The sequence below is a fragment of the Mesorhizobium sp. LNJC394B00 genome (genome assembly GCF_000502555.1).
GTDB lineage: Bacteria > Pseudomonadota > Alphaproteobacteria > Rhizobiales > Rhizobiaceae > Mesorhizobium.
In genome coordinates, this window is the sequence record NZ_AYWH01000014.1 from 1 (window position 1) to 57,671 (window position 57,671).

The 57,671-nt window shown below is 60.8% G+C and carries 45 protein-coding genes and 6 pseudogenes (1 of these 51 running past the window's edge); 34 read left to right on the plus strand and 17 right to left on the minus strand.

The features are described from left to right. The 13 genes and pseudogenes from X751_RS01000000164390 to X751_RS137020 all read left to right on the plus strand — a co-directional run. A partial coding sequence (locus X751_RS01000000164390; RefSeq protein WP_032893299.1) for a transposase occupies window positions 1–184 on the plus strand: 184 nt, incomplete at its 5' end. 209 nt (window positions 185–393) lie between these two features. Then, window positions 394–2,004, plus strand: coding sequence for a cytochrome-c oxidase, cbb3-type subunit I (ccoN, locus tag X751_RS137060; RefSeq protein WP_023746198.1), 1,611 nt, complete (start codon window positions 394–396; stop codon window positions 2,002–2,004). An 11-nt stretch (window positions 2,005–2,015) separates the two neighbouring features. Next, on the plus strand, window positions 2,016–2,747 hold the full coding sequence (gene ccoO / locus X751_RS137055) for a cytochrome-c oxidase, cbb3-type subunit II (RefSeq protein ID WP_023716338.1): 732 nt from the start codon (window positions 2,016–2,018) through the stop codon (window positions 2,745–2,747). 11 nt (window positions 2,748–2,758) lie between these two features. Beyond that, window positions 2,759–2,908, plus strand: a complete 150-nt coding sequence (locus tag X751_RS0134445; RefSeq protein WP_023707015.1) for a CcoQ/FixQ family Cbb3-type cytochrome c oxidase assembly chaperone — start codon at window positions 2,759–2,761, stop codon at window positions 2,906–2,908. Window positions 2,909–2,910: 2 nt separating this feature from the next. Beyond that, entirely contained in the window at window positions 2,911–3,774 is an 864-nt protein-coding gene (gene ccoP, locus X751_RS137050; protein WP_023707014.1) for a cytochrome-c oxidase, cbb3-type subunit III, read from the plus strand. A gap of 128 nt (window positions 3,775–3,902) precedes the next feature. After that, window positions 3,903–5,538 (plus strand): annotated as a pseudogene (gene ccoG, locus X751_RS01000000164395) (cytochrome c oxidase accessory protein CcoG). Continuing rightward, the gene (locus tag X751_RS137045; protein ID WP_023746199.1) at window positions 5,535–6,032 is read left to right on the plus strand and encodes a FixH family protein; all 498 of its coding nucleotides are present in this window, start codon (window positions 5,535–5,537) and stop codon (window positions 6,030–6,032) included. The pseudogene ccoG and the gene X751_RS137045 overlap by 4 nt, the downstream one beginning before the upstream one ends. Beyond that, the gene (locus X751_RS137040; RefSeq protein ID WP_023746200.1) at window positions 6,029–8,317 is read left to right on the plus strand and encodes a cation-translocating P-type ATPase; all 2,289 of its coding nucleotides are present in this window, start codon (window positions 6,029–6,031) and stop codon (window positions 8,315–8,317) included. Before X751_RS137045 ends, X751_RS137040 begins: the two co-directional genes overlap by 4 nt. Continuing rightward, window positions 8,314–8,484, plus strand: coding sequence for a cbb3-type cytochrome oxidase assembly protein CcoS (gene ccoS / locus X751_RS137035; RefSeq protein ID WP_023697810.1), 171 nt, complete (start codon window positions 8,314–8,316; stop codon window positions 8,482–8,484). Before X751_RS137040 ends, ccoS (X751_RS137035) begins: the two co-directional genes overlap by 4 nt. Window positions 8,485–8,550: 66 nt before the next feature. Continuing rightward, window positions 8,551–9,318 carry a CBS domain-containing protein gene (locus X751_RS137030; protein WP_023707010.1) on the plus strand — a complete coding sequence of 256 codons (768 nt, stop codon included), beginning with the start codon at window positions 8,551–8,553 and terminating at the stop codon, window positions 9,316–9,318. Window positions 9,319–9,456: 138 nt separating this feature from the next. Continuing rightward, window positions 9,457–9,534, plus strand: coding sequence for a cbb3-type cytochrome oxidase assembly protein CcoS (gene ccoS, locus X751_RS1000000168225; RefSeq protein WP_023689415.1), 78 nt, complete (start codon window positions 9,457–9,459; stop codon window positions 9,532–9,534). Window positions 9,535–9,951: 417 nt separating this feature from the next. After that, window positions 9,952–11,133 carry a 5-demethoxyubiquinol-8 5-hydroxylase UbiM gene (gene ubiM, locus X751_RS137025; RefSeq protein ID WP_023746201.1) on the plus strand — a complete coding sequence of 394 codons (1,182 nt, stop codon included), beginning with the start codon at window positions 9,952–9,954 and terminating at the stop codon, window positions 11,131–11,133. A 293-nt stretch (window positions 11,134–11,426) separates the two neighbouring features. Then, window positions 11,427–13,337 (plus strand): bifunctional diguanylate cyclase/phosphodiesterase, encoded by a 1,911-nt coding sequence (locus X751_RS137020; RefSeq protein WP_023746202.1) that lies wholly within the window; start codon window positions 11,427–11,429, stop codon window positions 13,335–13,337. 94 nt (window positions 13,338–13,431) lie between these two features. Here X751_RS137020 and X751_RS137015 read toward each other — a convergent pair whose 3' ends face one another. Then, a complete protein-coding gene (locus X751_RS137015) occupies window positions 13,432–13,713 on the minus strand; it encodes a DUF2285 domain-containing protein (protein WP_081731646.1) in 282 nt (93 codons plus the stop codon). Between the two features lie 104 nt (window positions 13,714–13,817). Between X751_RS137015 and X751_RS1000000166360 the strand changes: the two genes are divergently transcribed. From X751_RS1000000166360 to X751_RS1000000168665, 11 genes and pseudogenes are all read left to right on the plus strand, one after another. After that, window positions 13,818–14,051, plus strand: coding sequence for a helix-turn-helix transcriptional regulator (locus tag X751_RS1000000166360; RefSeq protein WP_023708050.1), 234 nt, complete (start codon window positions 13,818–13,820; stop codon window positions 14,049–14,051). A gap of 539 nt (window positions 14,052–14,590) precedes the next feature. Next, window positions 14,591–15,553 carry a zincin-like metallopeptidase domain-containing protein gene (locus tag X751_RS137005; RefSeq protein WP_023697813.1) on the plus strand — a complete coding sequence of 321 codons (963 nt, stop codon included), beginning with the start codon at window positions 14,591–14,593 and terminating at the stop codon, window positions 15,551–15,553. Between the two features lie 247 nt (window positions 15,554–15,800). Beyond that, a pseudogene (locus tag X751_RS01000000164400) lies at window positions 15,801–16,221 on the plus strand (DUF2958 domain-containing protein). An 878-nt stretch (window positions 16,222–17,099) separates the two neighbouring features. After that, window positions 17,100–17,993: a hypothetical protein gene (locus X751_RS1000000168230; RefSeq protein ID WP_245265850.1), complete on the plus strand. Its 894-nt coding sequence runs from the start codon at window positions 17,100–17,102 to the stop codon at window positions 17,991–17,993. Between the two features lie 370 nt (window positions 17,994–18,363). Further along, window positions 18,364–18,687: a DUF736 domain-containing protein gene (locus X751_RS137000; protein WP_023672372.1), complete on the plus strand. Its 324-nt coding sequence runs from the start codon at window positions 18,364–18,366 to the stop codon at window positions 18,685–18,687. 171 nt (window positions 18,688–18,858) lie between these two features. Continuing rightward, window positions 18,859–19,128 carry a helix-turn-helix domain-containing protein gene (locus X751_RS136995; protein ID WP_023672373.1) on the plus strand — a complete coding sequence of 90 codons (270 nt, stop codon included), beginning with the start codon at window positions 18,859–18,861 and terminating at the stop codon, window positions 19,126–19,128. After that, window positions 19,125–19,673: a S26 family signal peptidase gene (locus tag X751_RS136990; protein WP_023672374.1), complete on the plus strand. Its 549-nt coding sequence runs from the start codon at window positions 19,125–19,127 to the stop codon at window positions 19,671–19,673. Before X751_RS136995 ends, X751_RS136990 begins: the two co-directional genes overlap by 4 nt. A 17-nt stretch (window positions 19,674–19,690) precedes the next feature. Then, window positions 19,691–20,347 carry a lytic transglycosylase domain-containing protein gene (locus X751_RS136985; protein WP_348524588.1) on the plus strand — a complete coding sequence of 219 codons (657 nt, stop codon included), beginning with the start codon at window positions 19,691–19,693 and terminating at the stop codon, window positions 20,345–20,347. Window positions 20,348–20,534: 187 nt separating this feature from the next. Further along, entirely contained in the window at window positions 20,535–22,502 is a 1,968-nt protein-coding gene (gene rlxS / locus X751_RS136980) for a relaxase/mobilization nuclease RlxS (protein WP_023746207.1), read from the plus strand. Window positions 22,503–23,319: 817 nt separating this feature from the next. After that, window positions 23,320–23,433: pseudogene (locus tag X751_RS1000000168235) on the plus strand (SMC-Scp complex subunit ScpB); the annotation flags it as partial. A gap of 344 nt (window positions 23,434–23,777) precedes the next feature. Then, a pseudogene (locus X751_RS1000000168665) lies at window positions 23,778–24,172 on the plus strand (nodulation factor fucose acetyltransferase NolL); the annotation flags it as partial. A gap of 407 nt (window positions 24,173–24,579) precedes the next feature. Here X751_RS1000000168665 and X751_RS01000000164410 read toward each other — a convergent pair. Together X751_RS01000000164410 and X751_RS136975 are read right to left on the minus strand one after the other, a co-directional pair. Then, window positions 24,580–26,189, minus strand: a pseudogene (locus X751_RS01000000164410) (MFS transporter). Between the two features lie 539 nt (window positions 26,190–26,728). After that, window positions 26,729–27,808: an aminotransferase class I/II-fold pyridoxal phosphate-dependent enzyme gene (locus X751_RS136975; RefSeq protein ID WP_245265851.1), complete on the minus strand. Its 1,080-nt coding sequence runs from the start codon at window positions 27,806–27,808 to the stop codon at window positions 26,729–26,731. A gap of 13 nt (window positions 27,809–27,821) precedes the next feature. On the opposite strand from X751_RS136975, the gene X751_RS0134480 reads away from it, so the two are divergent. Together X751_RS0134480 and X751_RS136970 are read left to right on the plus strand one after the other, a co-directional pair. Continuing rightward, window positions 27,822–28,607 (plus strand): XRE family transcriptional regulator, encoded by a 786-nt coding sequence (locus X751_RS0134480; protein ID WP_245265852.1) that lies wholly within the window; start codon window positions 27,822–27,824, stop codon window positions 28,605–28,607. Window positions 28,608–28,656: 49 nt separating this feature from the next. Further along, complete coding sequence (locus X751_RS136970) at window positions 28,657–29,295, plus strand: FMN-binding negative transcriptional regulator (RefSeq protein ID WP_023672382.1); 639 nt, start codon at window positions 28,657–28,659, stop codon at window positions 29,293–29,295. Window positions 29,296–29,937: 642 nt separating this feature from the next. On the opposite strand, the gene X751_RS136960 is transcribed toward X751_RS136970, so the two are convergent. The 3 genes from X751_RS136960 to X751_RS136950 all read right to left on the minus strand — a co-directional run bounded on the left by X751_RS136960 (window position 29,938) and on the right by X751_RS136950 (window position 35,813). Next, entirely contained in the window at window positions 29,938–32,001 is a 2,064-nt protein-coding gene (locus X751_RS136960; RefSeq protein WP_023672384.1) for a carbamoyltransferase, read from the minus strand. Between the two features lie 1,139 nt (window positions 32,002–33,140). Then, a complete protein-coding gene (locus X751_RS136955; RefSeq protein ID WP_023672385.1) occupies window positions 33,141–35,351 on the minus strand; it encodes a xanthine dehydrogenase family protein molybdopterin-binding subunit in 2,211 nt (736 codons plus the stop codon). A 3-nt stretch (window positions 35,352–35,354) separates the two neighbouring features. Then, window positions 35,355–35,813 (minus strand): (2Fe-2S)-binding protein, encoded by a 459-nt coding sequence (locus X751_RS136950; RefSeq protein ID WP_023708041.1) that lies wholly within the window; start codon window positions 35,811–35,813, stop codon window positions 35,355–35,357. A 390-nt stretch (window positions 35,814–36,203) separates the two neighbouring features. Between X751_RS136950 and X751_RS1000000168670 the strand changes: the two genes are divergently transcribed. Then, window positions 36,204–36,446 (plus strand): hypothetical protein, encoded by a 243-nt coding sequence (locus tag X751_RS1000000168670; RefSeq protein ID WP_023672388.1) that lies wholly within the window; start codon window positions 36,204–36,206, stop codon window positions 36,444–36,446. A 538-nt stretch (window positions 36,447–36,984) separates the two neighbouring features. Here X751_RS1000000168670 and X751_RS136940 read toward each other — a convergent pair. Together X751_RS136940 and X751_RS136935 are read right to left on the minus strand one after the other, a co-directional pair. Continuing rightward, the gene (locus X751_RS136940; RefSeq protein ID WP_023672389.1) at window positions 36,985–37,884 is read right to left on the minus strand and encodes a dihydrodipicolinate synthase family protein; all 900 of its coding nucleotides are present in this window, start codon (window positions 37,882–37,884) and stop codon (window positions 36,985–36,987) included. 52 nt (window positions 37,885–37,936) lie between these two features. Continuing rightward, entirely contained in the window at window positions 37,937–39,169 is a 1,233-nt protein-coding gene (locus X751_RS136935; protein WP_023672390.1) for a PLP-dependent aspartate aminotransferase family protein, read from the minus strand. Between the two features lie 74 nt (window positions 39,170–39,243). Between X751_RS136935 and X751_RS136930 the strand changes: the two genes are divergently transcribed. The 4 genes from X751_RS136930 to X751_RS136915 all read left to right on the plus strand — a co-directional run bounded on the left by X751_RS136930 (window position 39,244) and on the right by X751_RS136915 (window position 44,803). Next, window positions 39,244–40,749 (plus strand): PLP-dependent aminotransferase family protein, encoded by a 1,506-nt coding sequence (locus X751_RS136930; protein WP_031215355.1) that lies wholly within the window; start codon window positions 39,244–39,246, stop codon window positions 40,747–40,749. 157 nt (window positions 40,750–40,906) lie between these two features. After that, the gene (locus tag X751_RS136925; protein WP_023711837.1) at window positions 40,907–41,398 is read left to right on the plus strand and encodes an MOSC domain-containing protein; all 492 of its coding nucleotides are present in this window, start codon (window positions 40,907–40,909) and stop codon (window positions 41,396–41,398) included. A gap of 6 nt (window positions 41,399–41,404) precedes the next feature. After that, window positions 41,405–42,355, plus strand: a complete 951-nt coding sequence (locus tag X751_RS136920; RefSeq protein ID WP_023672393.1) for a PDR/VanB family oxidoreductase — start codon at window positions 41,405–41,407, stop codon at window positions 42,353–42,355. 51 nt (window positions 42,356–42,406) lie between these two features. Beyond that, on the plus strand, window positions 42,407–44,803 hold the full coding sequence (locus X751_RS136915; protein WP_023672394.1) for a transketolase: 2,397 nt from the start codon (window positions 42,407–42,409) through the stop codon (window positions 44,801–44,803). A gap of 187 nt (window positions 44,804–44,990) precedes the next feature. On the opposite strand, the gene X751_RS136910 is transcribed toward X751_RS136915, so the two are convergent. From X751_RS136910 to gmd, 3 genes are all read right to left on the minus strand, one after another. After that, window positions 44,991–46,412: a phosphomannomutase gene (locus X751_RS136910; protein WP_023746211.1), complete on the minus strand. Its 1,422-nt coding sequence runs from the start codon at window positions 46,410–46,412 to the stop codon at window positions 44,991–44,993. Between the two features lie 338 nt (window positions 46,413–46,750). Next, window positions 46,751–47,695 (minus strand): GDP-L-fucose synthase, encoded by a 945-nt coding sequence (locus X751_RS136905; protein WP_023672396.1) that lies wholly within the window; start codon window positions 47,693–47,695, stop codon window positions 46,751–46,753. Further along, entirely contained in the window at window positions 47,695–48,765 is a 1,071-nt protein-coding gene (gene gmd / locus X751_RS136900; RefSeq protein WP_023672397.1) for a GDP-mannose 4,6-dehydratase, read from the minus strand. Before gmd ends, X751_RS136905 begins: the two co-directional genes overlap by 1 nt. 995 nt (window positions 48,766–49,760) lie before the next feature. Between gmd and X751_RS136895 the strand changes: the two genes are divergently transcribed. Both X751_RS136895 and X751_RS136890 read left to right on the plus strand, forming a co-directional pair. After that, entirely contained in the window at window positions 49,761–50,747 is a 987-nt protein-coding gene (locus tag X751_RS136895; protein WP_023708037.1) for a nodulation protein NodZ, read from the plus strand. Between the two features lie 241 nt (window positions 50,748–50,988). Further along, complete coding sequence (locus X751_RS136890; RefSeq protein ID WP_023746212.1) at window positions 50,989–52,404, plus strand: mannose-1-phosphate guanylyltransferase/mannose-6-phosphate isomerase; 1,416 nt, start codon at window positions 50,989–50,991, stop codon at window positions 52,402–52,404. Between the two features lie 198 nt (window positions 52,405–52,602). Here the strand turns inward: X751_RS136890 and X751_RS136885 are convergent, their stop codons facing one another. The 4 genes from X751_RS136885 to X751_RS136870 form a co-directional block, all read right to left on the minus strand. Further along, entirely contained in the window at window positions 52,603–54,159 is a 1,557-nt protein-coding gene (locus X751_RS136885; protein ID WP_023746213.1) for an E2 ligase fold family C protein, read from the minus strand. Window positions 54,160–54,162: 3 nt separating this feature from the next. Beyond that, on the minus strand, window positions 54,163–54,549 hold the full coding sequence (locus X751_RS136880) for a hypothetical protein (RefSeq protein WP_245261414.1): 387 nt from the start codon (window positions 54,547–54,549) through the stop codon (window positions 54,163–54,165). A gap of 98 nt (window positions 54,550–54,647) precedes the next feature. Further along, window positions 54,648–55,265, minus strand: coding sequence for a putative metal-binding protein (locus X751_RS136875; protein ID WP_023746214.1), 618 nt, complete (start codon window positions 55,263–55,265; stop codon window positions 54,648–54,650). Then, window positions 55,258–55,554: a DUF2604 domain-containing protein gene (locus X751_RS136870; protein WP_023672403.1), complete on the minus strand. Its 297-nt coding sequence runs from the start codon at window positions 55,552–55,554 to the stop codon at window positions 55,258–55,260. Before X751_RS136870 ends, X751_RS136875 begins: the two co-directional genes overlap by 8 nt. Before the next feature lie 400 nt (window positions 55,555–55,954). Here X751_RS136870 and X751_RS1000000168245 point away from each other — a divergent pair. Beyond that, window positions 55,955–56,369 (plus strand): annotated as a pseudogene (locus X751_RS1000000168245) (DUF6088 family protein); the annotation flags it as partial. Window positions 56,370–56,792: 423 nt separating this feature from the next. On the opposite strand, the gene X751_RS136865 reads toward X751_RS1000000168245, so the two are convergent. Then, window positions 56,793–56,984, minus strand: coding sequence for a hypothetical protein (locus X751_RS136865; protein ID WP_023672407.1), 192 nt, complete (start codon window positions 56,982–56,984; stop codon window positions 56,793–56,795). Window positions 56,985–57,295: 311 nt separating this feature from the next. Then, window positions 57,296–57,671: the 3' end of an ATP-binding protein gene (locus tag X751_RS136860; RefSeq protein WP_023672409.1), read on the minus strand. Its footprint extends 2,999 nt past the window's final position; the window shows 376 of its 3,375 coding nt (coding positions 3,000–3,375); its start codon lies off the right edge, out of view — the gene reads right to left on this strand; it ends in the stop codon at window positions 57,296–57,298.

The window sequence follows — 57,671 nt, forward strand, 5'->3', positions numbered from 1 at the left end:
GCTCAACGAGGAAATCCGCCGGCGCACCTATGTCGTGCGCATCTTCCCCAATACCGAAAGCTGCCTGCGCCTGGACAGGGCCTTGGCCGTCGAGACCAATGAAAACTGGATGGAGGCCAACCGATACATCAATATGGACGACCTGCGCGAGCACAAGAAGCTCGCTCTGCGCCAAGCCGCATGACCAGCATCATGGCCGCCCCATTTTGCAGAACTTGACGCACACAACCGTGGTGCGCTTCCACATTCGATCGTCGCAGTCTGATCGCACCGAACTCGATGCTGCTCGAGCAAAATGGTGCGGCTCTGACATGGATCAGGGCGAGCAGGCGACGGCTGCGCAATAAGGCACCGCGGTTTGGCATCCGCCGGAATTGGAAATCGGGGCTTGCGATGAAATTCGGCAAAGAAATCGTGCTTCTAAGCCTGTTCGCATTCGCGGCTTTGGTGGCGGCTGGCGCTGGGGTGGATGAACCCTTTCGCCAGCATATGTGGGTCTTGTTCTTCGCCTTGGCTGGCTTCACTGCGATCCTACTGCGTAACACTGAGTTCAAGCCTGCCGCTCCGATCGACCCGTCCGCTTACATGGACGGGCCAATCCGCTACGGCGCCATCGCCACCATGTTCTGGGGTGTGGTTGGCATGGTGGTCGGGGTGGTCATCGCGCTGCAGCTTGCCTATCCCGATCTCAACATCCAGCCCTGGTTCAACTTCGGCCGCTTGCGGCCTCTGCACACCTCGGGCGTCGTCTTCGCCTTCGGCGGCAATGCGTTGCTTTGCACGTCTCTCTATGTCGTCCAACGCACATGCCGCGCTCGGCTGTTCGGTGGCGATCTCGCCTGGTTCGTGTTCTGGGGCTACCAGCTCTTCATCGTCATGGCCGCGACAGGTTATCTGCTCGGCATCACCGAGAGCCGCGAATATGCGGAACCCGAATGGTATGTCGACATCTGGCTGACCATCGTCTGGGTCGGCTACCTGATCCTGTTTCTGGGCACCATCCTGAAGCGCAAGGAACCGCACATCTACGTCGCCAACTGGTTCTATCTTTCCTTCATCGTGACCATCGCGATGCTGCATGTGATCAACAACCTGTCGATGCCGGCCTCCTTTCTCGGCTCCAAGAGCTATTCCGCATTTTCCGGAGTCCAGGACGCCCTGACGCAGTGGTGGTACGGCCACAATGCCGTCGGGTTCTTCCTCACCGCCGGCTTCCTCGGCATGATGTACTATTTCGTGCCCAAGCAGGCCAACCGGCCGGTCTATTCCTACCGCCTGTCGATCGTCCATTTCTGGGCAATCATCTTCCTCTACATCTGGGCCGGGCCGCATCACCTGCACTACACCGCCCTGCCCGATTGGGCGCAGACGCTCGGCATGGTGTTCTCGATCATGCTGTGGATGCCGTCATGGGGCGGCATGATCAACGGCCTGATGACGCTGTCGGGCGCCTGGGACAAGCTGCGCACCGATCCCATCATCCGCATGATGGTGATAGCCATCGCCTTCTACGGCATGTCGACCTTCGAAGGCCCGATGATGTCGATCAAGACGGTCAACTCGCTGTCGCATTATACCGACTGGACCATTGGCCACGTCCATTCCGGCGCACTCGGCTGGGTCGGCATGATCTCGTTTGGCGCAATCTACTTCATGGTGCCGAGACTCTGGAACCGTGAACGCCTCTATTCGCTCAGGCTCGTCACCTGGCATTTCTGGCTGGCGACGCTCGGCATCGTCGTCTACGCCGCGGTGATGTGGGTGTCCGGCATCATGCAGGGCCTGATGTGGCGCGAATACGACGAGCAGGGCTTCCTGGTCTACTCCTTCGCCGAAACCGTGGCCGCTATGCACCCTTATTACATCATGCGCGCCATCGGTGGGGCCATGTACCTCTCCGGCACCCTGATCATGGCCTGGAACATCGCCATGACCATCCTCGGCTACCGGCGCGAGCAGGATCCGATGCCGCGCTCCACCCCCGCCCTCCAGCTTGCGCGATGATGAGACAGAAAATGAGGTTGATGAACAGACACGCGGTCATCGAGAAGAACGCTACACTTCTCCTCCTCGGGTCGCTGCTGGTCGTGACAATCGGCGGCATCGTCGAGATCGCGCCGCTCTTCTATCTCGATAATACGATCGAGAAGGTGGAAGGCATGCGCCCCTACTCGCCGCTCGAACTTGCCGGGCGAAACATCTATGTCCGCGAGGGCTGCTACCTCTGCCACAGCCAGATGATCAGGCCGTTCCGTGACGAGGTCGAGCGCTACGGCCACTACAGCCTGGCGGCCGAGTCGATATACGACCACCCCTTCCAGTGGGGATCGAAGCGCACCGGACCGGATCTCGCCCGCGTTGGCGACCGGTATTCCAACCTGTGGCACGTGGATCACCTGACAGATCCACGGTCCGTGGTGCCGGAATCGATCATGCCGAGCTATGCCTTCCTGAAGGACAAGCCGATCGCGGTGAAGGACTTCTCGACGCATCTGGTCGCCAACAGGCGCGTCGGCGTCCCTTATTCCGACGACATGATCGCCAACGCCAATGCCGATTTGATGGCGCAGGCTGATCCCAACGCCGACACATCCGGCCTCGAGGCCCGCTACCCCAAGGCCAAGATCGGCGACTTCGACGGCAACCCGCAGCAAGTCACCGAAATGGACGCGCTGGTTTCTTATCTCCAGATGCTGGGCACGCTGGTCGATTTCAAGAACTACGATGAGACCGCCGGCTACCGCTGAGGACAATGGCCATGACGTACAATTTCATGCGGGAAATTGCCGACAGCTGGGGCCTACTTGCCATGGCTCTTTTCTTCATCGGATCTGTTGCCTTTGCAGTTCGTCCCGGAAGCCGCAGGCAAGCCGGCGAAGCAGCTCAAATTCCTCTGAAGGAGGACTGATCATGAGCAGCGATCACATCGACGAGGTTTCCGGCATCTCAACCACCGGTCATGAGTGGGACGGCATCCGGGAGCTCAACAACCCGCTTCCGCGCTGGTGGGTCTGGACGTTCTACATCACCATAGTCTGGGCGATCGGCTACACCATCGCCTATCCGGCATGGCCTCTGCTACACACGACAACCAAGGGTGTGCTCGGCTATTCCAGTCGCAACGATGTCGGGAACGAGTTATCCAAGGCTGAAGCAGCCAAGGGCAAATATGTCGCCGCGATAGAAGCGAAAAGTGTTTCGGAGATCGCGGCGGACGACACGCTGCGCGAATTCGCCGTCGCCGCCGGCGGTGCCGCGTTCAAGCTCAATTGCGTGCAGTGCCATGGTTCCGGCGCCCAGGGCTCCAAGGGCTTCCCCAACCTTAACGACGACGACTGGCTGTGGGGCGGCAAGGCGGACCAGATTCAGCAGACGATCACCCATGGCATTCGCTTCGCCTCCGATCCGGATACGCGCCTGTCGGAAATGCCCGCCTTTGCCGACATCATCACCGCCGACCAGATCAAACAGGTCAGCGCCTACGTCGCCAGTCTGTCGGGGGCCGTCGTCAATCAAGCATTGGTCGCGCCGGGCGCAAAGGTCTTTGCCGAAAACTGCGTGGCCTGTCATGGCGACAATGCAAAAGGCAACAAGGAACTCGGCGCTCCAGATCTGACCGACGCCATCTGGCTCTACGGGTCAGGCGAAGCGGCCATCGCCGCCCAGGTAACCGCACCGAAACACGGCGTGATGCCGGCCTGGGGCGCGCGCCTCGGCGAGATCAAGGTCAAGGAACTGGCGGTCTACATCCATTCGCTTGGCGGCGGAGAATAGGAAAGCAGCCTATTCTCGTCCTCCCCCTCCCGCCAAGCGACGAGGCCCGGCGCAAGCCGGGCCTCGGCATCATCCAGAACCGATGAGTCGGCTTCCGGCGAAATCGTCGCTGGTGACTGGAGCTTCTCGTGCTCGATAACACGCAAATAGAACGGATCGAACCCACGACGTTCAACTCCGCCAAGGTGCGCCAGCCAATGTATGCCGCGCGCAGGAAGATCTTCCCGAAGCGGGCCTCGGGCAGCTTTCGCCGATTCAAATGGATCGTGATGGCGATCACGCTCGGCATCTACTATCTGACGCCGTGGCTGCGCTGGGACCGCGGTCCGTTTGCCCCCGACCAGGCGGTGCTGCTCGATGTCGCCAACCGGCGCTTCTATTTCTTCTTCATCGAGATATGGCCCCAGGAATTCTACTATGTCGCCGGCCTTCTGGTCATGGCCGGCGTCGGTCTTTTCCTGATCACATCGACTGTTGGCCGTGCCTGGTGTGGCTACACATGCCCACAGACCGTATGGGTCGATCTGTTCCTGGTCGTCGAGCGCGCGATCGAGGGCGACCGCAACGCACGCATCAAGCTCGATGCCGGTCCTTGGACCACTCGTAAGCTTGTGCTGCGGGCATCGAAACACGTCATCTGGCTGGTCATAGCCGCAGCGACTGGTGGCGCATGGATCTTCTATTTCGCCGATGCGCCGACGCTGCTCGGCGAACTCTTCACCGGCACGGCAGCGCCTGTCGCCTACATCACCGTCGCGGTCCTGACGGCGACGACCTACACGTTTGGCGGGCTGATGCGCGAACAGGTCTGCACCTATATGTGCCCATGGCCGCGCATCCAGGCAGCCATGCTCGACGAGAGCTCGCTCACCGTCACCTACAATGACTGGCGCGGCGAACCGCGCACGCGTCACGCCAAGAAGGTTCTTGCCGCAGGGCATCCCGTCGGCGATTGCGTCGACTGCAATGCCTGTGTCGCCGTCTGTCCGATGGGGATCGACATACGCGACGGTCAGCAACTCGAATGCATCACCTGCGCGCTCTGCATCGATGCCTGTGACGGCGTCATGGACAAGCTCGGCAAAGCGCGAGGACTGATCTCCTACGCGACGCTCTCCGACTACAACNGCCTGTGACGGCGTCATGGACAAGCTCGGCAAAGCGCGAGGACTGATCTCCTACGCGACGCTCTCCGACTACAACGCCAACATGATGCTGGCCACCGCCGGCGGCGCCAGCTCGGTCGATCCATCACTGGTCAGGACGGATGACGGCCTGTTTTCGGACAGGGTGGCGCATTTCCATATCCGAAAGATCTTCCGGCCACGCACCTATGTCTACATGGCCATGTGGTCGCTGATCGGCCTGGGTCTGCTCTTTTCGCTGCTCACGCGCGACCGGCTCGAGATCAACGTCTTGCACGACCGCAATCCGCAATTCGTGACGCTGTCGGACGGCTCAATCCGCAATGGCTACACCGTCAAGCTTTTGAATATGATCCCCGAGCCAAGAACGATCGTCGTCGCCCTTGGGGGTTTGCCGGGCGCAGAAATGAGCATCGTTGGCGTCGACCTGCCGGCCGCCCGCTCGTTCGCGGTCCAAGTTGAACCGGACCGGCTGAAGATGCTGAAAATTTTCGTGCGCCTGCCTGCAGATCAGATCCACAACGAAGCGCAGACCTTCACATTCCGGGTCGAAGACAAGGTGAGCTTCGAGTCCAACGAATATACAGCCACCTTCAACGCGCCGGAGATCGCCAGATGAGCGCCACCACGCGAAAGCCACGCGAATTCACCGGCAGGCACATGCTGGCCATCATCCTTGCCTTTTTCGGCGTGGTCATCGCGGTCAACCTGACGATGGCGACGCTTGCCAGCACAAGCTGGACCGGCCTTGTCGTCGAAAACACCTATGTGGCCAGCCAGCAATTCAACAAGAAAGCCGAGGAAGGGCGCGCGCAAGCAGCCCTCGGCTGGACCGGCAAGCTGACCATTGCATGGGGCGAAGTCCGCTATGGCCTCACCGACGGCGCAGGCAAGCCGGTTCCCTTGCATGGCGTGAAGGTGCTGTTTCGCCATCCCGCCTACGAGAAGGAGGACGAGTCCGTCACGCTCGCCCCCGCCTCGGGCCAGGAGTTTACAGCACAGCACATGCCAAGGGACGGTGTGTGGATCGTCGAAATCGACGCCGATGCCGGCCTGGCCAGACCGTATCGCGACGTGCGCAGGATCATGATCTCCCATGGAGCGCTGCAATGAGCTGTTGTGCACCCGGTGCTGAAATGGCGTTGGATCTCCACACCGACACATCCGTCCTGCCGTCCAGCCAGGAAATCAGGCTGGCCAGCCGATCGCTTGGCGATGATCTCCATCAAACCGATCTGTCGGTACCGACGGTTCATTGCGGCGCCTGCATCCAGACCATCGAAACGGCGTTGGGAAAACTCGATCACGTCGAGGCCGCTCGCGTCAACCTGTCAACCAAGCGGGTCTCGGTCCGCTGGCGCGGGGATGAAGTCCCGCCTTTTGTCACTGTGCTCGGGCGCCTGGGCTACCAGGCGCATCTGTTCGAAGCCGACACCGATGCGAAGGACAAGACGCTTTCTGAGCTCATCCGCGCCGTCGCCGTCGCCGGTTTCGCGGCGGGCAACATCATGCTGCTTTCGGTATCGGTCTGGTCCGGCGCCGAAGGCGCGACCCGCGACCTGTTCCACTGGGTCTCGGCGTTGATCGCGATTCCTGCGCTGGCTTTCGCCGGCGGCATCTTCTTCAAGTCAGCCTGGAATGCGCTGCGTCACGGCCGCATGAACATGGATGTGCCGATCGCCGTCGGCGTGTCGCTGGCCTACGCCATGAGCCTCTATGAGACGATCACCCATGGCGACCACGCCTATTTCGACGCGTCGGTATCGCTGCTGTTCTTTCTCCTGATCGGTCGCACGCTCGATCACGTGATGCGGGAACGCGCCCGCACCGCCGTCAAAGGCCTGTCACAGCTCGCGGCGCGTGGCGCCATGGTGCTGCGCGGCGATGGCGCTCGGGACTATCTGCCGGTGGCCGAGATCGAACCGGGCATGCTGTTGTTGATCGCCGCCGGCGAAAGAATCCCTGTCGATGGCAAAATTGTGCGCGGGACATCGGACGTCGACTGCTCCCTGGTCTCCGGCGAGAGCACGCCCAGTTGCGTGGCGCCGGAAGACACCGTGCAGGCCGGCGTCCTCAACCTTACCGGTCCGCTGACGATAGAGGCCACAGCCGCCGCGAAGGATTCGTTCCTGGCGGAAATGGTTCGGTTGATGGAGGCCGCCGAAGGTGGTCGCGCCCGGTATCGCCGTATCGCCGACCGCGTGTCGGCACTCTACGCGCCCGTGGTTCATCTCACCGCCTTGGCAACCTTCCTGGGCTGGATGGCGGTGACTGGCGACTGGCACCGGGCGATGACGATCGCAATCGCTGTTCTCATCATCACATGCCCGTGCGCGCTTGGCCTCGCCGTTCCAATCGTTCAGGTGGTGGCCGCGCGGCGCCTGTTCGAAAACGGCATCATGGTCAAGGACGGCTCGGCCATGGAGCGCCTAGCGACGATCGATACAGCCGTGTTCGACAAGACCGCGACGCTCACGCTTGGGAAGCCACGGCTCGTCAACGCAGCTTCGATTGATCCCGCCATGCTGGTAATCGCTGCCGACTTGGCCGCGCATTCGCGTCATCCATATTCAAAGGCCATTGCCAGCTTTTCCGTCAGCAGCAGCCAGCACAAATTCGACGCGGTGACCGAGCACCCGGGTTTCGGGATCGAAGCCACAGCCGCCGGTAGCATCTGGCGGCTGGGTAGACGCGGATGGGCTGGCTGGAAGGCTCGAACCGGCGGCGAAGGCAAACATGGCTACGGCGGAACAGTCCTGACGAAAAACGGCATGATTGTCGCATCCTTCGTTTTCGAAGATGCGCTACGCCTCGACACCAGGGCAGCGATCGATCAACTGCGCAACGCTGGTATGTGCGTGGAAATGCTGTCGGGCGATACCGCGAAAGCCTGCGCCGAGGTTGCCGACATGCTTGGTGTCGATGACTTCGTTCCCTGCCTGCTACCGTCCGGCAAGGTTGAACGCATCGAGAGCCTGGCGAGAGACGGGCACAAGGTTCTGATGGTTGGCGACGGGCTCAACGACACACCAGCGCTGAGCGCCGCGCACGTCTCGATCGCACCCGCCACGGCCGCCGACATTGGCCGCAATGCAGCCGACTTCGTTTTTCTGCGCGAAAGCCTCTTGGCGATCCCGCTGGCGCTGGACGTGTCGCGCAAGGCGGGAAGCCTGATCCGACAGAACATAACAATTGCGATCGTTTACAATGCTGTGGCCGTGCCGATCGCCATTCTGGGTCATGTTACGCCTCTCATCGCGGCGGTCGCGATGTCTGCCTCGTCATTGCTTGTGATTGGAAACGCAATGCGTCTGCAAGGCTTCGCAACGGGTGTGTCGTCCGAAACAGCGCGGCAGGGCAGGCCCGCGCGGGCCGGCGCCTTGGCCCGATCTTCATGACGACGCTCGCCTATCTCATTCCGGTGGCGTTGTTCCTTGGCGCACTCGGCCTGTCCGGCTTCCTGTGGGCGTTGAGAAGCGGCCAGTACGATGATCTCGATGGCGCTGCGGAGCGCATTCTAATCGACCGCGACGACGGCGCGGAGAATCCTCCTCGTTCCAAGTGACTCAGATCAACGCGCCGCGGGTCGGGATGTCCTATCGTCGTCCGACGAAAGATCAGGAGGGTGAGGATGCAAGCCGAATCCATAATGACAAAGCCAGTCATCACGACGGATGCGAACGCGACGATCGCGCAAGCGGTCGAGCTCATGCTTTCAAACAAGGTCAGCTGCCTGCCGGTAGCAGACAGCGACGGCACCCTGATTGGTATTGTAAGCAAAAGCGACTTCTTGCGCCGAGAAGAACTTGGGACCCAGCGTGTGCGTCCGCGCTGGCTGGAGTTTGATCTTGGCCCGGGCACAGTCGCCAATGACTATGCGCGCTCGAACGGACGGATCATCCATCAGGTGATGACCACACCCGTCATCTCGGCGCCTCCTAGCGCCTCGATTGCAGATATTGTCGACCTGATGATGCAACATCGCATCAACAATCTTCCGATTGTCGATCGGGACAGGGTCATCGGCATCATCACGCGAACTGATTTGCTGCTTGTCCTGATCCGCGCCATGCCGAAACAGGGAACCACGCCACCCGATGACGACCTGATCCGCAAGGCTATCCTTGCCGAACTGCAGTCACAAACCTGGAGCGGTGGTGACTTGATCGATGTGAGGGTCAGCGACGGCCTTGTCGAACTGAAGGGGGCGATTGTCGACGAGCGTCAGCGGAAGGCAGCGATCGTTGCGGCTGAGAAGGTTGCCGGCGTCGGGCAAGTCAAGGACGGCCTCCTCCTCAGTACGGATCCGTTCGGTGAAGGTTTCATAGCTGCGGAAAAGGCGGGGACGCGGAGCAGAGTCCCTTTGGTTCTGCTCCCTTCCCACATCACTTGGACATGAGGCTGTCGGCGAGTTCCTTCGGCGTCTAGCGCCCGTCATGGGCGGAGAGCACGCTATCGGCAGCAAGATGCCCGTCCTGACGGAATGCGATGGCCGCTGCCTGTTTTGGTGGGGCTTGGACCGGCGCTTCCTGTGGATATGAAGAGCGGCCAATACGAAGATCTCGACGGCTCCGCCCAGCGGATCCTTATCGATCGGGAAGAGCCGCGAGGCTGAACCGGTTGGCGGCGCCCAACGACCGTGCGGATGCTGGTCGTCAGTCGACCGAGTCTTTGCTGGATTGCCTCGTCATGATGATATCGGCGCGCGTGCGAAGAACGGATCAGCCACAATACGTTGCCGAACCTTTGGCCAGTAGGGGCCCGCGATTGGGAAGCCGACTCATTCAGAATGCCTAGACATGCAAACGTTTTCACGGCAATCGACCACTCGACCGTGAACCCGCCGTTGCCGGGTTATCGAGCCTGGTTGATCCAGATCAGCGTTATCTCTTCGTCGGCGTGGTTTCATTGACCAGGCTTCCAACGGAGAACGCATGTCTATCGACGATGGGGAGATGAGCGGCAAACCGTGGGTGATTGCGATGCTTCAAGAGCGCTTCGTATCGCAGATAGCCGCTATGGCGGCACGCTGATGGCCGGCTCTGTCGACACATTCGACATCATTGTCGTCGGAGCTGGGCCGGTCGGACTTGCCTTCGCAGCATCGCTCGCCCTGAGCCGACTCAAGGTGGCAGTGGTTGAACGGCAGTCGATCGACAGCCTGGCGAATCCGGCTTTCGACGGTCGCGAGATCGCGCTGACGCACGCATCGGTGAGAATCCTTCGCGAGCTCGGCGCCTGGGACGCCATGCCCGCATCTGACAAATCACCGCTTCATGGCGCGCGCGTGCTCAACGGATCGAGCCCTTTCGCCCTGTGCTTCGATACTCGCAGCGGATCTGGGGAACCACTCGGATTTCTGGTCCCAAATTGTCGGATCCGCGATGCCCTGTTCAAAATTGTCTACTTCCAGGATCATGCCCGGCTGCTGTGCGGCAACTCGGTCGTGAATGCAACAACCAGCGACGACGAGGCGGTCATAACGCTTTCTGATGGCAGGCAATTGGCCGCTCGGCTGCTCGTAGCAGCGGATTCGCGTTTGTCCGCGATGCGCGACCTGCTCGGCATTGGCGCCAACATCCATCCGCTTGGCCACTCCATGCTGATTTGCCGAGTGAGGCACGAGCGCTTCCATCACCAGATCGCGGTCGAATGGTTCGACCACCATCAGACCATAGCGATGTTGCCGCTCATGGAAGGCGTGTCGTCGCTGCTTCTGACTTTGCGCTCAATCGAGGCCGATAGACTGTCTGTTCTCGATGACGAATTGTTCCTCATGGAATTGATGAACCGGTGTCGAGGACGCCTCGGGCAGATGACCCTGGCAAGCACCCGCCATGCCTATCCGCTGGTCACGACCTGGGCGCACAAGTTCTCGGCACCGAGTGCGGCACTTATAGGAGACGCTGCCATCGGCATGCACCCGGTGACCGCGCATGGCTTCAACATCGGCCTCAGCGGCCAGAAGCAACTCGCTCATAAAATACTGACAGCATGTCGCGCCCGCCGCGACATTGCCGATCCCGACATGCTCGGCAGATACGAAAGCCGGCTGCGGCTGTCGGCGGCGCCGCTCTATCATGCCACCAACATGCTTGTCGGTCTTTACTCAAGCGAGCACCCGGCGGCACGGCTTGCAAGACATGCTGGGCTCCGCTTTGCCCAACATCTTCCCTTTGTCCGCCATGGCATTTCGGCCATGCTCAGGCGGTGAATCGCACAGAGCGCTACCGCTCTGGAGCGCTGTCTCGGCGCGGCTTCTTTGTCTTGCTGGCTCGCAGCGTCGCGGGCAAGGCTGCTTCCTGGTGACGTTGCCGATCATGGCATGATTCGGATCAAGGCACGCGCGCGGGCGAAACCTTGATGATTCGGCAATGCTAAGCCAAAGGTGTGACCCGAAGCATGGTGAGCGCACTGGTTACCCTCGCTGGGTAGTTAACCCGTCCTTCAGTGGGCTTGCATAGGTTTGGTCCTCGCGAACAATGACGGAAGCAAGCTGGTCCATTCATGGCACCCCTAAAGAAAGAAGAATCGCTGGAGGCCAAAATCCGTCAGGATCAGCTTGCTGACCTGAGGGCCGGGCTCTTCGTGTCGATGCCGATAAGCGCGATCCTGTCAGGCCTGATTTGCGGGGTGCAGGCCCTTTCTGGCGGCGGCTTTGCCGCTGCAAGCTGGTTCCTGGTCGTCAATGCGCTAAATGCCGCCCGGCTTGCACTCGCCCGTTTTCAGCTAAAGGAAACGGGGCGCCATCAGGATTTGCTTGGCGTTTTGCCGCGCCTTCGCATGTTTGGCGTCCTTGCCCTTCTGGCAGGGTTTGCCTGGTCCTTCCCGGCCGTGCTGACTGTTGGATACACAACACCTCAAGCACCGATGCATCTGGTCATACTGGCGGGCATTTCAGCTGGTGCGGTTACATATGGCAGTTCGTATGCCGCGGCGGCGACCAGCTTCATCACACCTCCACTCCTCATCACGGTGGCGTGCCTTTTGGCGAAAGGCAATTTTGAACGCTACATTCTGGCTTTCACCGTTCTGCTCTTCATGGGCGGCTTGGTCCGAGCTTCGTTTGTTGGGCAGGCGCGCTTCCGCGAAGCAAGCCGCCTGAGACATGAGGCAGAGCGACTTGCGTCGGAAATGGAGCGCAACTCCAGGGAGGACCATTTGACCGCCCTTCTCAACAGGCGGGGCCTTGAACACGCCATCGGTCGGTTCAAGACCGCGGATGGCCCCTTCGTGGCAATGCTGATTGATCTGGACGGCTTTAAATCTGTCAACGACACCTACGGTCACAGGACCGGTGATGAACTGCTTGTCATGATCGCCCGCCGCATAGAGCAGGAAGCACCGGAAGGCTCAACGCTAGCTCGTATCGGCGGCGATGAATTCGTGCTGGTTTTTCCCTCAACGAGAGCTTCGCTTTCTGCCAGTGATCTCGCCTCCAATATCATAGCCAAAATTGCTCGCCCCTATGTCGGGGTCGCGTCCGTGCGCGTCGGGGCATCGATAGGGATATACTTGGCGCAGACGTCGAGCCTGACTGAAATGCTGTTGCGGGCCGATATCGCCCTTTATACGGCCAAGCGCCATGGCAGGAACGAATTTTGCCTGTTCGATGCCGAACTCGACCGGGAACTCCAACGCCGCCAGTCCATCGAACGGGACCTTCATTCGGCGATAAAGACGGGAAGATTGCAACCTTGGTTCCAGCCGATCGTGAAACTCGACACCGAGGCCGTGGTCGGTTTTGAAGCCTTGCTGAGATGGTCCCATCCGACACATGGTGCCATCTCTCCACCCGAAATCATCACAGCCGCACGCGAAACCGGAATGCTTCAGCTGCTGACGCAAACCGTATTCGCCGACTGTTGTGCTTTTATCGACGGCTTGGTGAAAGCTGACTGTCGTAACATTCGTGTGGCGATGAATGTTTCCCCGCGCGAACTGGAAGCCGGCGATATCGACGACATGGTTCTGGATGGTCTGGCCGCAAGAGGCCTGCCTGCGACGATGTTCGAAATCGAGATTACCGAAGAATCGCCGGTGGATCCGGACAGAGTGGATGAAAAGCTCGGACGGCTTTCGCATGCCGGTATTTCCATCGCGCTCGACGACTTCGGCACCGGCTTTTCTACCTTGGCTTCTCTCAAGGACCGTCGGATACGCAAGGTGAAAATAGACCAAGGCTTCATTCGCGGCTTGGCCAAGTCCCGAGAGGACCGACTGCTTGTCAAATCCGTCATCGAACTCGGTGACATGCTCGGGATCGAGGTCATGGCCGAGGGCGTCGAAACAGAGGCGGATCGGCAAACCCTGCACAAGCTTGGTTGCCGAACCGCTCAAGGCTTCCTCTTCTCCAAGGCTGTGCCTTTGATGCAAGCACTGGAAATGGCAGTCAAACAGTACGCGAACCAGTTGTGACCGCTCCCGCAGCGCCCGCTGTCGCGGCCGTGCGCTGCCGAATTTGGCTACAGAGACTTGCCCACTCGAAACACGTGGCATTGGGCGCTGTGCATCAGCCGGCGAACAGTTCCTTGTAGCCGGTCGTCACCATCCAGTTCGCACGGTCGATATGGCTGCGAAGAGCTTTGCGAGCGCGGACCGGGTCAATGGACGGGTCGATGCCGAGGATGCGCTCGGCCATCTCCTTTTCGCTGGCATTCTCGGCGCAGGCATCCAGGATCCGCAGGTAGATCGTGAAATGCTCCCTGTCGTAGCTCGTGAGGTTCTCCGACCAGGGGACTTCATCGCTCAAACTTGAGCTTCGAGTCTCATCTGTTCCCATTGGTCCATTCATGCCTGCGAACCTCGCCTGTGAGCGCAGGCAGTATATCCCAAAATGGGATAATCCGAAACCGGGATTAGTCGCTGATCCGGTCTTTACCCGACCGGTTCGCCTCCATGCCCAAATCCCTTCGATCGCCCCGCCACCAGCGGTTCCTGGCCCGGCTGGTTTTGCTGCGCAAGGCCAAAGGCCTGACCCAGAAGCAGCTGGCTGACAAGCTTGGTCGTCCCCAATCCTTCGTGGCCAAGTACGAGGGCGCAGAGCGGCGTCTCGATGTCATCGAGTTTCTCGACATAACTGCGGCCCTTGACGCTGATCCGTGCGAGATTCTCTCCAGCCTCCGGTCCTAGCGGGCGCGCCGCATCCATCATGATCACGGACAGGAATATTGAGTGGGACAACGCCTCAATTTGTTGAAAGGCGAGCGCTGGTTTTCGGAGGAAGCCGCGCGCACGGCGCCGATGCCTTTTGGTTCTCGACGTAACTGCGGCGCCTGACCATGTGCGAAAAAACTTGGCGGGCGCCCGCGCGCCTGACGACGCGCACCAGGTGCTCGTGAACCGAGCCCGCTTTTCTTCGGCAAGCTCAGGCGGTCTCGGCCATTCGGCTTCGCCCCTTGGCGTGGGCAGCCCTTCGGGCTGTGACGGCCGCCGCCCTTGCGGGCGGCGCGGTTTGTCTGTTGGCCTTTCCCGGTGGCGCGGGGCGGGCGACACTCCCTTCTAGACCCGCCGCGGCAGCCCGCAACCCTTCGCGTGCCGCTCAGGGTCCTCCTCTTCGTTCCGGTCCTTCGGATGCGGTCCGCCTACCACGGCGGGCCTTTCCGGTCGCGACTCGCCGCCCACCCCGCTTCCGGGGAAAGGCGCGGCGATTGGCGAGCGGAGGATAACACATGCGTGCAAACAGCAAGCGTACCACCAGCGGAGAGGCTGGCGCAGGCAAGGGCAGGCGCCCAGGCGCAAGCCTCTATCAGGAGATCACCGACCGCATCATTGCCGAGCTGGAGCGCGGCACCGTGCCATGGGTCAAGCCATGGGGCAGCGCAAAAGCAGGCCTCGGCCTGCCGAGGAATGCGTCCACGGGGCGCACCTATTCCGGCATCAATATCCTCATCCTGTGGGGCGCCGTCATCGAGCGCAGCTATCCCAGCCAGAATTGGCTGACCTTCCGGCAGGCGCTTGCCCTGGGCGGCAATGTCAGGAAGGGCGAGCGCGGCACGACGATCGTGCATGCCGACCGCTTTGTCCCAAAGAACGAGAAGGAGCGCGCACGCCACGAGGGCGATGCACCACAGGCCGTGCCTTTTCTGAAGCGCTTTACCGTCTTCAATGTCGCGCAATGCGACAATCTTCCGGAACACCTCCATGCCCCTGCCGAGCCGCTGCCACAGTGCGAGATCGTGCCGCAGGCCGAGACGCTCATTCTCGCCAGCGGTGCGGATTTCAGGGTCGGCGGCGATCGCGCTTTCTACATGCCGTGCAGCGACCACATTCAGGTGCCGCCGCAGCCAGCGTTCCATCAGCAGATCGACTATTACCGGACCTGCTTTCACGAGCTAGGCCACTGGACCGGCCACCCGACGCGGCTTGCTCGCGACCTCTCCGGCTCGTTCGGCTCCAAGGCCTACGCGCGTGAAGAATTGGTCGCCGAAATCACTGCCGCCTTCGTCTGCAGCAATCTCGGCATCGAGCCGACCGTGCGTCACGCCGATTACATCGGCTCATGGCTGAAGGTGCTGCGCGAGGACAACCGCGCTATATTCCGTGCCGCCAGCCTAGCTTCGAAGGCCGCTGATTTCCTGTTTGGCCTTCCGGCCGATGCGGAAGGCGAGGCGCAAGAAGGGATTGCGGCATGACGATGCGCGATCCTCAACTGACCGCGACCGAGCCGACGCCGCAAAGGAGCAGACGCTCATTCCCGGCGTCCAGCCGATCACCACGCGGGCAAACCCTCCTGATGGACGCGCCGATGTGTCCGCGCGCGGCGCAAAGCTGCTCGAGGTCGGTCTCTAATGGGGAGGCGGATCAGAGGAAGGTCCGGTGAACCTTTCTCCCGCCGGACGCAAGAAGTCAACGCGACCCGTTCTGACAAGGAGTCTTTCCATGATCCTGATCACCAATCCACTGCGCGCACGACTGCTCGCCCATGGCGCCGCCGGCGCCGACATCGACCATTTTCCCGTTGTGAAACTGTTTGATCCGACAGGTGCCGCGACCTCGCTTCTGAGCGAACTCGACGCCGATGGCGACACGCTGTTCGGTCTTTGCGATCTCGGCTTCGGCTTCCCCGAACTTGGCAGCGTCAGTCTGGCCGAGCTTGCATCCGTAAAAGGGCCGCTTGGCCTCGGCATAGAGCGCGACCTGCATTTCCAGGCGCGCTTTCCGATCTCCGTCCATGCCGAAGCCGCCCGCATTTTGCGGCCACGTCACCGAGGCCGAGCGACTGCTGCGGCAGGCAGCAGACGCCCTATCAAAGCCCCATTCCGAGCTTCCGCCCGACACGGCGGAACAGCAGCGCCGATAGGCGCAAAAACCGTCCCGCCGCGTCGGCCTTCGGCCTCCGCGGCGGGACAATCCGGCAGGCGGCGCTATTTCGCCGCGAAATCGCTTGCCGACGAGCGCGGTGAAGGCGATCCCTTGCCCTGCGCCATCATGGAGGACGGTGACGACGCCGATGCGCTCGAAGCTTCCTGATCGAAAACCTCGCCCGCCTCGATCCTGACGAAGTATGGCAATGGGAGACGTTTCGCGGCTTGTCAGGCAAGGCCGCACCGTTCTCGACATCGCTGTGACCTTCGGCATCACTGATCTCAAGGTCAAACGCATTCTGGCGCTTGGCGACCTCTTGCCCAAAATCCGCGAAGCCTATCGGCGCGAGGAGATCGACACCGAGCCGGTGCGCCATCTCACAATGTCTTCCAAGGCGCAGCAGAAGGACTGGCTGGCACTCTGTGCCGATCCCGATCAATACGCGCTGCGTGGCTATCAATTGAAGCAATGGCTGTTCGGCGGCCAGTCGATTTCCACCAAGGTGGCACTGTTTGCCATCGAGGAGTATCCCGGCCTGATCACCTCGGACCTGTTCGGCGAGGACAGCTATTTCGCCGATGCCGACCTGTTCTGGCAAAAGCAGAACGAAGCGATTGCCACCAAACGCGACACCTATCTCAACGAGGGCTGGAGCGAGGTTGTGCGCTGGAACCGGGCCAGTATTTCCACGCATGGGACCACGAGAAGACCCCGAAGAAGAAGGGCGGCAAGATCGTCATCACTGTCTCGCATCGCGGCGAGGTCGAGTGTCACGAGGGCTGGCTGTCACGCAAGGAAGCCCGCCGCGCCCGCGAGGGCGGCGAGCAAGAAGAAACAGCCGCCAAGCTGCCGCGCCCCGAAGTCACCGGCCCGATGCACAACTATATCGATCTGCATCGCCATGCCGCCGTGCGCGCGGCCATGCTCGACCATCCCGCCGTGGCGCTGCGCCTCGTGGTGGCGCACGCCATCACCGGTTCGGGCCTGTGGCAGGTGCGGCCTGAGCCGCAGCGCGCAGCCAACGAGACGGTGACTGCCAGCCTTGCCGGCTGCAAGGCTGAAGCCGCATTCGGCAAAAAGCGGCGCGAGGTATTGGCCCTGCTCGGATCACCGGATGAGGATAGCTTGGTCGCCGGCGGCAATGGCGACGCCGTTGCTATCGCCGGCGTGTTCGCGCGCCTCTTGGCGCTCTGCGACGACGATGTCATGCGCGTTCTCACCCTTGTCATGGCCGAGACGCTTGCAGCGGGCAGCGCCGTCGTCGAGGCGCTCGGCAACCACCTGAACGTCGACATGGGCATATGGTGGCAACCGGACGATGCCTTCTTCGACCTCTTGCGCGACAAGGAAATCGCCAATTCGATGCTGGCCGACGTCGGCGGCAAGCTGGTCGCGGACGGCAATGTCGCCGAGAAGGTCAAGACGCAAAAGAACATAATCCGCGACTTCCTGGCGGGCGAGAATGGCCGCCCCTGGGTCGAGACCTGGCTGCCGCGCTGGATGAAATTCCCGGCCGAAAGCTACACCAGCCGCAGCGGCTCCGCACCGCCGATCAGTGGACACAAGTGCAGCCGCTGTTCGTGCGCGAATAGTCGATCAGGGCCCGAGCGGCGGTTCTCTCGATTACCGCCGCTCAGGTCGCGCGCGCCGCTACGGGCCACGCCGGCTGCCGATTGGGCGTCTTGTCGAGCCAGTGCCGCGCGCGAGAAATTCCGACGCCAGTTCCCCCATTTCGGCAGCCCCGCACCGCGCCGGGTTGCTTGCTGAGGCGCCAAAGGCCCATGGGGCCAATTGTCCGATCCGGTTGCCGACAGAGCCCGCGCAGCCGGCGCTCTGCATTGCGGCCGGCTTCTTGTGTCACCGATCGCGCCACCTGTCTCCATTGTGTCTCGGGGACCATTCCCTGCGGCTGGCTTGTCGACCTATGGGCGGATCAGGCCCGCCCGAAACCCTCGCCGGCAGCTTTTTTCCCCGCCGCCTGCGGCGGCTTCCTCGCGCCGCTTCGCTTCAAAAAAGCTGCCCGCGCGGGTCCTCCGCTATCGCTGCGGCCGTCCCGGTTCCGGCGGTCCGGACGCGCCCATCACGGTCCGCCATCGCAGGGGAATGGTCCCTTGCGAGCACCAAGAGGAGACTGGAAATGACCGCGATCGGATACGTCACCAAACAGGAAAACGGCGGCTACAAGGGCCAGCTCAAGACGCTCAGCGTCCGCGCCGACATCGATATCGTGCCCAATCAGGCAAAGAGCGCCGACACCCATCCCGACTTCCGGGTGCTGACGCAAGGGGTCGAAGTGGGTGCGGGCTGGATCCGCACCGGCGAGACCTCCGGCAAGGACTATGTGAGCCTGTCGATTGCCGCCCCCGAGTTTGGCCCCCGCAAGCTCTACGCCAATCTCGGCCGCGCCGCCGGCCAGGATGACGACGACACTTACGCCATCATCTGGAACCCGGTCGACTAACCGGCCGATCCGGAAAGCCCCGCGCCGCCACCGGCGCGGGGTCCTCTCTCAGGACCCGTGAGGCCGCCGAAGGGGGCGGCGAAAACTCGCCCCCCACTCTTCGCCCGTCCCCAAAACGATCTCGCTCGCCGATCCTCGCCTTGGCTTGTCCGTAGCGAAACGAGGATCATCATGGACGACGAAAACGAACGCGCAGCCCGCGCCAAGAAGGGCAGTCCGTTTCTCAATACCGCGCAGGCGGCCTTCTATATCGGGCTGTCCCAGCGCACGCTGGAGAAGATGCGCCTCAAAGGCGGCGGCCCGCAATTCCGCAAGCACGGCCGCTATGTCCGCTATCACATCGACGAACTCGACGATTGGTCGAAGGGGCACGCGCAGGAGACCGGGCCCGAGGACGGCGGGCACGATTCCGGCTCGGCCGGCGAGGGAGGCCGCTCATGAGCCGGCGTCCCACCATCCATCTGATCGGCAGCCATCTGCGGCGCATTCGGGCGCGCAAGACGATCGCCATGGCCACGATGGGCCTTGCCCTGATCGGCTTCGCCGCCTTCGGCAAACCATCGCACTGGCTGGTCTGGAACGCCTCGGCGAGTGCGCCGGTCGGCCTCTATCGCGTCGCGTCCGGATCGCCGGCTCTTGGTGATCTCGTACTCGTCCGCCCGCCAAAACCGGTCGTCGATCTGGCCGCCGAACGCTTCTATCTGCCCAGCAACGTGCCGCTGGTCAAGCACCTTGCCGCGCTGGCTGGCGAGCATGTCTGCGCCTTCGGCGACGCCATCATCATCGGCGGCGAGATTGTCGCGCGCCGGCTTGCAACCGACACGCAGCACCGTCCGCTGCCTTGGTGGAATGCCTGCCGAAAGCTCGCCGCTGCCGAGGTTTTCCTACTCGGCAGCGACAAAAATCGCTCGTTCGACAGCCGCTATTTCGGGCCGGTGCCGACCGAAAATATCATCGGGAGGCTCGTGCCGCTATGGACCGAGTGACCCTCCTGATGCTGGGCATGGTGTCTCTCGCACCATGCTCCTGTTCCGCGGCGACCAACACGAAGCCGGTCGTCATCTCCCATAGTCCGCAGCTTGCAAGATGGCAGCCCTTCGTAGCCGAAGCAAGCCGGCGTTTCAGCATTCCACAGACTTGGATTTATGCCGTCATGGATGCCGAAAGCCGGGGGCAGACAAGGCTCAATGGACGGCCGGTCACGTCGACCGCCGGTGCCATTGGCCTGATGCAGGTGATGCCGGGCACCTACGAGGAGTTGCGCGCAGAGCTTGGCCTGGGAGCCGCCCCGCACGACCCTCGCGACAACATTCTGGCAGGCACTGCCTATCTGCGCGCCATGTATGACCGCTTCGGATTTCCAGGCCTGTTTGCAGCCTATAACGCCGGGCCGGAGCGCTACGAACAGCATTTGCAGCGTGGGCGGCCACTGCCCAGCGAGACGGTTTCGTATCTGGAAGAGGTCAAGGCGGCGGGCATTTCGGCCGCCGATATGGACGCGCTCACCGACAAATCCCGTTCCAAAAGCGCGCCGGGAATCCCTTCCGGGCAGTCGCTGTTTTTCCTCCGAAACGGTGTTTCCGTGACCGGCCCGAATGGCCACCTCCTGGTGCCGCTCGGATCGGAGCGAGCAAGGTCAGGCCGGCCGGATCGCAGGTGAGGGCAGCGGCTACCGCGGTTCGGGCGGGGGGCAGGGAGGCAGGTCCGCGGAAGGCAAGATAAAGGCATCGCCTCCTGAGGCGGCGAAGTGTTTGTCTGCACATCGTTTTCCCAGGAGGCTGCCTGCGGGTCCAGGAGGGTCTGGCGCCGCAAGCCTCTGATTTTGCTGCTGGTTCATCGGAGGCCGCATGCAGGATGACGAATTCACGCCGAGGCTCGGCAAAATTGGCTCGCGCGGCTCGAAGGCGGGCAAACGCTACGCTGGCCAGGTCCAGGCCGCGGTCAACCGAGCAGGCGGCAGGAGCGGACGCGGCAGCCGCTTCATCGGAAGCCGGGTGGGGCGCGGCGGGGCTGCTGCCGCCGTTCTTAGAGCACGCGACCGCCACGCGGCGTTTCGGCAGCGGCGCGCAGTCGTCAAGGCACGCATCGTCAAGCTGGCCGGCAAGGGAGTCGACGGAGCTCGTGCGCACCTCCGCTACCTCCAGCGCGACGGCGTCACCCGGGAAGGCGAGCGTGGCGAGCTCTACGCTGCCGACAAAGACCACGCGGACGGCAGGGCCTTTCTCGATCGCGCGAACGGTGACCGTCATCAGTTCCGCTTCATCGTCGGCCCTGAAGACGGTATCGAGTATGATGACCTGAAGCTGCTCACCCGGCGCCTCATGGCGCAAATGGAAGAAGACCTCGGCACCAGGCTAGACTGGGTGGCCATCGACCATTTCAACACCGGCCATCCTCACACCCACATCATCGTGCGCGGCAGGGACGATCACGGCGAAAACCTCGTCATCGCGCGGGACTACATCTCCTCTGGCCTGCGCGAGCGCGCAGCCGAACTGGTTAGCCTCGACCTTGGCCCGCGCACCGACCGCGAGATCGAGCAGCGCTTGCGCCAGGAGATGGAGCAGGAACGCTTCACCAGCATCGACCGGCAGCTGATGCGCATGCGCGACGAGGGGCATGTCTCACCAGCCAGCCGAGACACCTTTCGCCAGACGCTGCACCAGGGCCGCCTGCGCAAGCTCGAGCGGATGGGCCTCGCCGAGGAGATGCCTTCGGGTCGCTGGCGCCTGGAGGATGATCTCGAAGCCACGCTACGCCGCATCGGCGAGCGCGGCGACATTGTCAAGACCATCCATCGCGAGCTGACCGGCAAGGGGCTCGTCCGCAGTGCCGCCGACCATCTTATCCACGATCGATCCGACGGGTCGGCCCAAACCGTGGTCGGACGTGTCGTCGGGCGCGGGCTGGCCGACGAAATCACTGACCGCCATTACCTCGTCGTCGACGGCGTGGACGGCAAAAGCCACTATTTTGATATCGGCAAAGGCGAGGCCACCCAACCGACACCAGAAGGCTGCATAGTGCGGATCAGGCCGAGGGACACCGGGCCAAGAAAAGTCGACCGCACAATTGCCGGCATCGCCACGGTCAACGACGGGCGCTACAGCATCGATATCCATCTCAAGCATGACCCCTCGGCCACCGAACGCTTTGCCGAAACGCACGTGCGGCGACTGGAGGCGATCCGCCGTGCGACCGGTGGCGTCGAGCGCGAGCCGGACGGCACATGGACAGTCGCGCCCGACCATCTCAACCGCGTCGCGGATTACGAGCGTCAACGAGCGAGGGCCCAGCCTGTTGTCGTCGACAAGCTCTCATCAATGCCGCTGGAGAGCCAAGTAGGCTTTGACGGCGCCACCTGGATCGACCAGGAGCTGGTATCAGCCCACCCTGAGTCCTTGCGCGACTCTGGCTTCGGTCGAGAAGTACGTCAGGTCCAGGCCCGCCGACAGCAGTGGCTGATCGCGCAAGGTCTTGCCCATGATGCGCAGGATCGGGTCATCTATCGCGCCAACATGCTTTCAATGCTGCGCCAACGAGAGCTGAACCGTGTTGCCAGTCAGCTCTCGGACGAACTCGGGCACTCGTATTCTGAAGCGCAGCATGGCAATCGAATAGACGGTACGCTGCGCCGCTGCGTCGAGCTCGCCGCCGGAAAATACGCTGTCATCGAGAAATCGCGCGAGTTCACGCTGGTGCCCTGGCGGCCGGTGCTTGAGCATCATATCGGCAAGGAGGTGTCTGGCGTGGTGCGCGCCGAGGGGATTTCCTGGACGATCGGACGGCAGAGGAGCGGGCCTGGCGTTTCGTGAACTGGCTACAATTTATTTGTCCACGTTGAAACAGGTACTCAGCCCAGACGGAGTTCCTCCGCCTGCTGCTTGCTCGCAGCATTCATTTGGCGGAGAGTCAGTGTTCTGCATTTTGTAGTTCGCTCTGTCAAAAAGCGCTGGGAATATGCATCATGTTCTGCGTTGACACGGAAGCCGGGCCGACAGGTGCCGCCCTGTGGTTGCGGATCGGCTCCCGATGGCTGCCAATAGAAAGGTGGGCTGACTCGTGATAGCGCAAGGGGCTATGGCGGCCGCGGTACGGCGAAGCGAGCTCTGGCATCGAGGATGAAGCCGCACTTCCCGATCTTATTCTACTCGCAGGACCGGCAGACGCGGCGGTCGCCCCTGCGGGTGCTGTTGGCCCTGGCAGTCCGTCCCGCGGGGACTTTGTAACGGAGAAAAGTCGCTGCGATGGCCCGGGTGACGATGCGGTCAGCGACCATGCCAGACGAGATCGGCAGCTTTCTGCCGCGCACGGCGCCGGAGCCATCAGGCCGCCGCGACATCGGGTCTGGCGCACCTTCGGATGTTGGCTGGCCGCGGTTTACTTCGAGCAGCGCCGGGTGGGTCATGCGGTGCCGCTACTGGGCACCGAGGCAGCTTTGGGCATGAGACCCGTTCAATCGCGCCGGTCACGTCGGTCATCGCGACATCTGGAGTCGAGGCCAGGTCAGACCGGGAAAAGAACCTGCTCGTCGCGCGGGAGCCCCGGGTTGCGCCGTCGATCCTTCCGCCCAACTCAGCGCCGCGCGACCAGCAATAGCCCCTTGCCCCGAAACTGACGCCAAGCCGACGGACCCGCTCTGCGCATACCGATGCCGTCCGCGCCGCCGTCGGCGGAAACCAGCGAGCCGTGGACCTCACACAATCTGAGCCGCTGGTGACGATGTGCATCGCCTACTTCCATCCGCACTCCTATCGACGAACTCGCCCGCTGCCCGCGGTGATGCGAACCCGTGGATGAATATTTCGCCGAAGCCGCAGTGGGGGCTCAGCCTCGACGATTTTTTTGCCTTGCCCCGGCGGGCGGCGCAACCGAGCATCGAGACAAAAAACGGGAAAGGGAGGGCCAGCCCGTTAGAGCCGTGGCCATGATGATGTGGGGACGATCTCCTGGAAGAAATGTGGAGATCGACGCTCTCCTGACGCGCTCATCGAAGATTTTAGGCCGCGCCGACGTGGCTGCTTGAGCGATAACACTCACTCCGGAGGCCCCAGTGCGGCTCCTTGGCCAAGCTGCTCGGCACGCCGTGAGTGTGCTTTCTTGTTTGGGGAAGGGAGACTTACGTCTACAACAATCTCGTTTCGATCTACGATGGAGAGTCGGCGAGACAAGTGTTGCTGATGTTCATTGGCTCCGTAGCAACTTCTGCAGTCACAATGCAGCTTATGTTCCTATGCTGGAGAGTTGGCCATTCAACTCGCGTAGCTCGCTTTGTTGCGGTGGAGCTTGGTCAGAGCACACTGCTGCTTTACCTGCTTCAGGGCGCCGTGTTTCGCTTCATGGATCTAATAGGGTTCGGAGAGCTTTGGGATCTCCCGAGCAGAATCGGGTTCGCCACTTTGCTTGGTGCCGCGATCGTTGTCTCCGCTTGACAATTCGCAGGATTGCGCGTGACCACGGATGGTTGTCGCGCGGCTACGCTTAATATGTGACGACGCTTGCGCCTTGTAGGCAATTGTTGCGGCCGCCCACGGCCGACATGAACGTGCTTGGCCGCATGTTTTCTAAGTGAGGCGGAAAGAGGCGCGCGGCCCCTCTCCCCAGCAACCCGCCTTGCGGATTCCTCCTCCGCCCGCTTCGCAGACGGGGATACCCTCCGCCCCCTTGCTATTCGTTGCCCGCCGCTATGCAAAGGACAGGCGACCTGAAACCGTGCTCAAGCCGATCTGGCGGCAGAGGGGGGCGGGCTGAACATGGGACCCGTGATTGACATAATTGCCGCGCGAATCCTCATGCTCGCCTAACCGGCCGGAACGATTTGCAATCCGGGCAGGCTCGACAAATTAAGGAGTAGCTCGTTCCGTGTCCAAGCCCAGACAAGTCTTGGTTTTCTCACGGGCGCGATACAAAAGGCACAGGCTGGACTTGGCTGCCGGGGGCGGGGCTTGTCGACCGCTCGATTGAAAGTGAGATGCGAGGCGGAGAATCACCCATGTGCAGAGCGGCAAGGCGCTCGCCTACCTCCCTGTCATTCACCGTTAGCCGATGGTTTAGACGAAGATAGTCCGTCCATGTCGGCGTGCGGAATGTCTCGGTCCAAAGCGTCGNCCGGCACGGCTTTGAACACGCCGCCTTTCGCGCATGCAGCTCAGAAATTCATCGATACTCTCCTCGGGTATCGAGTACTCCACCTTGATCACGATCGGACCGCTCCTGGGCTTCAAAGGGAGGGCCAGTTCTGGTGGCCTGAAGTCGACGGCCGCTTGATCCGATTCCTCCCATAGCCGCACTGGCAATAGCTTTCCCACAGCCGCGACCAGCAACAGTGCCGCTGCAGCACCTTCCAAAGCCCACGTCAGCGAATAGTACTGCGCGACAGCACCCCAGATCCAGCTGCCCGCTGCCATGCCGCCGTAGGTCAGGGCGTAATAGATGGACAGGGTCCGACCAACGACCCACCTTGGGCTTGCCAACTGCACACACACGTCGGTTCCGGTCCAGGTGACAACCCAGCCAGCGCCACCGATTGCAAGCGCGATCGCCGCCACAGCCACCGACGATGTGAGGGCCATCAAAAGGCAACACGTTGCGCAAGCAACGGATGCGAGCGTGATCAATCGGTTCTGGGACGTAATGCGTCTCAAGTAGCTGCTGCCAATGCCGGCTATGAAGGCGCCTGTGCCGAAGCCAGCCAATAGCACCCCGTAAACAATTGGCCCTCCCGCCAGCTGGTCGCGAACCAGGAGGGGGAGCAGAGCAAGGATCGAGATGCTTGACAGCCCGAATAGGGTTGCACGCACAATCGCCACTCTGATCTCTGAGGATATTGCCGTGAATCGCATGCCATCATGAATGGCCGTAGTCATCCGCTCGCGCGGAAGAGGCGAAAAGCGAACTTGCCACTTTGAGCGCAGAACAGCGCTCAACGGGACCAGGTCACTCAGCGCAGCGAGGGCGAAAGCCGAAAGGGGGCCTAGCAAAGCTAAGATTACACCGCCCAGCGCCGGTCCTATGCTCCGAACCACGTTGTAGCCCACCGACATCAGCGTCACTGCGGCGGGTATGTCGCGCTTTTCCAGGATATCGCCTACCGACGCGTGCCATGCTGGATCGTTCAAGGCAAAGCCGCATCCGGCCAAGAAACTCAGTCCCAGGATCAGCCATGGACTAACAAAGCCCAGTCCCACAGCGAGTGCCAGCGCCGTGGATGCCAGTGCGATAAGGCAGTGTCCGGCAAGCATCACGCCGCGGCGGCTGAAGCTGTCTGCAATGGCTCCAGCAAGGATCGACAAGAAGAACGCGGGCAGTGTCGATGCAGCCTGTACGAGCGCAACCATTAGATCGGAGGCTGAAATCGTCGCCATGAGCCAGCTTATAGCCACGCTCTGCACCAGCCAGCCAAGGCTGGATATCTGCGTGGCTGTCCAGATAGAACGAAAGACCGGGTTGTGAAGAGGGATCAGTGTGTTTGCCGCAAAGCGCGGAGGATCTTGACGCCGCATCACTTCTCTCCTCCAGTGGGTGTCGTTCGTCCGCTCATTTGCTTACAGCGGTGCGCTCTGTGCACAGACTCGTCACAACGAAGTTCCGGCTCGCAACAAGGACAATGTGACATCCATGGTGCTGATGCGCCTTGAGGTACCAACCTGGCCGTAGCTGATGGGTCCCGCAGCCCGCTGGGTGCGGTCAGTTCTGCCCTGCGACTCTTGGCTTTGGACGGTGCTAGCGCCCCGATGGCCGGCTTGTCAAACTGCCGTAGTGCCAGCACATCCATCCCATCTGTTGACCGCGATCTCCGACGAGGTCGAGCAGCAGTAGGTCAACGGCAAATCTGGGTATTTCCGCTATCCGGTCGAGCGCGTGGCCATCGTCCGGAAACCCGAAGACGTTCATCACCCAGGCGACCACCACGCCCGAGACAATGCGACACGGCGGTAGCGGTTCACCAGAGGACGTGCGTTCTACTCAGCAGGAACATTGTTCTGCCGATCGTCGGCTGCGCCAGCCGTCACGTAAAGCGGCGCCAGAGTTCTTGCACCCGTCATTGGACTCCCGCTTTGCAGGTTTCGCCGAGGGCCTGCATCAGGTCATCTATAATGTCCTGAGGATGTTCAAGCCCTACAGAAATTCGCAGCAATCCGCCTGGCGCTTTGGACTTCGCACCTTCAACGGATGCGCGATGCTCTATCAGAGAATGCGTCCCGCCAAGGCTTGTCGCCCGGACAACAATCTTCAGGCGGCCGGCCACGGCCATTGCAGCATCGGCTCCGCCCTCGACGATAAAGGATAGCATCGCTCCGTAATGGCTCATTTGCCGCGTAGCAAGATCGTGTCCCGGATCAGTTTGCAAACCAGGAAAGAGCACTTTTTCGACGCGCCGATGAGACGCCAGGGCCTCGGCCACTTTCTGGGCGCCTTCGCAATGGGCGCGCATGCGGACCGGCAATGTCTGCAGGCCCCGCAACGCCAGCCAACAGTCGAAGGGCGCTGCGACGCTGCCCTTGTGTTTCTGGACCATCCGCAATGGGCGACCGAGGGGTGACGCGTTTGGGACAATGACGACACCGGCCATCAAATCCGAGTGGCCGCCAATGTACTTTGTCGCCGAGTGCATCACCGCGTCTGCCCCGATTTCGAGTGGCAGTTGAAGCACTGGGGTGGCCCACGTATTGTCCACCACCGCCAAGGCGTCTGCCTCGTGCGCGATTGCGCAGATGGCCGCAATGTCGACAACGCGGATCATCGGGTTTGACGGCGTCTCGACCCAGACGAGGCCAGTCCGCTTCGATGTCACCGCGGCGCGCAAAGCGTCCAAATCGCGCATGTCGACGGGGGCAAAGTCGAAGCGAGACCCAATGTCGGTCTCTTCGATCAGCGAACGAACGCCGAAATACATGTCATCCGGCAGAACGATCCGACCCGCCGACGGATGGCTCTCGAAAACTGCAGCGATTGCGGCCATGCCCGAAGCGAAGGCAATGCCGTCTCCCCCTCCCTCAAGCGTCGCCATGGCCGCCTCGAACGCATTGCGTGTCGGATTTCCATCCCTTGTGTATTCGAAGCCGGACGGAAATGACCCGTTGGCGCCTCGTTCGAACGTCGTGCTGGTGTGCAGCGGCATGGATACGGCCCCCGTGGACGCGTCGACACCTCGGCCGCAGTGGATCGCCTTCGTCTCAAAACGCATCGGTTATTCCTTCCTAACGGGCAGTTGCAATTTCGTGCCGGTCATTATACTGACCGCAATACGTGAGCCGAGGACCCAAGTCAATATAATGACCAATGTTACGGAAGCGTTTGATGCCGAGCAAGCGCTTGGGCAAGCGATAGCAGCCCGGATCCGAGACTTGAGGCGTGACCGAAGCCTGACCCTGGATCGCCTGGCTAAACTAAGTGGCCTATCGAAGGGAACCGTGGTCGCGCTGGAGCAGGGTAGGGCGAACCCCAGTATCGGCATACTGTGTCGGCTGGCGGCGGCGTTTTCGCTCTCGGTGGCCGATTTGTTGAACGAGCACCCTTCCACGGTGCGCCTTCCCATCGAGCGGACAGAGACCAGGAGGCTTTGGACGAGCGCCAAGGGAAGCTCTGCGCAACTGCATTCGTCGACCTCGGGACGCACGATGTTCGAACTGTGGAGCTGGGTCATGATGCCGGGCGATGTGTTTTCCGCGGAAGCTCATAGTCCGGATACGCGCGAGCTGATCTCGGTCAGACAGGGTGCCCTGAGCGTTGTGGTAGGTACCCACGTGGAAATTTTAAGCGAAGGCGAGAGTGCGCGGCTTGTCACTGACCAACCTCACTCATATGCGGCGGCATCTGATGTGCCCGCCCACTTCACGATGGCGGTGCTTGAGCGTGGTGGACACCGAAATCCGGGGCACTCGTCGACGGCAGCGAAGATTCAGGGGCACGTTCCGTAAGGCCCCGCCGATTACTAACAACCGCACATTCGCGACAGGAGATAAACCGTTGTACGTTCCGCCTCATTTTGCCGTCCCTGATCAGAACGCCCTGTTTGACCTTATCGAGAGACACCCGCTGGGTATCCTCGTCACCCAAAGCAAAGGCACGCTGGACGCGAACCACCTCCCTTTCGAGCTTGACCGCTCGAAGGGAGACAAGGGCGTTCTCAATTGCCATGTCGCTCGCAAGAACCCAGTCTGGGAGGAAGTCGCCAATGGCGATGAGGTTCTCGTAATCTTCCGTGAGGCCGACGCTTACATCTCGCCGAACTGGTATCCGAGCAAGCATGAATTCCACAAGCAGGTGCCGACCTGGAACTATCTCGTCGTCCATGCCCACGGACGCATCACTGTCCGGGATGATGAGCGGTATGTGCGCCGCAACGTGGCGAAGCTCACTCACATGCAAGAAGCCTCGCAGCCGGTCCCATGGAAGATGGGCGACGCGCCGAAGGACTTCATCGACACGATGGTCAGGGCAATCGTCGCCTTGGAGATCGAGATCACCGGCCTGGTTGGAAAATCAAAACTCAGCCAGAACAAAGAGTTGCGCGACATTCAGAACCCTGGCGAAATGCTGCGTGCCCAAGGGGCCATTGCGATGGGAGAAGCGATGCTCGCGGCTGCGGCGGTCAAATCCCAATAGCATGTGTCTTGTCCCGACAAAGCCGCTGGTGCCGGCTTCCCGACGGGTCACCTAGTCCGCCTTGACGCACGGCAATAGCGTTTGACGGCCTGAAGCGACGCTGTGGTCACCCTTGTGATGCTTTTCCACGCGCCTGGTCAGGCGACAGGATTGCTCCGTCGTGAGGACAGGCGGGAGTTTGCAGGTTGCGGTGGGCGGGTTCGTTTCCGGCGCCTGCGCCCCGTCGTATGTCGCGAGTTGAGGAATGCGATCGAGGGCGATGTGCAGGATGCGCTGCGGGAACGTCGTCGGCTGGCACAGACGGACTTCCGATTTCACCTCGACCACCCGCGCAGCGGTTTTGAATGAGGCGCAAACGCACGCGTGTCGAATTGGGCGATTTCCCTTGGGCGCCGAGTTCGACCATGCGCGATGATGCGCTCGACGCAGCTCCAGCTGGCGGCGCCTTCAACGAACTCCTTGAACCTGCAGACCTTGCCCGAAAGCACTTCTCTTACGGGACATGATTGGCTTTGTCGCCGAAGCGACTGATGGAGATGGTGGTGGGCGCCGCCGCTAGGCGACGACCCCGTAATCACAGCGGGAGCTCGCAGGCGGGGTCGACAAAAACCCTTGATTGGCCGAGCTTGAGGTGCATCTCTATCAGGCTGATTGTCTATTGGGCTGGCCCAGCGTTTGATCGGACGCATGATCCATCCGACCAGCTTGTGAGGGATGCAACCGAACCAGGCGCTGCTCCCACAGTCTTCGCAGGCCCTCCATTAGAGCTGCATGCCTGGCCTGATCCGGCTCAATCATATTGAGGTGATCTCGCAACACGGCTTCGCCCTCGATCCGCATCAGTAGATTAAACAAGTCGTTTGAAATTCGCACACTGTCAATGCTGGAGTGGTTCGGAATAATCTCACAGACAGTCTCCTGATGATCTCGCGCTGTGTAAGCACGGGTTTGATGGAGGGAGACTGAGGGAGGCAATGAAATCGCAAGCGCAGTCCAATCCTGCAGCGTTGCAGCCCGTTTTTTAACCAGGAAGGGCCCGACCACAAGTCCATCCAGCTCTGTCGTCAAAAATGTGGCAATCGCGTCTGCAACCGTATCCACGATCGGTTCAGCATTGTTGTTAAAGGACGTATTGAGCAGAATTGGAGTGCCTGTCCGCTTCTTGAACGCATTGATGACCTCCCAGTAAGCGGGGTTGGCATCGCGCGATACTGTTTGCAGCCGAGCCGTACCGTCGACGTGCGTAATGGCACCCAACAAGGCGCGCTTTGAGTCACGCACGCGAACGACGAAATTCATGAATGGAAATTCGTGCTTACCGTCCGGGAGGTCGAAAAATTCGCTCGCATCCTCTTCCAGCACAGATGGTGCGAAAGGCCTGTAGCCTTCGCGCTTCTTGACCATGGCATTGATCCGGTCCTTGTTCGCAGCGGGCCGAGGGTCGGCAAGAATGCTGCGGTTGCCCAGCGCACGTGGCCCAAACTCCGAACGACCCTGCACCCAGCCGATCACGGCGCCGTTGGCGATCCAGTCGGCTGCACTGATCGCTACGTCATAAGAGCGTTCAACCTCGAGATGTCCGGCCCATGCATTCAGTTCCTGTTCCACGGCGCGGTCGCTCCCGAGATCAGGACCCCAATAGACCTCCTGCAGTCGCTCACGCGGCGCGGGGCGGCCCATCTCGTTAGAGACTATCAGCGCAGCTCCCAATGCGCAGCCAGCGTCGTGAGACGCGGGTTGCACGAAGATGTCTTCGAAAAGCCCTGAATACAGCAGCTTGCCGTTCATCGTGCAGTTGTGGGCTACCCCTCCCGCCAGACACAGCCGCTTCATGCCGGTGGCCTCACGGTGGTGCCGGAGAATGTGGAACACGATCCGCTCAAGCGCTTCCTGCAGTGACGCACTCACATCTCGATGCTGCTGGGTGAAAGGCATTCCCTTTCGCCTGATCTCGATGTTGCGGAGCAACGCCGGACCGATGCGGTCGAGGTGAACACGGTAGCCACCGTTGGCGGAGAGCTCGTAGAACTGCTCGAAGAGCTCGCGATAGGGAGCGGGGTCGCCATAGGGCGCGAGTCCCATTACCTTATACTCGTCGAACAAGCCGTAGCCGAGACAGCGGATCGTCTCGAGATAAAACAGCCCCAGAGAATTGTCCTCCGGGAAAGCCTCGATTTGCGTAATTTCTGTGCCAGACCCTACCGCCACAAGGCCCGACAGGAAATCACCACAGCCATCAATCGCTAGAATGAGACTTTGTTCGAAGCCCGACATTGCAAAGGCGCTCACGGCGTGCGCCTGATGATGACCTACGAATGAAATACGTGAACTGTCCAACTTAGTGCCGAACTCACGCGCTAACAGGTTCTGCACCAACATTTTAGCATCCAACGGAATGGAGAGAATGTCTGGTTGGGAAGCGGACATACCTTCAAGCATGGCGTTGGCGTAGGGCTCGCTGGCGTAGACCGCGACACGATCAATGTCGCTGAGCTGAACCCCGGCCGTCGAAAGACAGTATTGAATCGAACCACTTGGCAGCTTGTTCGAGTGCTTGATTCGATTGAGGCGTTCCTCTTCTACGGCGGCTATCACCTTTCCGTCTCGGACGAGCACCGCGGCGCCATCGTGCATAAAGGCGTTCGGACGCTCGAATCGGTTTTCATGGACTTGGTCAAGTCCGCCGCTGATTCCTAGACACAGCATTTCTTTCTCCAAATAGTAACGGGAAGCCAAATTGGCTTACCTCGACTGTTCCAACTAAATAGGCCGTGTTGTCGCCTGCAGCTGCGACCGCCCGTCAGGCATCAGCGGCATCGAAGAAAGCCTCATAAACGATCAATGAGATGCTTCGACTGTGACACCTACGGTGCCATCACGCCGAGAGCTTGGCTGGATCATCCAATCCTGAGCGGCTGCTGACATGTATCCGGCAATGTCGTTTTCATCGGCAGAACCAACTTGCGATGCCGCCTGTTCTTGGGAAGGGCGGCCGTCGACGAATAACAGTACCGCCCCCGTGAACTGGCCCGATTTCATTCTCCGAAGCGACCATGGTCGCACCGCCCGACATTGTCGGCCAGTTGCAACTCACTTTCTCGGCACGACCTCCACTGCACGTCAGGGCGCATGGAAGATTTTCTCCTTTGGATTATTCCTAAGGCAGCTTTCGTCACGCGATAGAGCAGCGTGTGATTGGTGCGTGAGGCTCTTTTTTGTCCATGCACGATTCCGGAAGGGTGATGAAATCGATTGTTTTGATCAAAGTCATCCACGCTATGAATAACAGCCGCAGCACATGCGTTTTCAAAGCGCTTCAGGCTTCCCGGATGGCTACTCCGATGTGAAGCGCATGGCATTCCAAGCGCTCTGTCAACCAAAACGATGAGTATCGGCGTCGACCCACATTGCCTTCGTCTTCGCGACTCCGTGACAGCGGCTGGCATTGTGTTTGTAGAGCATCGGGCGAAGATCATGTCGATCGGCCATCTCGCCTGCCTATCGGCAAACCCTTGAACAATGATCCACGCACCAGCGCGATTGTGATCACGAGCGCCTCTGAGCTCGGGAGGTTCGGTTTTCTGAGGGCCTGGGTCTCCGAAGCGATGGAGGTAGCTAGCCTTCCTGGTGCTATACGGTTGTGCTCTTCATGGAGTGGACGCATTTGCGTCTCGAAAGCGGTTCTTCAGTGGAACCGGCGCCAAGGCCCGTCTGTGGTCGTTCAGAACACGGGGTGCCGTCTCCAAACCGGATATTGGAGCGGGCAGCCGCCGGAATTTGACCCATGGAGATGAGCGCCTGTCAGGAGGCGTTTCGAAAACGGCGCGATCTTCATCGCGGCTGTTTCATGGTGTCATTCCTGACATGTTCTTTATAATCGGCAGCTTGCGGATAGTCTTGCCCGTCGCCGCCCGTAGCGCGTTGGCGACGGCCGGGCCGATAGGCGGCACACCTGGCTCACCAACTCCCGTGGGCGGCTCCTCGGACGGCACAATGTGCACCTCGACTCGCGGCATCTGCTCGATCCTGAGCGGTGTATAGGTATCGTAGTTCTCTTGGTCTACGACACCGCCATTCAGGGTCAGCTCCTCCTGGAGGATCGCGCCTAGCCCGAAGCCGATACCGCCCTCCATCTGAGCGCGAATCTGGTCAGGATTTATCGCGGTGCCGCAATCTACCGCGCAGACGACGCGGTCGACCTTGAAACCATTTTCATCGTTGAGGGTGATCTCCACCACATCGGCGACATAGGTCGAGAGGCTTTCATGCAGGGCCACGCCGCGGAAACGGCCTTCCGGCAGAGGCTTGTCCCAGCCTGCCTTCTCAGCAGCCACTTTAAGCACGGCGGCATTCCGTGGATGGTGACCGAGCATTGACAAGCGGAAGTCGACCGGATCACGGTTCGCAGCGGCGGCGAGCTCATCGATCAGGGTTTCCACCGCGTAAGCGGTGTGGGTGGAGCCTACCGAACGCCACCACAGCACCGGGATGTTCACGTCCGTGGTGGTCAGCTCGACCTTCAGGTTCGGGATCGCATAGGGCAGGTTGGTGGCGCCCTCTACGGAGGTTGGATCGATGCCGTTCTTGATCATCGCCGCAGAGGTCGAACCGCCCAAGACCGATTGGCCCACGATGTGGTCATGGAGAGCGACGACATTGCCTTTCTTGTCGAGCCCCGCCTTGACTGCATGCACATAGGCCGGCCGGTACCGCCCACCCCGCATGTCATTCTCGCGGGTCCACTGCACCCTCACTGGCTTGCCGCGTCCCAGTGCACGCGCTGTGGAAACAGCTTCGATAATGACATCTGCATCAAAGACCGCGCGGCGGCCGAAACTGCCGCCGGTCTTCATCACGTGCAGCCTCACCTTGTCCGGCGTGGTGCCGCCTACCTGAGCGGCAGCCGCCTGATAAAGGTCGGGCATCTGGTGTCCGCCCCAGACGTCGATGGTGCCGTCTTCGTTGATTCGGGCGGCCGCGTTGAGTGGCTCGATCGAAGCATGGACAAGATAGGGGAATTCGTAGTGCCCCTCGATGATTTTCTCAGCACTGGCGAACGCTGCGGGAGTGTTACCGTCGTCGCGCGCGGTGGCCGCGCCCAGATCGTCTGCTGCCTTGTTGTATTCGGCCATGATCTCGGCCGTGCCGCGCCCTTCGGCCTTCTCCTCGTTCCAGGTCACCTCCACGAGTTCGCGGCCCTTGAGCGCCGTCCAGGTGTCCCTGCCAACCACGGCAATGCCTCGCGGCGTCTGGACGACATCGACAATGCCGTCGAGTGCCTTCGCCTTGGTTGCGTCGAAGCTCTCGATCTCGGCGCCGAACTTCGGCGGATGGATCATAACGGCCGTCTGGAGTCCCTCCATCATGAGGTCGATCGTGTAGGTCTGCGCGCCGTTGGTCTTGCCGGCGGAATCGTAGCGCTTGAGGCTGTCCGATCCGATCTGGGCCCACTTGTCGCGCGGCTTTAGCGGCACGTCGTCGGGAACCGGCATTCCCGCTGCGGCTTCAGCCAGGTCACCGTAGCGCGCCTGCATCCCTGAGGCGTGCGACACGACCCCGGAAGCGACTTTGATCTCGCCGGCTGGCACATCCCACCGCTGCGCCGCGGCCGCCACCAGCAAGGCCCGTGCGGCAGCACCCGCCTTGCGGTAGCGTTCCCACGACGAACTCATCGACGTGGAGCCACCGGTTGCCTGTGCGGCCCCGCCCCAGGCGAGATTGCCGTAGAGCGCGGTATTGCCATATCCGCCGACCACGTCCACCTGCGCCCAGTCGCCGTCGAGCTCTTCCATAACCAGGGTGGCGATGCCGAAATAGGAGCCTTGTCCCATCTCGAACTGCGAGGAGTAGATGATGATTCGGTTCTCCTTTGTGATCTCGACATAGGTCTGGAAGGGGTTCGCCTGAACCTTTGCAGTAGTCGTTTGTGCGATGTCGGACGCCGCCAGCACTAGCCGGTAGCCTACGGCGAGGCCAGCGGTGGTGACGCCCGCGCCGACGAGGAACCGGCGGCGCGTGGGCCGCACGGAGTTATGCTTCGAAAGAAACTGCGACATGCCTCAAGTCTCCAGCCGGTTGGCGGTCTCGTGGATGGCCGCGCGGATGCGATGATAGGTGGCGCAGCGGCAGAGATTGCCGCTCATCGCCGAATCAATATCATCGTCCGACGGCTTAGGCGTTTCTGTGAGCAGGGCCACGGCCGACATGATCTGGCCAGACTGGCAATAGCCGCATTGAGGTACGTCGAACTCGGCCCACACGGCCTGGACCGTTTCGCCTATCTTGCCCGACACACCCTCAATGGTGGTGATCGAGGCTCCTTCGATGTCGCCGACTGCGGTCTGGCACGAGCGCGTCGGCATGCCGTTAACGTGAACCGTGCAAGCGCCGCACTGGGCAAGCCCGCAACCGAATTTCGTTCCCGTGAGTCCGATGACGTCACGGACCGCCCAGAGCAGCGGCATCTCTGGATCGACGTCGAGTGTTCGCGCCTCGCCATTGAGGGTAAAAGCGACCATTGCTTGCTCTCCTTGTCCTGAGCTGGCTATCTCGTTGAGCCTCCGCCCGCCTGGCAACCGAGCTCTTGTTGCTGGGCCTAGCGACCACACCGTAGGAACGCGCAGCTCAAGCAACAAGCCGCTAGTTTGGCGAGTTACGAGATCGTGAAGTGGGTCGTGTCGAAAGGCTGGAGGCAACTGAATGTCATTTTTTGGGCGGACAGGCCGCTTAGGCTGGGTTACACGAGACTGGACATTCGGGTCGTCGCGAACATCGACCGCTGGTCGGCCGCGTCCGGCAGGGCCCTGATTGGCTACACGAAATGAAATGGGACGACTATCGATGGGGGCCTACCTCGACCCGCAACCTCCACGACTGGACCCTCAGGTTTCCGACTATCGTCCCGGGCGGTGGCCGAGCTCGGCGCCTCGGACGCTATAATAGACGGTGAGGCGTTCGTCGTTGACCAGAAGACTTGTCGCGCATTCCCAGTCTTCAGCGGGCTCTTGGCCGCGGCGGGAGACGTCAGGACCATGCTTGCCGGCTTCGACCTGCTCAAGATCGACGGCGCGGGTCTTCGCGATCGGCCACTCGTTGATCGACGCAAAGCGCTAGTTAACCTGCTGAAACGCCGCCAAACGGCATCGTTCTGAGCGACGAGATCAGCGGCGGCAGCGACATTCTCGCGCAAGTCTGCCAGTTCGGCCTCGAGGGCACCGTCTCCAAGCTTCGTGTCAGTCCATATCCATCCGGCCGGCGCTAAGAATGGGTGAGACAAAATGCGTGCTGAGTGGTGAGTTCATCGTCATCGGCTGCGAACCCGGCAACAGTTACGGCGGTCGGGAAGCGTGCTCTGGCGAATGTCGAGGACGGAAGTATGGTGTTCGCCGGCGGCATTGGCACTGGCTTCAATGCGCGCACCGGGCCGGAAAGTAAAGCGCCGGCTCGATGCCATCCCAATGGATAAACCACCGATTCCTAGTTTGAAGGGGAACGGTGCGGCATGGGCGGAGTGCCTGCGCAGTCTGTACCTCCGCAGTCGATTGTTGAGTTCGAAGGGGGGTGTTATTGGCGTCGAGACCGCTCAAGCCATGGCTATCAGCACGCCGAGTGCGTTGTTTTCGATCAGTTCTCGAAATGAGCGGGTAAATACATGACACTTCCTTTCACTTGCCGAACGAGGTTTGCTGTTCACCGGCTGGCATCCGATGGCAAACCTTTCAACGCGGCGGCGATCTGGCGCTTCGCTGCTGGGGGCAGAGGCAGGATGGGACGCGGGGGGTCGGCACAAATGTCGAGCAATTCAGCGAGTGCATAGACGACGCGAAGGCTCGAGAACTCCTTGAAGAGGCTCCAGATCGGGACCAGCGCGGCATTGATCCGTCGCGCTTCGGCCGCATCCCCCTGTTGCGCCGCTGTGACGATCGTCATGCAGACCTCGGGCAGGATGCCCGCGAGGACGCTGTACCATGTGTCGGCCCCGGCGATCATGGCCTCGGCGGCGTTCCAGTCGCCGCTGTAGCCAATCGAGAACCCTTCCGGCAGTGTGCGCCTCTGGGCGGTCAGGTGGTTCTTGATCGCGCCGCTTTTGTCTGTCGGATTCTTGATGGCGACAATCCCAGCCACCTTTGCCAGGCGGCTGACAAGGGGTGGACTGAAATGGAAATGCGTCGTTCCTGGATTGTCGTAGACGACGATCGGCAGGCCACTTTCGCGCGCCACAGTGGAGAAATGTTCGAACACCTCGTCATCAGTAAGCGGGGTGTAGGAGGCGGCGGCAAGCAAACCCGCAGCTGCTCCAAGGGCCTTGGCGTCTTGCGCGAGCCCCACGGCTTCATCGGTGCGCAGCGCGCCCACACCCACCACGACCGGCATTTGCCCCGCCGTTTGGTCCAAGGTCTCGGAGAGCGCCCGCCGCCGTTGCTCGCGCGACAGATAGATGTATGTGCCGGTGCTGCCGAGAAGACCGATGGAATCGACCTGAGCAATGCCAAGCCGAGCAATCAGCCTGCGCAGGGCAACGCTATCGACGCGGCCGTCACGATTGGTCGGGGTGATGGGGAACGCGGAAAGACCGCTCAGGAATGCCATGGCAAGGCTCCAGATCTATGTGTGAGCGCAGAGATGGCCGCACGCCAGGTCATTACAAGACGTCCAAAGCCCGCCGCAGATCGGCGATCAGGTCATCAGCGTCTTCAAGCCCCACCGAGAGACGCATGAGATCCTCGCCGACTCCATCGGCCAAATGGGCATCCTTGCGGATCGGCTGCCGAGCACGGGTGAGGCTTGCTGGATGATAGATGAGGCTGTCGGCATCGCCGAGGCTGACGGCGCGAATGATCAGGTTGAGCCGGTCCATCATCCGGCGCGCTCCTTCGTATCCAGCGTGGAGGCCAAAGGCCAACATGCCCGATCCGTTGGACATCTGTTTTCGCGCCGTCACCTGATCAGGGTGCGAGTCGAGGAACGGATAACTCACAAATGCCACCGCCGGGTGCGCTTCCAGCGCCCGAGCCACCGCAAGGGCCGTGGCGCTGTGCCGTTCCATACGCAGCGTCAGCGTCTTCAGACCGCGCAGGATCAGGAAAGCTGACATGGGCGAGAGCGCTGCGCCGGTGATGTAGCGCAGGCCCGTTTCATGCAGCGTACGGAGCGTTTGGGCGTCGCCGAGAAGCGCCCCGCCAAGCGCATCGCCATGACCATTGATGTACTTGGTCAGCGAATGGAGCACGATGTCCGCCCCGTGCTCAAGCGGTCGCTGGAGCGCGGGCGAGGCGAAGGTGCTGTCCACGGCAACCTTCACACCGCGCGCGTGGGCGCGCTTGGCAATGGCAGAGATATCGACGATGCGGCTCAGCGGATTCACCGGCGTCTCGAAGAAAACCAGCCGCGTCCGCTCGGTGATCGCGGCATCGAGATTTTGGGGATCTGACAGATCGACCGCGACGACCTTGATGCCGAAGCGGGGGACCGCCTGTTCGACCATGGCAAGCGTGTTCGCATAAAGCGTCTTGTGGACGATGAGTTCATCGCCCTGGGACAGGAGCGACAGGATCAGAGTGCCGAAGGCCGCCATCCCCGAGGCAACAACCAGCCCCGCCTCGGCTCCTTCCAGATTCGCGAGCCGCTGCTCGAGGATCTCGGTCGTGGGATTGTATTCGCGCGCATAGAGCCGTCCACCAAGGGCGGCGGCGGCATCGTTTGCTGCCACGCTTTCGAACCCATAGGTTGACGTCAGGAACACTGGCGGCTGGACGGCATTGGAAAAGCCGGCCGGATCGTAGCCATGATGGATCGCCCGGGTGGCAAATCCGGGGCTGGTGCGGTTGAGCGACCCCGTGGGAGCATCGGTTTCGGATTGATGGGAGCTGGTCATTCGGCCTCTGCGATCTCTCTTGGGGTTCCGAAAGATTGACGGCAACCTGGCCAATGTGAAATATCCAGTTGGCGATGAAAGAGATGGTCCAGTCTTCAAGTGCCGGGTCTGCAGCGCGCTCGCACGCGATGGGTGCACGCCAGATATACGAAGCCCTTCGCGAGCAAATCCTCGGCGGCGTCTACGAAACCGGCAGTCAGTTGCCATCCTCCCGGGCCCTGGCAAATGACCTCGGCGTTTCGCGAACCACGGTGACGGTCGCCTATGAGCAACTGGCTGCGGAGGGTTTCATCGAAGTCCGTCAAGGCGCACGACCTCGCGTTGCGTCTTCGTTGATGGGCCATGGGACGGGGCGCACTCACGCGCAACGGGTCGGCCCGATCCACCTGTCCGCATATGGCGAGCGGCTGCGCGCGACGTCACCCTGGCCAGATTATCTGCCGACTGGGCTGAAGGTCGAGTTCCGCTATGGCGACCTCGCGCCGTCGGATTTCCCTTCATTGGTCTGGAAACGCGCGATGAACGAGGCGATGGGGCAGCGCCCGCTGCGTCTTGCCTATGACGATCCTCGCGGCTCGCGCCGGCTTCGCCAGGCGCTTCAGGGCTATCTCTGGCGCGCCCGGACCCTGAGCTGCGACCTCGACCAGATCATAGTTGTGAACGGTTCGCAGCAGGGCCTTGATCTGTGCGCGCGCCTGCTTCTCGATCCCGCCGACCGTTTCGTCATCGAGGATCCGTGCTACAGGATGGCGCGTCAGGTCTTTGCCAGTACGGGTGCCTCACCCATCCCGGTCATCGTGGACGAAGACGGGATGAGGACCAAGTTGCTGGCGGGGATCGGAGCACGACTGGCGTATGTGACGCCATCGCATCAGTTTCCGCTTGGCGGCGTCATGCCGATCGCGCGCCGCCATCAGCTTCTGAAATGGGCGCGGCACAACAACGCCTATGTGATCGAGGACGACTACGACAGCGAATATCGCTACGACATCAATCCGGTCCCTCCGCTGCACAGTCTCGAGGACCACGGGGCTGTCATCTACCTCGGCACGATCTCCAAAACGCTCTCGCCGATGCTGCGCATCGGCTACCTCGTCGTCCCGCCCGAATTGCAGGAGGTCTTCGCAACCGCCAAACAATTCGCAGACCGGCATTCGCCGGTCGCTGAACAGGAAGCGCTGGCATCGTTGATCGAGAGCGGCGGCTACGAAAGCCATGTGCGCCGTGTGCGCAGGCTGAACGGCGAGCGTCGGGAAACGTTGTTGGGTGCCTTGCAGCACAGCTTCGGGGATCGCATCACTGTCCAGGGAGCAGATGCGGGACTGCACGTCGCGGTTTGGTTCAATGACCTGCCACGATCGCGGGAAACGGCCTTGGTCGAATCCGCCCGCGACGCTGGCCTGGGGCTACACCTGATCTCGCCGCTCTACGAACGGCCATCGGACCAAGGCCGCACCGATCGCGTCGGACTTGTCATGGGCTATGCCGCCTTGAGCATTCGGCAGATCGGGAAGGGCGTTGAGGTCCTGCGAGAGGTTGTCAAGCAGGTGCAAGACGCGATGCCGGCGCGGAACAACTGAGACGGGGCGACGCCGAAAGCTGGCGCTGAAAACGGTCCGAGGGCCCGCCGTATTTCTTTCCAAACAGCCAACTGGACCGGGAAAATGCCATGCAACTGGCGCTGTTGATCAGGCCAGTTTTGCAGCAGGTTCCACGAGACGGTTTCCGAGAGCGATGATGACCTGGCGAGGAAAGCTGCTTCACGTCCATATCGCGCCCGCTGCCTCCTATGAAATGGAGGAGCTGGCGCAGGCGCAGCTTATTGCCGGCCAAGGCATTGTCGGAGACCGCTACTACCTGGGGACGGGGACCTATTCCGCGCGTCCTGACGTTCGCGAAGTGACGCTGATCGAAGCTGAAGTCTTGGACGCCATCGCGCAGGGCGAACCCAGAATTCCGGGCTTCAAGGCCAAGCTCGCACCCGAGGATCACCGGCGCAATCTGACGACACGAGGCGTTCCGCTTAGCCATCTTGTCGGCAAACGCTTCCGGGTCGGGGAAACGATTCTCAGGGCCGCCCGGATGAATGTGCCGTGCAAGTATATCGAGGAGTTGCTCGGGCTTTCGGGTCTCTACGAGGGGCTTCTGAACCGCTCCGGCCTGAACTGCACAATCGACGTCGGGGGCGTGATCCGCCCTGGTGATCTGATCTTGCCCATCGACGAGTGAAACGCCATGGCCTCGCCGCGTATTATCATGAAGCTGACCGTGACCGCCGTCCGCAAGGAGCCGGGCGACGTGCTGGTCATCGACCTGAAACACCCACGCAAACCTGTGCTGCCGGCGTTCGAAGCGGGTTCTCACGTCGACGTCCATCTGCCTGAAGGGAAGGTGCGTCAGTATTCACTTTGCGGCGACCCGACCGAGCTGGGCCGCTACACCATCGCGGTGAAGCGCGAGAATGACGGCCGTGGCGGCTCGGCGTGGATCCACGAAACCATTGCCGTCGGCTCCACACTGCCTGTCTCCGCGCCACGCAACCATTTTGCGCTCAAGCCAGGCGAGGGGCCGACTTTGCTGCTGGCAGGGGGAATCGGGATCACCCCGATTCTGGCCATGGCGCGCGCGCTCACCCGGCAGGCCAAGCCCTTTGAGTTGCACTATTTCACCCGCAGCCGGGCGCTCACGCCACTCTTGGCGGCGATCGGGCGCGATCTTCCCGGCGGCAATGTGCGGATTCATTTCGACGACGAGCCTCAGACCCGGCAGGACATCGCCGCGCTGCTGGCGAACCGTTCGGCCGAGGCTCAGGTTTACTATTGCGGGCCGCCTGGCTTCATGGCGGTTGTGGGGCGCGCGGCCGAACACTGGCCCGAGGGTACTGTTCATTTCGAAACTTTCCAGCCTCCCGAGTTTGATGGCGCGCCACCGGAACCATTCGTCATAGAACTGGGTGAGGGCAGGATGGTCGAGGTTTCGGCGCAGACCACGGCGCTCGCGGCCCTGCGCGGGGCCGGTGTGCCGTTGATGGCCTCGTGTGAGAATGGGGTGTGCGGGACCTGCGAATGCGCAATGCTGGCGGGACAGCCGATCCATCGGGATGCCGTCCTGTCCAAGGAGGCACGCGGCCACCGCTTCATCCCCTGCGTGTCGCGCGCGACAGGTTTGTTGAAACTCGATCTTTGACCATTTGGGCGGGGGTCCTGTGAGACCGGCAGCTGATTTGCGGGAAACTGAATGACGAGGAAACTGGAATATCTGAACGAGATCGAGCGCTGCGTCTCCTGGCTCGCAGCCTGGACGATCCACCACGCCAACCACGTCCGCGAGGGCGATGAGATCAAGGTCGGGGGGCATCAGGCCTCGTCCGCGTCGCTGAGCACCATCATGACCGCGCTCTACGGTTCGGTCCTACGCCCGCAGGATCGGGTGGCGGTCAAACCCCATGCGGCGCCGATCTTCCATGCACTTCAGTATCTGGCGGGCAACCAGACTCACGAAAAGCTCATGAACTTCCGCGGCTACAAGGGCGCGCAGAGCTATCCTTCGCGGACGAAGGATGTCGACGATGTCGACTTCTCGACCGGGTCGGTGGGTCTCGGCGTTGCTCAGACGCTGTTCTCGTCACTGGTGCAGGACTACGTCTCGGGTCACGGCTGGATGAAGGAGCGTTCCGAGGGCCGAATGGTCAGCCTGATCGGCGACGCCGAGATGGATGAGGGCAACATCTACGAGGCCCTGATCGAAGGCTGGAAGCACGGGCTCAGGAACTGCTGGTGGGTGGTCGACTACAATCGCCAGTCGCTCGACGCCGTGATCCGGGAGGGCCTCTGGCAGCGGTTCGAGCAGATTTTTCGCAACTTCGGCTGGGACGTGATGGTCCTGCGCCACGGCGCTCTGCAAGAGGCTGCCTTTGCCGAGCCGGGGGGCGAGAAGCTGCTCGAGTGGATAGAGCGCTGTCCGAACCAGCTCTATTCGGCGCTGACCTTCCAAGGGGGTGCTGCCTGGCGCAAGCGGCTGCTCGACGAGATCGGAGACCAAGGGCGGGTAACCACTCTGATAGAACGCCGCTCAGACGACGAGTTGCAGGCGTTGATGACGAACCTTGGCGGGCATGACATGCCGAGCCTCCTCGAAGCCTTCGAGGCGGCGTCCAGGCATGACCGTCCCGTCTGCTTCATCTGTTACACCATCAAGGGCTACGGTCTGCCGCTTGCCGGACACAAGGACAACCACGCGGGGCAGATGACGCCCACGCAGATGGAAGACTACCGCCTGCAGATGGGCGTAAAGCGGGGTGAGGAGTGGGACAAATGGGCGGCCGCCAACTTGCCGGAAGCGGAACTTGACGCCTTCTTCGCAAGGGCGCCGTTCTTCAGTGAGGGCCGTAGGAGGCTGTCTGCGCCGTCGGTGCCGGTGCCCGAAACCCTTCCGTCACCGGGGCAGCCCGGCAAACCGCTCTCGACCCAGATGGGCTTCGGCCAGATCCTGAACGACATCGCACGAGAGCGCAGTCTGCTTGCCGACCGCATTGTCACCACCTCGCCCGATGTGACGGTCTCGACCAATCTCGGTGGCTGGGTTAACCGGCGCGGCCTTTTCGCCCGGGAGACCATGGCGGACACCTTCAAGGCCGAACGCATTCCGTCGACCTTTACCTGGGAATTTGGGCCGAAGGGGCAGCACCTTGAGCTCGGGATCGCCGAGTCGAACCTGATGATCATGCTCGGGGCGCTCGGTCTCTCGCACTCGATTAATGGCGTGCGCCTACTGCCGATCGGGACAGTCTATGATCCCTTCATCTACCGATCGGCCGACCAGCTAAACTACGCCTGCTATCAGGATGCGCGCTTCATGCTGGTCGCAACGCCCTCGGGCGTGACGCTGGCGCCCGAGGGCGGGGCACACCAGTCGATCGGAACCCCATTGATCGGCATGGCGCAGGATGGGCTTTGCGCCTTCGAACCGGCCTTCGTCGACGAACTGTCCGTGATCATGCGCTTTGCCTTCGATTACATGCAACGTAATGGCGAGGGGGATCCGGATGAGATGACGTGGCTGCGTGATCAGACCGGAGGATCGGTCTATCTTCGCCTGTCAACCCGGCCGCTCGAGCAGCCGCTGCGCGACATGAAACCGGCGCTCGCGCGGGACATCGTCAACGGCGCCTATTGGCTGCGTCCGCCCGGGCCGAACGCGAGTGTCGTCATTGCTTACCAAGGCGTTGTCGCGCCGGAGGCGATTGCCGCGACGGGTCTTCTGGCGGAGGACCGGCGCGATGTCGGGCTGCTCGCGATCACCTCCGCGGACCGGCTTAATGCGGGCTGGCAGGCGGCGGAACGAGCCCGGCAGCGTGGCGCGATTGGCGCCCTGAGTCATATCGAGCGGCTGCTCGCGCCGCTATCGCGTGACTGCGGCATCGTCACCGTGATCGACGGCCACCCGGCGACGCTCGCGTGGCTCGGTGGGGTTAACGGGCATCGCGTGAAGGCGCTCGGGGTCGAGCATTTCGGCCAGACGGGGACTATTGCGGACCTCTACCGTCACCACGGCCTGGACACCAACGCCATCGTACATGCGGCACAGGCGGTGAGTGCGGGACCGGCTGTTCGCTACCGGAAGGCGCTGCCTTGACCATGAGCTACCGGACGCTTCGGGCCGGTACGGATCGGCTCACGTCCACCGCCCGGCCATTTCCACGGGCGTTCCGGTTCGCTTCAAAGCGGACAGCTGCCAGGGACACTGTGGACGTTCTGATCGCGCTAGAGTAGCTCGTGCGACCCCCAGGGTCACCTGGAATACGCAGGGAGGCGGCTTTTATTTAGCCTTGCGTCCAATTACGAATTCGATCCAATCCAGTCCGGAGCAAAAGCTCCGCGTCCTCCCGATTTTCGGCTTCGACGTAGCACCGCATTTCCGGGGCATTTCCGGATGGACGCAAATGCAAGACACGCTTATCCGCGAGAGTGATACGAAGCCCGTCAACATCGCTAACCTTGCTTACCACTCCAATCGACCCGACGAAGGCGGCGATGTTAGTTTCCGCTGTACGAAGGTATGTCATGAGGCGAGTGCTGCTTTCGACGGAAAAATTTTCCAAGCGATCCGCAACCGCCGCTGGCAATTGAAAGGAACTGCCAATCTCCGACAGTGGCTGCCCACTTGTATTAACAAGGGAAAGTGCCGCAAGGATGGGGAGAAAACTGTCGCGTGTAGGTAGCGCTGGCAGTTTAGTTCCGTTCGGGTCAAAGTCCGTGCCGGTCAACAAACCACCGTTTGCTTCGAAACCAACCACGCGCTCGTGACCCGACGCAACCAAATCGAGCATGGCAGCAATAACAAATGGCGATCCAACCTTGGTACGCACGACTTTAAAAGAACCTGCGGTCTCGATACCAGAGTTTGATGTGACCGGCGTGACGACTGCCTTCGCTTGCAGGAAGTTCGCCGTAATCAGGCCTAACAAATCACCGCGAAGGGGGTCTCCGTGGTCGTCAGCTACCAGTGGGCGGTCACCATCGCCATCTGCCGAGACGACCGCATCAAGCCGATGCTCTTTGGCCCAGAGCTTGAACTGTTGAGCAGTCTCGTCCGAGACCGCTTCAGTGTCGACAGGAATGAAGCCTTCCGAACGTCCCAGGGTTACGACCGTCGCACAGTGATATGAGAGAATGTCAACCAAGAGATCGCGCGCGACTGTGCTGTGCTGATATACGCCCACCGTTAAGCCCTTTAGAGCATTAATCTCCATAAGCTTTCGATTGCGCGCCATGAAAAAGGCCTTGCATTCGGCCTCCCGGTGCTGCCGACGTGCAACAGCACCTTCAAGGACGTATCCGCGCTTCTCCAACTGCAAGGCGATGCGCGTTATCTCCCGCTCATCACCCTTGTCGATCTCACCGTCGGGTCGATAGAATTTTATTCCATTACGGTCGGCCGGAATGTGCGAGCCTGTGATCATCAAACAACCACTCTTACGCGCCTGAGCATACAGTGCCAGGGCAGGGGTGGGGACGGCGCCGCAATCGACTACGATGAAGCCGAGCGCAGACAGTGCCGCCGCACAGACGGCGGCGATGGCCGGACTCGAGGCGCGAAAGTCGCGCCCTATGAGTATCTCGTCGCCAATTCTGGCCAGGCCGGATTCCAGCAGGAATGTCGCGAATGCCGTTGCATATAGGGCAGAGGCGGCTCCTGCCAATTCTGTCGCCAGGCCCCGTAATCCACTTGTTCCGAATTTCATACCAAATCCGACGTTGCTAACCGGGTTTTGAGGGTAACATGCTCAAACTTTGGCTCGTCCGGAATGCCCATCGACAGATCCCTCGGACGAGAACAAGAAGTACATTCGGTTACCGTAGACGCGCTCGGTTATCGAGGGTTACCCTTGTGAGGATTGACGCAGTCGGCGTCGGCGTGGGCAGCGCACCGTGACCTTCACGGCGACGAGTTGGAGCGGATGGGGTCCGGGCCCGGCAGGGCTCCTCGCGGCTGGCTCACATGAGCGCTATCGCCATCGAGTGATTGTCTCAGTCTACATTAGCTCTGGGTCCCGAAAGCGCGTACAGCAAATCCTCTTATCTATCGCCGTTCGGTGTAGCTCCCGTTCAGAAATGCATGATAGACACTCTCGATGCCTTCCATGAGAGTGATCTTTGCTGCCCATCCCAAAGTGCGCAGCTTGTCGACGCTCATCAGCTTTCGCGGTGTACCGTCAGGTCTAGAGTGATCATGCGCGATCTCCCCAGTAAATCCGACTACACGGCAGATCATTCTGGTCAGCTCTAGGATCGTGATGTCCTGTCCGCAGCCGAGATTGACGTGATCATGGTCAGAGTAGTTCTTCAGAAGGAAGACTAATGCGTCGGCGCAGTCGTCGACGTGCATGAATTCCCGACGTGGTGTGCCCGTGCCCCAGATGGTGATTCGCTTATCACTTATGAGCTTAGCTTCATGCGCTTTCCGGATCAGCGCTGGGATGACGTGGCTTGACTGCAAGTCATAATTGTCGCCTGGCCCGTAGAGATTCGTCGGCATAGCGGAGATGTAGTCGCGGCCATATTGCTGGCGATAGGCTTGAGCCATTTTGATGCCGGTGATCTTGGCGACGGCGTAGCATTCGTTGGTGCGCTCTAGTGGCCCGGTCAAAAGCGCGCTTTCAGGAATGGGCTGTGGTGCCATCTTCGGATAGATGCAAGACGAGCCGAGGAAGAGGACGCGGTCGACATTGTTTTCGTGGGCTGCCGCGAAGATATTGGCCTCGATCATCAGATTGTCGTAAAGAAAGTCGACCGGATAGGTGGCGTTCGCGAGAATACCACCTACCTTTGCCGCCGCCATAATGATAGCGTCCGGTTTCATCACTGCCACGAAGTTTTCAACCTCGGTCTGTCGCTTGAGATCTAGCTCTCCGCGAGGGGCGGCCACAACTTTGCAGTCTTCAGACGCGAGTCGGCGTACAACAGCGCTGCCCACCATACCTTTGTGGCCAGCGACCCACACGGTTTTTCCGTTCAGATCATACATTACGCTTCCTTCATGACTACAGATGTCTGCATGACCTTCAGGTCTTCGCGGACCATTTCCGCAGCAAGGTCGCGCACGGATATCTCATGCACCCAGCCGAGCTTCTCCTTCGCCTTGGTAGCGTCACCCAGGAGAAGATCGACTTCCGTGGGGCGGAAGTAGCGTGGGTCCACTTGGACTAGGCATCTGCCGCTCGCTAGATCATAGCCCTTTTCGTCGACACCCTTGCCCCGCCATTCGATCTCGACGCCGACATCTTCGAAAGCCCACTCGACGAATTGGCGGACAGGAGTCGTTTTGCCCGTAGCCAGCACGTAATCATCCGGTTGATCCTGCTGCATCATCATCCACATACCTCGCACGTACTCACGCGCATGGCCCCAATCGCGTTGAGCATCGAGATTGCCGAGATAAAGCTTGTCCTGCTTGCCCAGGTAAATAGCAGCGGCAGCGCGGGTGATCTTGCGCGTCACAAAAGTTTCGCCACGGAGGGGGCTTTCGTGATTAAAAAGAATGCCGTTGGAAGCGTGCATACCATAGCCCTCACGATAATTGACGACCATCCAGTAGGCGTAGAGCTTGGCGGCGGCGTAAGGGCTGCGCGGATAAAAGGGCGTCGTTTCGTTCTGCGGTACGGACTGCACGAGGCCGTATAGCTCTGACGTCGAGGCTTGATAGAAGCGGGTCTTGTCCGTCAGACCGAGGAGGCGAATCGCCTCAAGAAGTCGCAATGTACCGATACCGTCCGCGTTTGCTGTGTACTCAGGTGTTTCGAACGACACCTGGACATGGCTCTGAGCAGCCAAGTTGTAAATTTCGTCTGGCTGAGATTCCTGAACCACGCGGATGAGGTTAGTCGAATCAGTGAGATCACCGTAATGCAAGATTAAGCGCGGATCGGATTCGTGCGGGTCTTGGTAGAGGTCTTCGATACGACCGGTGTTGAAGGAAGAGGAACGTCGCTTAATCCCATGAACGATGTAGTCTTTTTTGAGAAGAAGACGGGCAAGATAGGCACCATCCTGTCCAGTTATGCCCGTAATAAGAGCAACTTTCCTGCTATCACCCATTCTATTCCTGCTCAATTAAAGTTTAAAGTTTCGGCTCCGGCTCGCCACGCCGACACAATGTGCGGCCCGCCCCGTGCCCCATGGAGCACTTCGACAGATGCGGCGCGAAGATCGTCATTGACTGTCCGCCAGCCGAGCACACCTGCTCTGCTTAGAGTCACGAGCAAAAATAGAGTCGCGCCGCTAACCTGTCGGACTCGTACATGCGGTCTGAGTGCCGCTCAGCTCACGCCCTGAGCGACATGTACTCCCAGCACCTTGCAGCTGATTTGCTCTTCTATCAGCGAGTGAGGACGCCTTTCTTTCTTGCTTCAGCGTCTTCTAATGGGAATTGTTTGGATCCGTGAAATCGATTGTTTGGATAAAGTGCATCCACAGAATGGATGGTCTGAGCGAGCAGCGGGGGCGCATCGCCGGCCCGGAGTCGTAGCGCGAGCTTCCGTTCGGGGCGAGGACAAAGTTCGTGGCCGCGAGCGTCACCACAGCATCCGGCACAGGTCGTGCAGAACTTTGGGAGCCGACTGCGGATTCTGTCGATCAGCTGGTTCCAGGCGCGTCGAGCCATCGACCTCATCTCGCCCGGTACCGGTTGCTGTATGCAGCCTTGCACCCTTGGCGTACGGCGTCGACGGAATGATTTGCTTCGGCAGGCAGTGTCGTAGCGTTTCCGGCTGTTTCGGCTCTATTGACCGGGCCCGCGTCAGCCGAGCCCCTTCATCATGGCATCCAACACATGGATGGCCGGCATCCACTCAATAGATTTTACATATGCGGCGGAGGCCCAGTAGAGAAGGCTGAACCGGAAGCGAGGGCAACCCTAAGCGAGGGCATCGGCTTCAAGCTTTGCGAGCGTCACGGGATTAGTGGGCAGTGCTGAGTGAGCTCTTCTGCCCTGTGGCCCGGCCTCTGCCAAGGGCCCGGCGTCAGGGTCTACTAGTGTCGACTAAGGATTCCAAACCGGATGCAACCTCCTCTCCGAAACGAGATTTCCGAAAATGCATGTTAGTGGATTGGAAAAGCGCCGGTTCGTCGTCTCTCGGAGGCGTACGGGGTTCGGTGATTGTCTGTGGTCGTTGGCGGCCGCTTGGCGCTACGCGCAGCGGTCGGGACGAACTCTAGCCATCGACTGGCGGGGGGCCTGCTACCTCGACCAACCCTTCACAAATGCGTTTCCGGTGTTCTTCCAGCCGATCAATGACATCGCTGGGGTGCCGGCTATTTCCGACGACCGGATCAACGACGTTTCCTTCCCTGGTCCATTCTTCCCAGAGTGGTGGAACAGGCCGGCGATCGAGTGCCTTTACCGGCCAGATGAGCAGATTTTCCAAGAGCGCGATGAGTTGGGCGAGCTCTTTCAGGCCGAACACGATGTCGAAGCGAACACAGTAGTGTGTGACGCTTGTCTGATGTGGCGGTGCGATGAGGAAGCAGAGCGGCAGGTGTTCCAGAGTGTCAAGCCTCGGCCAGAAATTCAAGCCCGCATAGATGCCATTTATCAGGAATGTTTTGAGGGGCACAGCATCATCGGGATCCATGTTCGGCACGGCAACGGTGAAGACATCATGGAGCATGCGCCCTACTGGGCCGATCCGGAGCTCGCCGTTCGGCAAGTGTGCGCTGCAATTGAGAAGGCTAAGGCGTTACCGCACCCTAGGCCTGTGCGGCTGTTCTTATGCACGGACAGCGCGCGGATACTGGATCTTCTGTCGGCCAGGTTTCCCGATCTGCTCACTGTCCCGAAGCACTTCGGATCCAATCAAGGTGGCCCCTTACACACTGCAGCACTCGGGATTGACGGCGGAATTTCCGCCCTCGTTGAGATGTATCTTCTCGGGCGCTGCGATACCGTAATTCGGTTTCCCCCGACGAGCGCCTTTACACGATATGCACGTCTATTCGCACCACGGGTAATTGAATTCGATCTGAAGGAGCCAAGTCGTTTGACTTTGATAGAAGACAGCCAAGTCTCTGATCTCAGTTAAGACCCGCGACCTGCGCAATTCGGCAGAGGCAACCAACAGGCTTAGTTGAATGCGCATTTCTCATCGACGCCAGTGGAGGCGTCGTACATTACCGATAGGGTCGTCATCTGGCGCCGCCCGCAACGCGCCAGAACTTCGCTGTTACGCGGGGGGCCGCAGACAAGCCAGAGCGACGGCGATCGTGACGCTGACGCTCGAAAGAACGCGGGCGATCACTCCAGAGACGAAATCGAGGTTAGTTATGAAAGTGATTCCCGTGATCATCAGCGGCGGAGCCGGATCGCGGCTATGGCCCGCCTCAAGGCAATCGCACCCCAAACCTTTCCTCAAAGTAGCGGATGGATATTCTCTCATTCAGCACACTGTGCTGCGCGCCGCTTCGATAGAAGGTGTCGTGGAACTCGTCGCTGTGACATCCGGGGAACACCTCTTCCTGACCAAGGACGAATTTGACGAACTGGATTCCGTGGTCCTGCCACGCACCTTTCTGCTCGAGCCCGAAGCTCGGGATACGGCCGCCGCCGTGGCTGCAGCCGCGATCCATGCGAGGGTAACGCAAGGCCCTGACGCGATCCTGTGCGTTTTCCCGGCCGATCACCTGATTAGCAACCTGCCTGCGTTTCTAGACGTCATGGGCCTGGCCATGGAACATGCGAAGCTCGGGCGGATCGCCACATTGGGCATCACCCCAACCAGACCGGACACGGCATTCGGCTACATCGAAGCAGATGGTGAGAACGTCGTCCGTTTCGTTGAAAAACCGGATCTGGATACAGCCAAAGCCTATGTCGCGTCTCAACGCTTCTTCTGGAACGCCGGCATCTTCTGCTTCAGTGCGCAAACCATGCTCGACGAGATGGTTTTGCATTGTCCCGAGGTGCTCCAGGCCGTCGCCGACAGCTACGAGAACGGCCGCGCCAGTCAATGCCAAGGCTTTGCCAAAATCGAACTCGCGCTTGAGCATTTCGGTTCCGCGCCGCGGATCTCGCTCGACCACGCTGTCATGGAGAAAACTAACAAACTTGCCGTGATTCCCTGCGACATGGATTGGAGCGACATCGGATCTTGGAACGCAATGGCCGATTTGATCGCCCCCGACGAAAGCGGGAACAGGATACACGGCGATGTGCACATGGTCGACACGACCGGCACCTATGTGAGCTCCGACAAGCGCGTCATCGGCACGGTGGGCGTAAGCGATCTGGTGATCGTGGATTCCCCGGACGCTTTGCTTGTCACATCCCGCGACCGCGTTCAGGACGTTAAGAAGCTCTTCGAGTGCCTCAAGGCTTCGGGACATGAAGCTCATCTGGTCCATAGCACGGTACACCGGCCCTGGGGTTCCTATACGGTTCTGGAGGAAGGCGAGCGCTTCAAGATCAAACGCATCGAGGTGAAGCCCGGTCGCCAGTTGAGCCTGCAGATGCACTATCATCGTTCGGAGCACTGGGTCGTGGTCAGCGGCTCCGCCAAGATCGTCAATGGCGAGCAGGAGTTGTTCCTGGGGACAAACGAATCTACTTACATCCCCTGCGGCCATAAGCATCGGCTCGAGAACCCAGGCAGAATTGACCTGGTGATCATCGAAGTGCAGAGCGGCGATTATCTCGCCGAGGATGATATCGTTCGCTTCGACGACGAATATGGTCGAACGTAGATAACAGTACAAAAAAGTTAAACGACGAGGCGTCGCTCAAGGATCTCTGTCGTGGGTTCTGGGCCTGACATTGGCAAGCAGCGGGCCGAGCGTGTCATAGTATCCGCCCCGCGCTCTCCAGGCACTCGATCGTGGTCGAAAACGTCGGTGAGCGCTTGACAGCGCGCCGTCCGCGGTAACGAAGACTTCAGATCTTTCTCAGGCGGACCAGTTGCTCAGCTGTTCAACGGCACAGCCGTATTTCAGCCTGTAGGCGGCAACGAAATCCTCATCGCTGCAGATGCAGCGGCCGCTGGAATCTTTGGCTTTCGGATCATGGAGGTGAGAACCAAGGGGGCGCAGTAGATTCACGCGAGTGCTGGTCGTCGGACTCATCGGAAAACCCGCACTATGCTTGACCAGGTCTGCGGCAAGCATGATCCCGGCAAGCGCTGATTGAAAGGCCATCGGAACCACGGTTCGAAGGAGACGACTTCCATCGCTAAGCTGGAACACCAGGCCGCCGCAGATAACCTGCTGATAAAAGGAACGGAGGGGCTGGCCAACAAACGCGGCGAGCGGCTCAAACGGCACAGCCATCGCCGTAGCCACCCGAGCTACGAACTCATTGGTGACTCCGGTATTGGTCTGCAGGAGCGTTTTTACCTCCTCGTGTGCTTCCGGCATTCCGAGTTCCTCCGCGACCAGTTGGTGTTCGTCCTTGGATTTCCCGGTCGGCATGTACATGCAGCAAAGGCAAGCCTGGCCGTCATCGAAACCATGCCGCGAGATGCCTAGATCTTGCTCCTGAGTCCAGGCGTTCGCGATCCATCGGGGCAGAGCACCTTGGACAGCTAGACGGTCGGCGGCGGTGTCAAGCGCCACACCCACTCGGTCGAATACCCAATCGCCCCGGCGCGCAACATATTCTGCCCACTTCATAGGGTGCGCCTCCACTTCAAGGGCGGTGGACCGAAGGGCGTGGGTTGCTAGGGCCGCCTTAGAGAGGCCGACCTCCGCCTGACCTGCCAACACGTAGCGCTGCAGGTTTGAGAGTTCGACAGCTTCGTGATCAACTACATGCAGGCGCCCCGACAGACCGGATTGCCTCGCCAGCGCCCAGAGCGAGCCATGGCCTATCGCGCCGAGCCCAACGAGGTGCGTTTCGCCAAGGTCGACAGGGAAATTTAAGGGGCTGGAATCGCCGGCGTTGCTCTTGTTGTAGGTGCATAAAGAGACGTCGATGTTCTCGTCCAGCTCGGCGCCGGTCAACTGGGAAGCAAAGACGGTTCGAAAGACGTTGGCGGCGGCAAAGCAGCTTGCGGCGCCGGCTCCATAGGGCAGCAAGCTCGAGCCAGAGCCCACCGGGTCCGTACGCGACAGCTTTGCCGCCCAACCCTGCGATCCCATGAAAAACGTTGGGCACCGAAGTGATGGGTGCACCGCGCCTGCAGCTACACAGACCGTCGCATACTTGCCGGAACGCCGGATGCTGATTTTTGGATTGATCGACTTTGCCAAGCGCTCGAGCGCTTGGGCTTGAGAGCTCGCGGCCATGTCCAGGGGGAGTATGGCCAGAACCGGATAAAGTCTGGCAAGCAACCTGACCGTAAGGTCAAGCGTCGCCTGGCCCTCGGCACACGAAGCGGCTTGGCTGTCGAAGGCCACAGCCACGACCTGCTTTTCGAGGGCTGCTTTGAAGTCGCATAGATGAAAGTCGGCCAGCACCTGAGAAGCTGCCGTGGCGGCGCGGTCGATGAAGTTAGCGAGTGCCATCGTTCAACCCGTTATCGTGATCATCCGCCTGAGTGCCGCGGATGGGACCTCATTCCAGTTCGCCTTCGCGTCAAGTCGATAGGCGGCGACCCGAGCAAGATCGAAAGGCTCGCGGGCGAAATTGGGCACCACCAGCGACAGACACCCAACCGTCGTAGCGACCGCGTAGGCGTCGTCGGTCGTCGAATGGTAGGCTCGGCCCGGATGGCTATGGATCTGGGCGAAGAGTTTAAGGCTGCTCTTGTAGAGCCAGACATTGAGCCGGTGTAGTTCTTCGGCCGGAACTATCACGCAAACGCCGTCGCCCGTCCGAATGTGACGCTGTGCCGGTATAACGGTCTCTGTTACGCCAAAGTGCTGGTCCTGCTGAACGCCGACCCAGAGCGCCATCCCCTCATGGCCCTGTCGCCCAACTGAGCGCAGGTGCGCCTGGACACTTGAAAGACAGTCTCGGGGAAGAGCGACTGTCCCGACATCCTTGAGCTCGGTCATTCTGGAATGGCGGGTAGGGGTGCTATCATGGCTCCCACTGAGATTTGGAACTGATACTGAAGCTGCTCCACGGGACCGGTCCCGTACTTGATGATCTTGTCCAGGATGAAGGCCAAACAGCCTTCGCCAGAACCCCGGTGGAGAAGCCATGAATCACCTGAATGGGCTGGATTGTCGTGGTATTCCCGGACGCCTGACATGCACAGGAATGGCGTGTGTTCCGCACTGTTGGCCTGGATGAAGTCCGACAGCGACAGAGCGTTCTGCTGCATGAGGACCAAAATCATATCCGGTGGGGTTCCGGGTAGATGCGGTCGTCTCAGCATCCTGAGCAGCAAATCCTTCCGGGCAATCGGCCGGCGTATAAAGGGGTCTACGAAGACCACCGACGGAGGTCGGAGGTCGTAATTGGAGAAGTCGATCTCGACAGCTGCACCGATGATCTGTGGCTTTATCTTCGGCGGTACGAAGATGAAGAAGGCCGTCGGGAAGCTCGCCTCGATTAGGAAACAACCCTGAGCCCGGTAAATACCTGCTTGTGTTTGGAACCAGCCGATCTGCCGACCGAACTTCGCTCGGGACACCTCCGGGTCCACAGTTTGGAGTTCAGGCACCTGCGACGCCCGCCTTCAGGCTGAGGAACAGGGTCACAGTGGTCGCGAAACCGAAATCGCCAACTTTTTTGTCGACGTCGAGCAAGGTGCCGGCCTCGTCCTTGAATTCCCAATTCTCGGCCGGTTGGGCGACGTTCTGCGTATTTTCAAGCGCTTTGGTGCGGACGACGTGAAGCGGCTGGTTGGGATTGGCTTCGACCTGTGTGGGCTGGCCGTTCACCACCACCGTGATCTCGATCTTCCCGGGGCCGCCGCCGTGATTTTCGCCCTTGCCCGAATCCTTCGACATTGTCCTACTCCTGTGGCTTACCAACGGGCCCCAAGCCGCCAGTGCAGACCTGCTAGTGAGCGGGCTGGCGGTCCTCAATCGTCCACTCGGCGCCACGGACCGCGAGTACGCGAAAGACAAGGGATAACATCGAATCGATGCTGTCTCCTTTTATGGGGACTTGTGCGGCAAGTAAACGGCCGAAACTGCTCTTCACAACTATAATCGATTTGAGCATTGGCAAAATACCGGCCCCCACCTATTCATAAACCCGCCGCCGCTTGCTCATTCCACTGGCCGCGTGCAACTCGGGCACTCAGTGATTCAGTTGGCAACATGCAAAATGGACCCACGCCCCAATATCCAACGTCGAAGTCGGCAATACCCCCGCAAGTTGTCCCTGCTCGTTTGGAATAACGCGCCTGGGTTGGGCCCGCTCTCGCCCTCTCCTGACAACGTCGCCCAGGCCCTCGCTCGCGAGATCGGCTCGCGGGTGCAGATCGCGGGCGCTCGCGCTGCGAGCGTGCTTGGCCTCTGACGCAAGTTCCGGCCAGGAGCACTTACCTGGCCGATGGCCTTCTCGTCGCGTTGTTGTGGATCTGCGTCACGCCTCCCCGAAGCATCTGATCGCCCCGGGCAGCGCCGCTGGCACCGTCGTGCACGCTCTGCGTCACCTGGATCCAATGCTTGCGCACGACGTTGCCCAGGTGGCCGCGCGCCAGCTATCGGTGAGCGACAAGAAAGCACTTGTCGCTGGCGCCACTCGGGCACCTGCATGGATGCGGCCGACGCTCGTCGCCATCGCCAACAACGCAAGTGGTGCCCTTGGTGGATAAGGTTGCCCTCTTGCCGTCCGAAATGCGACTGCGGACCTGCGCTCCGACTACCGTGGCATGCCGCCGTATGTTCGATGAAAAGCCACTGTCGTGCGACGAAGTCGTTTCGCGTCACCGGAAATTTAAAGAAACCACCAATGCCTCGTCGCCCGTTCTGCAGAAGCCGGACGAGTAATTCAAGTCTGAGCAGCGTACGGCCGAATACAGGGCCCGTTCCAATTGGGGCAATCGGCCGGCACTGGCGGTGGCGTGATGGCGACAGGAACAGTTCTCGATCTTTTTACTTCGCCAACCACTGCTTTGCGCCCCCGTCTCGGCCGTCCAGGGCCTCGTAGCCGCCGCCTGAAAGCGGACGTCCCCGACAGCGAAATTCAGTTCGAGTGTGTGCTTGAGCGGACAAGTTTGTCTTCGGATCGCTCTATCTTAGCAGGGGCGCCACGAACCCACGGTCGATCGATTTGGTTGCGCCGCCGCCAGATCTCGGCCAGAGGAGGTCTCGTGGCGCATGAGAGAGCGCTCTATGGCGCGGATGATCGCGATCAGCAGCAGATTGATCACGAGGTAGAGCACGCCGGCAATGGCGAAGATCTCGAAAATCGCGAAGGTCTGGCTCATCAGCCGCTTGGCGAGGTGAAGCCGTCGAGAACTGGCGCGGCGTCGCTGCTGAAGCCGGCATCGGCAAGGCCGAAGTCAACCGCATGGCGTCGGCGTTCGAACACGACGACCTGTCCTAGGCGCTTGCGTAGAAGTGTAGATGTCATCCCTGAAACGCAGGCGCTTCTCGGGCTGACAGCGTAACGCCGGTGGAACGCCTGGTCGGCACAGGAAGCGCCCGAGCCGGCCCGGGCCGATGGACGGAGGCGGGATCATGCGCAGCCGGTTCTTGAGACCGCGAACGCCACATTTGTTCGGGCATCTGGCCATTGTCACCCGTTGCGAGTATGCCCGGGAACGACCATCTCGACATTTACCATTTTCGTGCGTGCCTGCCGTCGGATCTTGTCCAAACTCTGGATGTCAACATTTCGATTGGCATCGATCAACTCGCACAGGCGCCGAACTACAGTATCAAAGTCGCCCGCACGATCAGCAAGCATCAAGTATTCGATCAGGTCCGCAGGTATCCGTGAGCGCCGTAGCGTCGACGTGATCTGGCCGAAGAACCCCTGGCGCCCGGGGTCGTATCGATCTGATGAAACCTCCTGCCCTACCACCTGTTGCCAAGTTTGGGGCAAGCAGGCGTTGAGCAAATAGGCGAACGGCACGATCCACTCAGGCTGCCTGACGGAACAGTACTGTCGC

Excerpts from the sequence above, each read along its gene's own strand:
- X751_RS136880 (WP_245261414.1), bottom strand. The coding sequence starts at position 54,549 with ATGGCGCTCTGGGTCGGCGTTCAGCAGGACCAGCACTTTGGCGTAACA.
- X751_RS136885 (WP_023746213.1), bottom strand. The coding sequence starts at position 54,159 with ATGGCACTCGCTAACTTCATCGACCGCGCCGCCACGGCAGCTTCTCAG.
- X751_RS136960 (WP_023672384.1), bottom strand. The coding sequence starts at position 32,001 with ATGCTGTGTCTAGGAATCAGCGGCGGACTTGACCAAGTCCATGAAAAC.
- X751_RS137030 (WP_023707010.1), top strand. The coding sequence starts at position 8,551 with ATGCAAGCCGAATCCATAATGACAAAGCCAGTCATCACGACGGATGCG.
- gmd (WP_023672397.1), bottom strand. The coding sequence starts at position 48,765 with ATGGGTGATAGCAGGAAAGTTGCTCTTATTACGGGCATAACTGGACAG.
- X751_RS137015 (WP_081731646.1), bottom strand. The coding sequence starts at position 13,713 with ATGAATGGACCAATGGGAACAGATGAGACTCGAAGCTCAAGTTTGAGC.
- X751_RS1000000166360 (WP_023708050.1), top strand. The coding sequence starts at position 13,818 with ATGCCCAAATCCCTTCGATCGCCCCGCCACCAGCGGTTCCTGGCCCGG.
- X751_RS136895 (WP_023708037.1), top strand. The coding sequence starts at position 49,761 with ATGCATGTTAGTGGATTGGAAAAGCGCCGGTTCGTCGTCTCTCGGAGG.
- ccoO (WP_023716338.1), top strand. The coding sequence starts at position 2,016 with ATGAGGTTGATGAACAGACACGCGGTCATCGAGAAGAACGCTACACTT.
- X751_RS136915 (WP_023672394.1), top strand. The coding sequence starts at position 42,407 with ATGACGAGGAAACTGGAATATCTGAACGAGATCGAGCGCTGCGTCTCC.
- X751_RS137005 (WP_023697813.1), top strand. The coding sequence starts at position 14,591 with ATGCGTGCAAACAGCAAGCGTACCACCAGCGGAGAGGCTGGCGCAGGC.
- X751_RS136890 (WP_023746212.1), top strand. The coding sequence starts at position 50,989 with ATGAAAGTGATTCCCGTGATCATCAGCGGCGGAGCCGGATCGCGGCTA.
- ccoS (WP_023697810.1), top strand. The coding sequence starts at position 8,314 with ATGACGACGCTCGCCTATCTCATTCCGGTGGCGTTGTTCCTTGGCGCA.
- X751_RS136930 (WP_031215355.1), top strand. The coding sequence starts at position 39,244 with ATGAAAGAGATGGTCCAGTCTTCAAGTGCCGGGTCTGCAGCGCGCTCG.
- X751_RS136870 (WP_023672403.1), bottom strand. The coding sequence starts at position 55,554 with ATGTCGAAGGATTCGGGCAAGGGCGAAAATCACGGCGGCGGCCCCGGG.
- X751_RS136975 (WP_245265851.1), bottom strand. The coding sequence starts at position 27,808 with ATGCCGCTGCACACCAGCACGACGTTCGAACGAGGCGCCAACGGGTCA.
- X751_RS136905 (WP_023672396.1), bottom strand. The coding sequence starts at position 47,695 with ATGTATGATCTGAACGGAAAAACCGTGTGGGTCGCTGGCCACAAAGGT.
- X751_RS136990 (WP_023672374.1), top strand. The coding sequence starts at position 19,125 with ATGAGCCGGCGTCCCACCATCCATCTGATCGGCAGCCATCTGCGGCGC.
- ccoS (WP_023689415.1), top strand. The coding sequence starts at position 9,457 with ATGAAGAGCGGCCAATACGAAGATCTCGACGGCTCCGCCCAGCGGATC.
- X751_RS136955 (WP_023672385.1), bottom strand. The coding sequence starts at position 35,351 with ATGTCGCAGTTTCTTTCGAAGCATAACTCCGTGCGGCCCACGCGCCGC.
- X751_RS137000 (WP_023672372.1), top strand. The coding sequence starts at position 18,364 with ATGACCGCGATCGGATACGTCACCAAACAGGAAAACGGCGGCTACAAG.
- X751_RS136925 (WP_023711837.1), top strand. The coding sequence starts at position 40,907 with ATGACCTGGCGAGGAAAGCTGCTTCACGTCCATATCGCGCCCGCTGCC.
- X751_RS137020 (WP_023746202.1), top strand. The coding sequence starts at position 11,427 with ATGGCACCCCTAAAGAAAGAAGAATCGCTGGAGGCCAAAATCCGTCAG.
- X751_RS136995 (WP_023672373.1), top strand. The coding sequence starts at position 18,859 with ATGGACGACGAAAACGAACGCGCAGCCCGCGCCAAGAAGGGCAGTCCG.
- X751_RS136910 (WP_023746211.1), bottom strand. The coding sequence starts at position 46,412 with ATGAAATTCGGAACAAGTGGATTACGGGGCCTGGCGACAGAATTGGCA.
- X751_RS136940 (WP_023672389.1), bottom strand. The coding sequence starts at position 37,884 with ATGGCATTCCTGAGCGGTCTTTCCGCGTTCCCCATCACCCCGACCAAT.
- X751_RS137045 (WP_023746199.1), top strand. The coding sequence starts at position 5,535 with ATGAGCGCCACCACGCGAAAGCCACGCGAATTCACCGGCAGGCACATG.
- X751_RS136865 (WP_023672407.1), bottom strand. The coding sequence starts at position 56,984 with ATGAGCCAGACCTTCGCGATTTTCGAGATCTTCGCCATTGCCGGCGTG.
- X751_RS1000000168230 (WP_245265850.1), top strand. The coding sequence starts at position 17,100 with ATGCACAACTATATCGATCTGCATCGCCATGCCGCCGTGCGCGCGGCC.
- ccoP (WP_023707014.1), top strand. The coding sequence starts at position 2,911 with ATGAGCAGCGATCACATCGACGAGGTTTCCGGCATCTCAACCACCGGT.
- X751_RS136935 (WP_023672390.1), bottom strand. The coding sequence starts at position 39,169 with ATGACCAGCTCCCATCAATCCGAAACCGATGCTCCCACGGGGTCGCTC.
- ubiM (WP_023746201.1), top strand. The coding sequence starts at position 9,952 with ATGGCCGGCTCTGTCGACACATTCGACATCATTGTCGTCGGAGCTGGG.
- ccoN (WP_023746198.1), top strand. The coding sequence starts at position 394 with ATGAAATTCGGCAAAGAAATCGTGCTTCTAAGCCTGTTCGCATTCGCG.
- X751_RS137040 (WP_023746200.1), top strand. The coding sequence starts at position 6,029 with ATGAGCTGTTGTGCACCCGGTGCTGAAATGGCGTTGGATCTCCACACC.
- X751_RS0134445 (WP_023707015.1), top strand. The coding sequence starts at position 2,759 with ATGACGTACAATTTCATGCGGGAAATTGCCGACAGCTGGGGCCTACTT.
- X751_RS136920 (WP_023672393.1), top strand. The coding sequence starts at position 41,405 with ATGGCCTCGCCGCGTATTATCATGAAGCTGACCGTGACCGCCGTCCGC.
- rlxS (WP_023746207.1), top strand. The coding sequence starts at position 20,535 with ATGCAGGATGACGAATTCACGCCGAGGCTCGGCAAAATTGGCTCGCGC.
- X751_RS136985 (WP_348524588.1), top strand. The coding sequence starts at position 19,691 with ATGGTGTCTCTCGCACCATGCTCCTGTTCCGCGGCGACCAACACGAAG.
- X751_RS136950 (WP_023708041.1), bottom strand. The coding sequence starts at position 35,813 with ATGGTCGCTTTTACCCTCAATGGCGAGGCGCGAACACTCGACGTCGAT.